A 57,671-nucleotide genomic window follows, 5' to 3' on the forward strand; every position below is an offset into this window, starting at 1 on the left:
TTTTCGGGCGTTCGATTGAACATTCTGTCGCATCAATAATGACCCAGTTAAAGTGTTCTTCTGCTGTGGTTATGCTTCGTTTTGGCAGGGTAAAACGTCTTGATTTCATCAATGCATCTTCAACCTTCTTAATGGTTCGATTCACATTACTTTCAGCGATATGGTAATTTGCCGCTAATTCCAGTTGAGTACTATAGTTGCGTAAGTAATTGAGAGTTAATAACAACTGATCCTCTATATCTAAAGTATGAGGTCGACCTGATTTCTTTTTGAGTGATTCTGCTTTTTCTAGAACCTCTAACATCTCAGTAAAAACTTGTCGAGGTACGCCAACTAAGCGTTTGAATTCAGAATCTGAAAAACGGTTTAATTTCTGATATCTCATGAAATTTATATGGAGGTGATTTTTACTTTCGCAAGAGGTCTATTGATTATAAAGGTTTTAGCCGTTATCACGCCCCAATGGTGCAATGGTTATCACAATTTGATCCTCATTATGAACAAGAGATGGGATTAACCGCTGCAGAAGCATAAGCACACTCGGATCTAAACACATTCAAGCTTAGATCCTCAAACCATAATCATATGAGGATGACCCTATGCAGCAACCCTCTGATAATCAACCCCATGACACTTTAGATGCCGATGCCGAACAACTGCGCGCACTCGGCTATACATCAGACTTTAAACGTAGCATGAGTTTATGGGAAAATTTTTCCTTAGGCTTTACTTATTTGTCGCCTGTGGTGGGTGTCTATACCCTGTTTGCACTATGTATTGTGGCCGGTGGCCCACCCATGTTTTGGTCTTATCTGTTGATTGGGCTTGGGCAACTGTTGGTGTGCTTAATCTTTGGCGAAATTGTTTCGCAATTCCCCATTTCAGGCGGTGCATATCCGTGGGCACGCCGTTTAGTGGGCAAACGTTGGGCATGGATGACCGGCTGGGTCTATGCATGGGCACTGTGCGCTACAATTGCGGGTGTATCCGTAGGTGCAGGCCCTTATTTGGCACTCATGCTGGGTTATGAAGTCAGTTCCAATGCCTTTATCTATATCGCATTAGGTTTAATTTTATTTTCAACTTTACTCAACTTAGTCGGTACCAAGTTATTGGCACGTGTGGCCATGTTTGGCTTTTTATGTGAACTGATTGGTGCCATTGCCATTGCTGCGTACTTACTGATTTTTGAGCGTCATCAACCGTTTAGTGTTCTGTTTAATAGCTTTGACATCAGTATCAATGGTTCATACCTACCTGCATTTTTAGCCGCCTCTCTTGCAGGTTTATTTCAATACTATGGCTTCGAAGCCTGTGGTGACGTGGCTGAAGAAACCCCAAATCCAGGTAAACGTATTCCCAAAGCCATGCGTATGACCATTTATATTGGTGGTTCTGCAGCCATGTTTGCCTGTCTGGCGCTCATCCTTGCCATTCCAGATATGCAAAAAGTACTTTCAGGTCAAATTACTGATCCTGTATCGCTGATTTTAACCAATGCCTTTGGTCCTGTGGGTGCCAAACTGGTAATGGCGATTGTACTGGTGTCCTTTATTTCATGTGTTTTAAGCTTACAAGCCGCAGCAAGTCGCTTGTTATTTGCCTATGCCCGTGACGATATGATTGTGGGGAGCCGCCTACTGCAGCGTTTATCTGAAAATCATGTGCCGTCCTTTGCATTAATTGTGACTGGTGTGATTCCTGCTGCCATTGTCTGCTTAGGTCTACTGATGACCGATGCAGTGGCCACAATTGTTGCCTTTGCTGCGATTGGGATTTATATCACTTTCCAACTGATTGTGGTGGCGGCACTCATTGCACGCGCGAAAGGCTGGCGTCCAAATGGTCAATTTAACTTAGGTAAATGGGGCTTAGTGGTCAATATTGCAGCCTTAATTTACGGTGTGAGTGCCATCATTAATATGGTATGGCCCCGTAGTCCTGAGGCAGCTTGGTATATCAATTATTCAATGTTTTTAACCACCGCAGTGGTACTGGGTTTGGGTTTTCTTTACATGCTGCTTGCCAAACCATATGACAAAGGCAACAGCCCATTTGGCGATGCATGGACCTTCTCTAAACCAAAACAACCCGAAAACAAAACGCCAGACGCAGAAGCTGTGATCTTGGCCAAAGAATCTAACTCTTCAATCTAAATAATCATAAAACTTAAAGGAAATAATAATATGCAAACTGAACTCAATACTGTATTTGAACTTGAACAACATCATGAACACACTGTGACCTATCAACCAGAAAACCTATCACATAAACTCTTGATCAATGGTCAATTGCTTGAAGGTCAAGGTCGTCATTTAGCCGTGGTTAATCCAGCACTTGGCACGACATTATTCACGATTGCAGAAGCCAGCCTTGAGCAAATCAACAGCGCCATTGATGCTGCGAGTAACGCATTTGAAACTTGGTCACATACCTCACCCAAAGACCGTGCCGCATGTTTACTCAAAGTGGCTGATGTGTTGGAAGCCAATGCTGAAGAATTTGCTCGTTTAGAGTCAAAAAACTGTGGTAAACCGTATAGCGCAGTCTTGAATGACGAAATTCCTGCAGTGGCTGATGTATTTCGCTTCTTTGCAGGTGCCAGTCGTTGCTTACAAGGTTCAGCTGCAGGTGAATATTTAGAAGGTCATACCTCCATGATTCGTCGTGATCCACTCGGGGTGATTGCCTCGATTGCCCCTTGGAACTATCCATTGATGATGGTGGCATGGAAACTTGCCCCTGCACTTGCCGCAGGTAACACTGTGGTGCTTAAACCGTCTGAAGAAACGCCATTAACAGCACTACGTTTAGCTGAATTTTTAAATGAAATTTTCCCAGCTGGTGTTGTGAACGTATTGTTTGGTAGCGGTGCGAATGTAGGTGAGCCATTGGTGACGCATCCAAAAATTGCGATGGTGTCTTTAACCGGTTCTGTGGCAACAGGTAGCCGTATTATTGTCAACACTGCAGATTCTGTGAAAAAAATGCATATGGAATTAGGCGGTAAAGCACCGGTACTCATTTTTAGTGATGCCGATATTGACGAAGTAGTCGATGGTATTCGTACATTTGGTTTCTATAATGCCGGTCAAGACTGTACTGCAGCTTGCCGTATCTACGCTCAAAAAGAGATTTATGCCAAATTTGTCGAAAAACTCGGTCAAGCGGTGAGCACCATTCAATATGGCGAACAAGATGATCCAAATACAGAACTCGGTCCTGTGATCACCGCTCGTCATTTAGAACGCGTGATAGGTTTTGTTGAGCGTGCCAAGCAACAACCGCATATTCAAGTGATTACAGGTGGTCAACGTGCTAAGCGTGCCGGCTTCTTCTTTGAACCAACTGTACTTGCTGGTGCACGTCAAGATGACGAAATCGTACAAAATGAAGTCTTTGGCCCAGTGGTCAGCGTGACTGAATTTGAAGATGAAACGCAGGCCCTCGCCTTTGCCAATGACTCTAAATACGGCTTAGCCTCATCAGTGTGGACGTCTGATATTGGCCGTGCTCATCGTTTAGCCGCGCGTTTACAGTATGGCTGTACTTGGGTGAACACCCACTTTATGTTGACCAGTGAAATGCCACATGGCGGCATGAAACACTCAGGCTATGGCAACGATATGTCGATCTATGCTTTAGAAGATTACACCGTGATCCGTCATGTCATGGTTAAACACTAAGGAGCAGCTATGCAAGATTATCTGTTGAGTCTGTGGCAAGTATTATTAGGTACTTGGGCAGCACAAGCTAGCGCTCACTCAGGCTACGCAGCATAAAAAAAGCCGGTGCAATGCACCGGCTTTTTATTCAACTTAAACTTACGCTTGAATTGTTTCTAAAGCAGCATTTAATGTTGCGCTTGGACGCATCACTGCATTAACTTTAGCTGTATCAATCGCGTAGTAACCACCGATATCTACAGATTGACCTTGCACTTGTGCAAGCTCAGCAACAATCTTTTCTTCATTTGCAGCAAGCGTTTGTGCAAGTGGAGCAAATTGTGCTTTAAGCTCAGCATCTTGGTCTTGAGATGCTAACTCTTCAGCCCAGAATTTCGCTAGGTAGAAGTGGCTGCCACGGTTGTCAAGTTCGCCAGTACGACGTGATGGAGACTTGTCGTTGTCTAACAATTTACCAGTTGCAGCATCTAAAGTTTGAGCTAGAAGTTTTGCTTTCGCGTTGTCTTCTTTGATGCCCATCTCTTCTAGAGAAACCGCAAGCGCCAAGAACTCACCTAAAGAATCCCAACGTAAGTGGTTTTCTTCGACTAACTGTTGTACGTGTTTCGGCGCAGAACCACCCGCACCTGTTTCGTACATACCGCCACCTGCCATTAAAGGCACGATCGACAACATTTTTGCAGACGTACCTAGTTCCATAATTGGGAACAAGTCTGTCAGGTAGTCACGTAAGATGTTACCTGTTACAGAAATCGTGTCTAGACCGCGAGCAACACGCTCAAGTGTGAAGCGCATTGCACGTACTTGAGACATGATTTGAATGTCTAAACCATCTATATCGTGATCTTTTAAGTATTTCTCAACTTTTTTGATCACTTCGTTTTCGTGTGGACGGTACGGGTCTAACCAGAAAATCGCTGGCATGCCAGAGTTACGTGCACGTGTTACAGCAAGTTTTACCCAATCGCGGATCGGTGCGTCTTTCACCTGACACATACGCCAGATATCGCCTTCTTCCACGTTTTGAGACATTAATACTTCACCAGTTTCAAGATCAGTGATGTTTGCAACACCTGATGCTGGAACTTCAAACGTCTTGTCGTGTGAACCGTATTCTTCCGCTTTTTGTGCCATCAAACCAACGTTAGGTACAGTACCCATGGTTTTTGGATCAAAGTTGCCGTTCCACTTACAGAAATTGATCATTTCTTGGTAGATACGTGCGAAAGTTGATTCAGGCATCACTGCTTTACAGTCGTAAGGCTTGCCGTCAGCACCCCACATTTTACCGCCAGAACGGATCATTGCAGGCATAGAAGCATCTACAATCACGTCGTTTGGAGAATGGAAGTTAGTGATGCCTTTAGCAGAATCTACCATTGCAAGCGCAGGACGGTGTTCTTGACATGCATGTAAGTCAGCAATGATTTCTTCACGTAGTGACGTTGGTAGTGTTTCGATCTTTTCATAAAGACCGGCCATACCGTTGTTTACGTTTACACCAAGCTCTTCGAATAACTTACCGTGTTTTTCAAATGCTTCTTTGTAGTAAATTTTCACACAGTGACCAAATACGATCGGGTGTGAAACTTTCATCATGGTTGCTTTTACGTGTAAAGAGAACAAGATACCCGCTTCTTTACAATCCGCTAATTCTTTTTCATAGAAATCGCAAAGCGCTTTCTTGCTCATGAACATAGAATCGATGATTTCGCCGTCTTGTAATGCAACTTTTGGCTTAAGAACGATCGTCTCACCTGCGTTCGTGATAAGCTCCATTTTCACATTACGCGCACGGTCTAAAGTCATTGACTTTTCGCCATGGTAGAAGTCGCCTTCTTGCATGTGAGAAACGTGAGTTTGTGACCACTGTTTCCACTCACCCATAGAATGCGGGTTTTTCTTCGCGTAGTTTTTCACCGCTGTAGGCGCACGACGGTCAGAGTTACCTTCACGTAATACAGGGTTTACTGCTGAACCTAAGCATTTGCCAAAGCGTGCTTTAAGTGCTTTTTCTTCTTCAGTCGTTGGGTTTTCTGGATAGTTAGGAATCGCAAAACCTTTAGATTGAAGCTCTTTGATACATGCTGTTAACTGTGCAACAGAAGCACTGATGTTCGGTAGCTTGATGATGTTTGTGCTTGGATCTTGAGTCAAACGACCAAGTTCAGCAAGGTTGTCGTTAACCTTTTGCTCTTCAGTTAAAAATTCTGAAAATTCTGCAAGTACACGAGCTGCAACAGAGATGTCTTTTTTAACAATCTCAACGCCAGCAGGCTTAGTAAAAGTCTCGATGATAGGCAATAGCGAGTAAGTTGCTAATAATGGTGCTTCATCAGTTAATGTGTAAATGATTTTTGACTTTCCACCAGCCATATATATCCCCTTTTGGATTGTGTTTTTAAGGGCCAAGCTTGTGGCACAGCCCCTACGAACCGGTTTGCTTAAATAAAACCCTGAGAGTATCGGTCTTCACGGCTTTTCAGTCAACGAAATATCCTTTTAGATTGCGATTTCGCTGAAAATTTATACATATTTTTGGCAATTTTATACCGCCCCTATTCTAGGCGAGATTTGCCTAAATATGTACAAAAAATATGCAACAATTAATCAACTTGGCTAAATTTCGTTGCGCTGATTTTTTCAAGCCATAAAAAAACCACGCGATTGCGTGGTTTCTTAAAATCTTGGTAGGTATAAGCAGACTCGAACTGCTGACCTCTACGATGTCAACGTAGCGCTCTAACCAACTGAGCTATACACCTAAGGTATGAGCATATTAATCGAAACAATTGAGCTAAGACAAGGGTTTATGCTTTTTTTTAAGTTCAAGCGAGCATTTTTTAAGCATTAATTTCAATTGGGGCGGTGGAGGCATGCTTTTCCTGTTTGCATAACGGTATTGCCGGTCATAGATCGCCAATGTGGTTAAAAATCCCGCTAAATCCTCTGCAACATTCAGACTTAAACGTTCTAACCATGCAGCATGGCTTTCAACGCTGCCCTTTTTAAATTGAGCCTGTAAGCGATGTTCAAAGGCCAACAGTTGCCGTTCATAGCCAGATTGGCTGTAATAGACATATAGGTGACGTGCCAACCATGCACTGGCTAGCATTGCCATAATACTCAGCCCAGCAAATATCATTAGACGTAAAGGTGTAGATAAACCTAGACTGCCCCACCACTTGATTTGTTTGCTTTGATCATAGCCCACCACCTTGTTTTGCCATTGATAACTAACAAAATCGCTCCAAATATGTAAGCGGCTCGTCCATGCCAGTTGTTGCTGCTTTAACGCAGATTGTTGCTGCCATAGGCTATTTTGAATCCCTTGTTGAATACGTTCAGGGGCAATTGCTGCGGTTGGGTCAATACGTTGCCAGCGTCCATCCAGCCAAACTTCACTCCATGCATGCGCATCCAATTGCCTTACTTCCCAACTTTGCCCATCTGGTGCAGCTTGCCCACCTTGATAACCAATCACCACCCGTGCTGGAATCCCCACATAGCGCATTAGCATGACAAAGCTAGATGCATAATGTTCACAAAAACCAATTTTTTGATCAAATAAAAAATCATCAATGTGATGGCCCTGTAAGCGGCCGGGGCTTAGGCTATATTGAAAGCCTTGGGCTTTATACCATGCCAAGATCTGCTGTACATAGCGATTCGGATCAGCCTGACTTTGCTGATAAAGTTGCTGAGCTAAACGTTGGGCTTGGGGGTCATAGTGGCTTAAATACTGTTGATTACGTTGCAGTACAGCCGGATTGATAGGCTGTAACTGCTGTTTACCCAACCAGACTAGCTCTAGCATTTGCCGATGATGCTGTCTAGCGACACGAATTGCGCCATCTTGCTGTACATAATAGCCGCGTTGTAAAGGCTGCGAATATTCCAAAGCCGTAACCCATTTTGACTGGGGATCAGCTGCTAGATATTGATAACGTAGCCCTGAATAAGCTTGATTGCGTGGCTTAAACAGTGCGTGGTGATTACTCGGATCCGCTGACCAAGTTTGCCCATCATATTGGTCGAGTACCATAGCACGCCAATATAAATCCTGTTGTGGCGGAAGCTTTGTCATATTGCCCACAATACGAAAAGCCAAGGCACTCGATTGTGATAAATTAGCAATATCGCCTGGTGCCATTTCATCACTCAGCCCTGTTGTGGCTTGTGAACTGGCAATGGGCATCTGCCAAAGTGGTGGTAAGCGTGGAAAAAATAGAAACAAAATCAAAAAAAATGGCGCTGCATATAACAGCAGCTTACCCATCTGTTGGCTGTCTTGCAGCCATGTGGTCGCTTGAGTCTGAAAATTAAGCTGGTGTAACCGATATAAACCTACAAGGCAACTTAATAAACTCAGTAACACCATGGCTGTCATCCAGACACTGGCACTATATAAAAAGCTGCTGGCACTGACAAATAAAGCAAAATTAAATACCACAATCCAATCGCGTTTGCTTTGGCTTTCTAAAACTTTGGCAAATAGAAAACTGGTTAAAATGGCAACGCCCGCCTCCACTCCTAAAAATGTACCTTGCGCTGCATAAATCACGCCAAGCGCAAGTATAATCACCAGTAAATTAAGTAGCTTGGGTAAAATATAGGCTTTTTTACTACTGATGAGAAATAAAATTAATACCGCAATGAGCAGCAGCACTAAAAGTTGAGGTAAAAATAAGGCTTGCGCGCACAGCAATAAAATCAGCGTAACCACAATACTTTGACGAATTGAATTGGGCATCATAGTTTAAGCCTCCGCCAGTAAGCGTTTGGCCTGTTGTAGTTGGCTTTCGCCTTGCCCCAAACAGAGCTGCTGATGGGGTAATTTCAGCACATAGGCATGCTGCAGCCGCTCACATTGCTCCACCAAGCCCATCATCACTTGCAACTTATGTTCATGTTCTGTGACTGTAAGCTCAGCATAATCAATGACGACCTGTTGCTGCTTGGCATGCGGGCTAAATTGTTTGATATACATGCCCTGTCCACGCGCCAACTGTTTCCATGCCACCTGACTTAGAAGATCGCCCAGTTGGTAGTTTTTCAGCTGATAAAACTCATCCATACCTTGCTCTAAAACACGCTGCTGTTGCTCTAAAGTCTGCATCCGAGCTTGCGGCGCCACCCAAGTAATCAGTTGTTGTTTTAAATGGACATGCGTCCATGCACGGACTAAACCCAGTGGGTAGACTGACATTAAACTTAAATCAGGATAGTAAAAGGCACCGCGCTGAATGGGTTGAAAATAAAAGCGTACTTGCTGAGAGCGCTGCTGCATATGCACATACTGCTGCTCCAGACCAACACTGACTTTTAAATAACGCGCCCTAATGTGTGTTTGACTTAAAGTGACAATCAATTCTACAGGCTGACCAACTTGTCCCACTTCGTCATAATCTAAAGTAATTTCCAAACCTTTAAGCTGACGATACGCCAAATAAAAACTGATACACAATAAACTGCTGATTAAAAAACAAAAGGCCAAAATCAAATTATTGGCGTAATTAACGCCTGCGATAAAGCTAATGACAATTAAAGCCAAGTAAATATAGCCCGGTCGATATACAAATACCAACACGTCTTGTTGTCTAAGTAATTTATGCCCTTGCCATAAAAAACGTTTTTCTACCCAGCGTTGCCAACGCGCGCGCATTAACTGACCTTCACTTGCTGTAACAATGCTTCAGCTTGCACTTCTGTCATATTTAAGCGATGTGCCACCACAGCGCTAAACACCGCTTGTACATCATCTGCACTGACAAAATCACGTTGAGAAATTAAAGCATAAGCTTGGGCTGCTTTTTTGAGTGCTAACAGGCCACGCGTGGATAAACCATGGCGATTTTTACGCGTGATGCTCGCTAAATCGAGTAGATAATCAAGAATAGCGGGGCTTAAATAAACCTGATCAACTTGGGCTTTGAGCGCTAGAATCTCTTCAGGATTAAATACAGCTTGTAACTGGGATATTAGGGCTTGACGGCTACTTTGCTGTAACAGCAAGCTTTCGGCCTGACGCGATGGATACCCTAAAGATAAACGCATTAAAAACCGATCAAGCTGCGATTCGGGCAAGGCATAAGTGCCACTTTGAAACAATGGATTTTGAGTTGCTACTACCCAAAATGGTTGCGGTAAGGCATAACGCACGCCATCCACACTGACATAGCCTTCCTCCATGGCTTCAAGCAAAGCACTTTGGGTTTTGGGGCTGCAACGGTTAATTTCATCGGCCAATAAAATTTGGCTAAAAACTGGACCTTGCTTAAACTCAAACTGCTGGGTCTTTTGGTTAAACATATTAATGCCAATAACATCACTGGCCAGCATGTCATTGGTAAATTGAATCCTTTGAAAATCTAAGCCTGTTAGATGAGCCAAGCTACTGGCAAGTGTGGTTTTACCCAGCCCCGGTAGGTCTTCAAATAGCAAATGCCCACCTGCCAATAGGCAGGTGAGAGCCAATTGGGTTTGTTTTGATTTATCTAAAATCATGTGATTGAGCTGCTGCAAAAAATCAGCGATTTTTTGTTGCTGTAGTTTTGTTGTAAGCTGCTTATTCGTTGTTTCTTTTGTGCCCCAAATCACTGATTTTTATCCCCAATTAAAAATTGTGTTTAATTAACATAGCGTGTTTTGCAGCTTTTCTAAAGAAATTAATCGTGAATAAGATTTAAGCCAATAAAAAAGCGCCCCGAAAGACGCTTTCTTATTAGATTAACAAGGACATTTTTTCATACCGCCCCCTGCCGATGGATAACGAGAATCCACACAGTGGCGGTAAAAAGTTTTCGCATCCATAGGTGTTAAATCTGGATGGTGCTGCTGCATATGTTTTACATAATTTTCATAATCTGGTACGCCCACCATTAAACGAAAACTCTGCTGTAAACGCTGCCAAAGCGTCGCTATACGCGACCAGTTTTTTGGATTTAAAATTAAATCCTTTTGCGACATCACGGTCATTTTAATGATTTTGTAAATTACCGTTTTGCCGCTTTTGGCAAATTTTAGATTCATTTTCTATTCCCTCATCAACCTTAGTGATGCGCCTGCGGCTTAATCTCTTCAGGATCACGATAAATCGCTTCGGCTTCATTCACGCTTGGATGTGGATTGGCCAGCGCACGGCGGACCACACCAACAGCAGCAAATAACATCACAAATGCCACAATCATAAAGAAGGCACAAAGACCCGCGTTAATTTGATTAGATAAAGCGACTGTATGCATTTCTGCTACATTTTTTGCTGGCGCTAAAATTTCATTATTGGCAATGGCTGTATTAAAACGCTCTGCTTGCGCCAAGAAGCCAATTTTAGGATTTTCATGGAAAATCTTTTGCCATCCTGCGGTCATTGAAGTAATAAACAAGAAGATTGTTGGCACAATCGTGACCCACACATACTTTTGTTTTTTCATTTTAAATAAGATGACCGTACCTAAAATTAAGGCCATGGCTGCCAAAATTTGGTTACCAATACCAAACAGTGGCCATAAGCTGTTAATGCCCCCTAAAGGATCAACCACACCTTGATAAACAAAGAAGCCCCAACCAGATACCGCCACCGCAGTCCCAATTAAGTTACCCAAAAAACTTGATGAATTTTTTACCGCAGGAACCACAATTCCTACCGTATCTTGCACCATAAAACGACACGCACGCGTACCCGCATCAACCGCGGTTAAAATAAATAAAGCTTCAAATAAAATCGCGAAGTGATACCAAAATGCCATCATTTCACGGCTGTTAAAGATTTCAGTGATGATATGTGCCATACCAATCGCGAAGGTTGGTGCACCACCCGTACGTGATAAGATTGTGCTTTCACCCACTTCTTGCGCAAGCAGTGTCAGTGCTTCGGGTGTCACCACAAAACCTAAATTACGTACCGCTTCTGAGGCCGACTCAACCGTTGTACCCAATAAAGCTGCCGGTGAGTTAATCGCAAAATAAATTCCTGGATCTAAAATCGTGGCACAGATTAAGGCCATGATGGCAACAAATGACTCCATCAACATACCACCATAACCAATCATACGAATATCGCGTTCGTTATTGACCAGTTTTGGGGTTGTACCTGAAGAAACCAAAGCATGGAAACCTGAAATCGCACCACAGGCAATGGTAATAAATAAGAATGGGAACATTGAACCAGCAAAGACTGGCCCAGTACCATCGACAAACTGGGTAAATGCAGGCATTTTCATTTCAGGCATTGCAAACACAATACCAATGGCTAAACCTGCAATCACCCCAATTTTTAAGAAGGTAGACAGATAATCACGCGGCGCCAGCAATAACCACACAGGTAATACGGAGGCAATAAAACCATAAATAATCAGTGCCCAAGTCAGTTCAGTACCGGTTAAAGTAAATAATGGTCCCCAGTATGGATGTTGGGCAATATTTTCACCATAAATGATGCCCAGCATCATCAATACAAAACCAATAATCGAGACTTCTGCGATTTTACCCGGACGGATAAAACGCATATAAATCCCCATAAAAATGGCAATTGGAATGGTAGCTGCAATACTAAACACGCCCCACGGGCTATTGGTCAGTGCTTTCACGACAACCAATGCCAATACCGCCAAGATAATAATCATGACCCCAAGTGCACCCAGCATCACCACAATACCAGCAAAGGTACCCAGTTCTTGTTTGGCCATTTCACCTAAAGATCGACCGTCACGGCGTGTCGAGATAAATAAAACCAAAAAGTCTTGGACTGCACCGGCCAACACCACACCCACAAGCAGCCAAATGGTGCCCGGTAGATAACCCATCTGTGCCGCAAGAATAGGCCCAACTAAAGGACCCGCCCCAGCAATAGCCGCAAAATGATGTCCAAATAACACCCCTTTATTGGTCGGGACATAATCTAGACCATCATTTAAACGATGCGCAGGGGTTAAACGCCGTGCGTTGAGTTCAAAGACTTTATTGGCAATAAATAAACTATAAAAGCGATAAGCGATGCTGTAGACACAGGCTGCAGCCAATACCAGCCAAACGGCATTGACGTGTTCACCGCGGCTTAAAGCCAAGATCCCAAAGGAGACTGCGCCGACAATTGCCACCAGCAGCCAAATCATTTTCGAAGTCATGCTCGACTTCGTCTGTAAAGTTTCCATTTAATCCCTCATATTACATTGCTTGTCAATCAGCTTATATTTCTTCGAGGTCTGCTGTTTAAAGCGACTCTACGCTCGTTGTTGTTGTTTTCCTCTTATACTTTGGCATTAAAAAAGGGGTGATTTGCATCACCCCTTTCGATAATAGTCTATTTTTAAACCATTATGCACGTTCTAGGTAGTCACCAGTACGTGTGTCTACACGAACGCTTTCTTCTTGCTGAACGAATAATGGTACACGTACCACAGCGCCAGTTTCTAATTTAGCAGGTTTACCGCCACCGCCAGAAGTATCACCACGTACGCCTGGATCAGTTTCAACGATTTTTAATACCACGAAGTTTGGCGCGCTCACTGACAATGGAACACCGTTCCAAAGCATAATTGTGCAAAGTTCGTTCGAGTCGTCTTTTAACCATTTTGCCGCATCGCCCATTGCAACTTTGTCTGCAGCGATTTGTTCAAATGATACTGGGTCCATGAAGTTCCACATTTCGCCATCGTTATACAAGTAGTTCATTTCTACTTCTTGGATGTCAGCAGCTTCTAAAGAATCACCCGATTTAAAGGTTTTTTCTAACACTTTGCCTGATTTTAAGTTACGTAACTTAACACGGTTAAACGCTTGGCCTTTACCTGGTTTTACGTATTCGTTTTCCATGATTGAACATGGGTTACCATCAAGCATAACCTTAAGGCCTGACTTGAAATCATTGGTAGAATAATAGGCCATGACTGGCTCACTCCAAACTAAATAATTAAATCTATAAATGCTAACAGCAATTTACATCGCACTTGGCACGAGGGACTCATTCTACTGTGGATTAATTTCAATCAACAGAAAATTTGCGCCTTTTTATGCCATGACTGCTTATCTTACGCACGGACAGAACAAAACTTTAGTTTATCCCTTCCCCGCTTATCGGTAGAATTATCGCATACTTTAGCGACAGACTAAAAAAGTGCAGCGTTTTTTAGCCGCTCTGGTTTCTTTAGAACGTAATATTCGCTTAGAATTTAAGCAGCATTACGCTCCTCACTCCCATCTTCCCGAGCATTATTTTAAACATTTGGCATGATAAACTATTTATATCAAGAGCAAAACTGGCAATCTCAACTCAGTGATTTAATTACTGACCCTGCTGAATTACTGGATCTGCTTCAACTTCCTCAGGATTTATGGGCAGGCGCACATTTGGCCGCAGAGACCTTTAAACTACGTGTACCGCGTGCCTTTGTCGCTAAAATGCAAGTCGGCAACCCATTCGATCCGCTGTTATTGCAAGTTCTGCCGCATCATTTAGAACTTGAAGAGCATCCTGATTTTGTCACCGACCCTTTAGGTGAAGAACAAGCCAATCAACAACCAGGCGTACTACACAAATATAAAAGCCGTTTTTTGCTCACCTTAACTGGGGCTTGCGCGGTGCATTGTCGTTATTGTTTCCGTCGTCATTTCCCTTATCAAGAAAACCTACCTAAAAACCAAGATTGGGACAATATTAAGCAATATATTGAAAGCCAACCTGAGATCAATGAGGTGATTTTTAGTGGCGGCGACCCACTGACCTTATCTAATCGTAAATTAGGCGAATGGATTGAACGGCTCTGTAGCATTCCACAACTGAAGTTTTTACGTATTCATTCACGCGTTCCAATTGTGATTCCAAATCGTATTGATGATGAACTCATTTCTATCTTAAAAAACAGTAGGCTACGCATAATTGTAGTGGTACACTCAAATCATGCTGCTGAATTAGACGATTTTACTTGTCACAAACTTGCCCAACTTGTCGAGCATAAAATGACTGTTTTAAATCAAGCAGTACTGCTCAAAGGTGTGAATGATTCAGCACAAACTTTAAGCGATTTAAGTTATCGTTTATTTGATGCTGGCGTGATGCCGTACTATTTACATGTCTTAGACAAAGTCAAAGGCGCACAGCATTTCGATTTAAATCCAGACCAAACTGAGCTGATTTACAAGGATGTTTTAGCGAACCTACCGGGTTATTTGGTTCCTAAACTTGTTCGAGAAATTGCGGGTGAAAATAATAAGACTCCGCTTTTTGGCACCACGAATTTTTGAGTTATGATCATGATGACCATGCAAACTTCAGATTTGTTTCACACCCCAACCCAACCTAAATTAGAAAAGCTGAGTTTTTGCCATCATAGTATTCAAGGTGTCCAAGATTGGGTGTCGACCTTATCCATTTTGCAATTGGGTGATTCATCTAAAACCTTATTTAATGCCTTACTCGAAATCTCAGAGCTTGAATGCTCTGAAGCCTTACGCTTTGATTTAATTCAAGCGCTGCATCCAACCTTAGAAAATGTGTTAATTAGCTTAGAGAAACACTTTTTAAATCAAGGTTTAATTTCAAGTGACCGAAATAATCATATTATTGAATTGGCAACCTTGATGCGTTGCTATTTCAGTAAGATTTATATTGATATTGCCAAACGTAGTCATCAACAATTACAACATCAACAGTTTTCGTTATTCGCTTTTCGCAAAAAGCGTAATTTAGCCACGGTTCGCATTATGGCAACCTATTATGCCTTACAACAAATTAGCGCGCTGTTTTATCAGCAACATATGTTGTATAGCGAAGCTTTACCTGGACAATGGCTGATTGCCCATCAATTACTGACGTGGGCGATTGAGCATAACTTTGATCAAACCAACATTAACCACATTCAAGGTACAGAGCATAAGCTCACCACTGTGGCGCAGGCCTATGCGCGTTTAATACTGCTTGAGGTTTTCAACACGCATCAAATTCGGCCAACCGAAATTCAGGCCCTGTATTTATGTAGTGTCGATTGGGCGCGTTTAGTGCAAGTACTGCCTAAAGAAACCACGTTATCACGTTATGCAGTGGATACCAGTCAAGATCATCCACCCATGTATAACAATAACCACGCCAAAAGCTTAAATCCCAATATTTTTATTGCCACACAAAAGCTCTTAGAACATTTTAGTGATTTACAGCGTAAGCAAAGCGAATATTTGTCTAGCAATGAAAAGTCGCTCCTGACCCCAGCACTACATTTTCATATTCATAATTTATTAAGCAACCAAACTGGGCGTCGTTCTGAGCGGTATGATTACTCGGCCCCGCTTAAAATTTGTTTTAGTTTGGCTGTAGCGCATTTTTATCTCTCCAAGGGCAAAGCTTTTTTTGATACTTTAGAGCTCAACAATGCTTATAAGCTGCAAAATAGCACCAGTTTACTTGGGGGTTCGAGCACTCCACCTCAACAAGAACCTAAATTTGTTGATCGTGAAGCACGCCAAATTTATTCAGCAGAAGTGGTCAATATTAGTTTAAATGGCTACCGCATTCGTTGGACAGGTGAAACGCCTAAAAACTTAAAAACCGGTGAGTTGATTTTAGTCCAAGAAAACACGCATAGCCAATGGCGCTGTGCCACCATCCGCTGGATTAAACAGGCTACGGAAAAAACCTTGGAACTGGGGATTGAAATCTTGGCGCAGCATATGTATCCCTGCGCTGTCCATATCCGTAACGAAAACACCGTTAACAATTATCACTTTGCATTATTGATGCAAAATATCGAACTGGATTTAGTCAAAAACAGTTTGATTTTACCAGGCTTACCCATTTTTAGAGAAAAACAAACCATCTTTTTACGCTTGGGGAATACCGAGATTAAGGTGTATCTCGTAAAAGCTTTGTTGATCACGCAGAGCTTTATGCAATTTGAATATGAACTGCTTGATGAAGCCCAACACGCCATCATTGAGAATTTTATTCATAAACAGCAATACGAGGTCAGCAATCATGATTTATGGGAAGCATTAAAATGAGAAATCTACTCTTGTCAAAAAAGTTAAAGCAGACGCAGACTCGGCTTCTAATTATTGATGATAACCAAATCGGCTTTAACCAAATTTTTGATTTACTAAACAACCACGACCATCACATGCATGGTTTACTGCTAGACGATTTAAAAAGCTTTGAAAAACAGCTGCAACAACCCTGGGATTTGGTAATTTTTGGTCGTGCTTATGATCTCAAATTGGAGCAAGCTTTAAGTTTAATTCATGCCTCTAGCCAACAACATTTGCCTGTTTTATTTTTACGTCCAGATCACTATCAAACACATCAATACAGCAGCTATCTGCACAAAGGCGTCTATGATGTGGTTAGCCTTGCTGAACCAGAGCACTTTTATTTAAGCTTGGTGCGTGCACTGGCCTTTAGCCGCCTGCAACAACAGCAAACACAATTATTAAATGAGCTAGAAACTGCACATACTCAAGCTCAAGCTTTAGTTGAAGAAAGCAACCGCCCTGTGGCACTGATTCAAGAAGGGATTCATATTCATGCCAATGCTGAGTATTTAACCTTGTTTGGCTTTCAAGATCTGGATGATTTGATTGGCTTACCCTTACTCGATGTGCTCCAGCCACAAGATGTCAATGAGTTTAAATCGCGGTTTAAAAAAATCAGCCAAGGACAATTAGATTTAGGTCGCTTTAACTTACAAAGTAATAATCCTGCTATTGCCAGTGCTGCTGCCTTAAACTTAGAATTTTTATTGGCTACTGATCATGAAGATACGTTGCAATTAAGTATTGATCAAGGCGAACATATTTTTGCCCTCAGCAGTTTAACACCAAAAACTGAAGCCGCTCCTGCGGCTAAAGTCACGCTCACCTATCAACAGATCAATCGCTGTTTACAGCAACAGCCAGCTAGCTTTAATGCTTTGGTTTTATTTTCTTTAGCCTCTTTCCCAAGTGATGCCTTACATTATGCTTGGCATACGCCCAAAGACTACTTTGCCAGTATGAAGGTTTTTTTGAAAGAGCAAACCCATGCACCGGTTTTTGAAATTGAGCCGATGGTGTATGTGGGTGTATTTCAGGCCGACAGCAAAGCAAAGCTCGAATCTAAACTGATTGGTTTAACCAGTTTACTCAAACCCCAGTTATTGGCCGTGGGTCAACAAAGCTATCCTCTTCATTTCAACATTGGTTATAGAACCATTGAACGTGAGTTTGAAGATCAAGCACATTTACAGCAAATTATGAGTGATGCCTTTACCCAAGCCTTACCCCATAATTCACGTCCAGATGCGCTAGAACTTAATTTAGAGCAGCCTGCTGAACATGAGCAACTGAGCTTAATTGAAACCCTACAGCAAGATCTACAGCAAGGACAAATCCATCTTAAATATCAACAGCTTTATGATAAGCACGATAGCGAGTTATACATTTATGAAGTCACCAGCGGTTTTATTTACCAAAACCGTTGGGTGAGTTTGGATAACTTAAACGATCTAGATGAAGTACCTGAACTTTCGATTCAAGTGGATCGTTGGATTTTGGTTGAAGCGTGTAAACAATTACATAACTTTATTACCCAATATCCAAAAGCCAAATTGATTGTTAACTTAAACAAACACATCTTACTTGAAGATGCCACTTTAGCGGATTTGGTCACTAAGCTTTTAAGTATTGTCGGCAGCCAAGAACAGTATCCCTTATGGTTACAATTCTCTGAGCAAGATTTAAGTAACCACTTTGCTGAAGCACAAAGACAAATTGCTCAGTTGCATGAACATGGTGCAGCCATCAGTGCGCGGGATTTTGGCTACTCAATGTATAGCGAATCGATTTTGAAACAAATTGACTTTCATGCGGTGACCCTGCATGACGACTTAACTTTAGCCCTGCATAATGACAAACAAACTCTAGAATTACAGCAACGTTTGCAAGAACTTTCCCAAATCAAAGCCGTTGATATTATCCTGCGTGGTTTAGATGATATGACGCTATTTGCCAACTCTTGGAATTTAGATGCGCGCTTTATTCAAGGCGATTATTTCCAAAAGAAATTGGATCATTTAATTGCCCTTGATGACTAATTAAGTGGGTAATACCCAATTTTTTGCATAAAAAAAACGAGCCAATGGCTCGTTTTTTTTCGCTTTGGATTAACCACGTTTGATAGAACGTGACATACCAGCAAAACGTTGTTTGAACTTGTCGATACGACCGCCAGTGTCCACGTTCTTTTGTTTACCAGTGTAGAACGGGTGGCAAGCTGAACATACGTCAAGGTAAATCGTTTCTTTACCAAGAGCAGAACGAGTTTCGATTACGTTACCACATGAACAAGTTGCAACGATGTTTTCATATTTTGGGTGAATATCGGCGCGCATGGTCGATTACTCCATAAAGTTAAGAAGGTTTTGCTGTCATCGCAATTGATCACTCTCAAACATGAGGAATCGCTAATGTCTTAGCAGATCAACACCATAACAGACCATTCTTTTGGCCCACCGAGACGGATACCGTCAGAGCTAAGCACAACAAGCTGCGCGTATTATACGTGATCAAACAGCGAAAAGCGAATTTATTCTTGAAGCTCTGCTGAGTGCTTGGCCCAATAATTGGCAATCATTCCACAGACCATCAATTGAATTTGATGGAACAGCATAATCGGTAACACAATCATACCCAGTGGTTGGCCAATGAATAAAATCTGTGCCATGGGTACGCCACTGGCTAAGGTTTTTTTAGAGCCACAAAAGAAAATGGTGCGTTGATCGGCAGTACTAAAGCCCAGCCATTTGGGAATCAATAAAGCCAATAGCATAACAATCGTGAGCAACACCGAACAGACTAAAATTAACAGCAATAAGGTGGTTAGGCTCACCTGTTGCCATAACCCTGCCACCACGGCGCTACTAAATGCCCCATAGACCACCATTAAAATTGAGCCTTGATCAAAGACTTTAACGATTTTGGGCATTTTTTGCATATAAGGAAACACCCAAGGACGTAGGATTTGCCCCAAAATAAACGGCACCAATAGCAATAAGGTAATTTGTAGAATCGACTGGGTTGGGTCAAAATTATGCTGACTTTGTCCTAAAATAAATACGCTGACTAAAATTGGGCTAATAAACATACCAATTAAATTAGAAAATGAGGCACTACAAACCGCACCTGCCACATTGCCATTGGCCACCGAAGTAAAAGCAATGGAGGATTGTACAGTAGATGGTAAAAAGCACAGGAATAAAAAACCCCAATATAACTCTTGTCCAAGTAGCGGCAATAACAGCGGTTTGGCCGCTAAGCCTAAAATCGGAAATAAAGCAAAGGTGAATAAAAATACTAAGCCATGTAATTTCCAATGCAAAATACCATCGCGTACTGCTTCACGGGATAACTTGGCACCATGCAAAAAAAATAAGATGGCAATCGCAACTGTTGTTAAATAGCCAAAAACTTCTGCTGCCTGCCCTGAAACAGGCAAAAAACTCGCAAGTAACACCATCACAAACAGTAACAGCGTAAAACGATCTAACGCCAACAATTTAAGCATGTATCCCTACCCCTCAAGTATTATTCTTTGATATAAAAATGCCCGACCATCTTAACAGAGGTCGAGCACCTGCTTTTTCTTTAAACAGATGACATATTTTCAGCTGTGAGCTGAATCTATTTCATCTAGGTTTAAACTCAGCTTAGTTATTGCGTGCGTTAGAATCTTGTTGAATCAATTCAATTTTGTAACCATCTGGATCTTCAACAAAAGCAATCACCGTCACGCCGCCTTTCATTGGGCCAGCTTCACGCACCACATTACCGCCACGCGCTTTAATCTCTGCACAGGCTTGATACGCATCCTCTACCGCAATGGCGATATGACCATAGGCATTGCCCAGCTGATAGCTATCGGTATCCCAGTTATGAGTAAGTTCTAGTACAGTATGATTTTCTTCATCGCCATAACCCACAAAAGCTAAGGTAAAACGACCTTCTTCATAATCACGTTTACGAAGTAAAGTCATACCAAGCACCTCAGTGTAAAACGCCAATGAGCGTTCTAAGTTGCCTACACGTAACATGGTATGTAGCATGCGCATGATGTTATATCCTTTTGGTTTATTTGCTGAGTACTATAGGCAGTTCAAGGCAAAATTTCAATTTGAACTACCACCAGCAGCGCTTAGTTTTGTTGATGCTGACGCAATAAGCGTGCCACCCAAACCACCAACAATAAAATGGGAATGCCAATTAAGGTGGTCATTAAAAAGAAGTTTGGATACCCAATATTGGTCACAATGGTGCCAGAATAGCCGCCTAAAATTTTAGGGGTTAAGGTCATCAGTGAGCTAAAAATTGCATATTGCACCGCAGTAAATGACACACTGGTTAAACTCGATAAAAAAGCAATAAACGCCGCGCCTGCGAGCCCTGATGCCAAGTTATCAACAATAATGGCAAAATACAGCCATGCGTCGCTATAAGGTTTAATCACTTTACCTGTCAGGTTCACCTGCTCAGCACTACCGACCAAAGGCAACGGCTCAAGATCAATATCTAGAGCTTGTGCTGGGCGAATTTGATAGTTGGCCTGGGTTACAATACCTTGACCTTGTACGAGATTGGCACGTGCAGTGACTGTTTTAACAGGACTTTGCAAGAGTGCTAGCGCCGGAATTGCACTGCTAAACACACCATTTTCATCTATTTTTGCTGGGTAATCTATGCCGTTTAAGCTCAAAATCACCGGTTGCTCAGTATTAAGCAGTTGCGGATCAACCCCAAACAATTGTCCTTGTACCACAATGCTTTGGCTGGCATCTGGCGTGACTTGAATAGGCAACAATTGAATTTGTGCATGATTGGCTGCATTTAAATAGGGCCATGCCACACTGACCTGCTGTTGCTGTTGATTAAGCCCAGCTTGTACTGTGACCTGATTGCTTTGTACCAGCACCTCATTCGGCACGGCAACCTGAAAATAACCCACTTCATCGACTGCTGCGACGTATTGCTGTGTACCAACATTAACCACTACATCATCAAACTTGTCGCCTGATTTGACCAAGCCAATAAAAATCAGGTTTGTGGATGAGGCTAAAATCGCCCCCACAAACATCAGCTTCATGATGTTAAAGCGCTGTGCCAACAAGCCACCTAAGAAACCACCCACAAGGCTAAAAATCACCCCGTAAATTTTTACTGCTTCGGCAATTTGTTCTTTGCTAAAGTTCAGGTCTTGATAGAATACATTGGAAATTACCCCGGCAATAATGTCGGAAATACGGTAAAAACCAATCAGCAACAACAAGACTAACGCGAGTTTTACACCATAACGTTTAAAGAAATCGGCAATTGGATTGACCCAAGTGGCATAGGCCATGTCACGATTGACCGCGCCAAATTTCACTAGGCTTGAACCCACTAACAAAGCCACAGCAGTCGCCGTTAAAAAGCGTAGACTTTCTAAGCCAAATAAAACCAAAGCGTCTGTCAGCTCAAATTGATGTTTGAGCGTTGCCACCAGATCACCTGAATAGATATACGTTAAGACAAAGCTCGTTACAGCCACAAAAAAGACCAGCACTAAACGATAATAATCGCTGCGTTGATAATTTTTTGCTACACGCACAACTGCGGGTTCACGAATACATAAGGTGGTGATAATGCCCACAAACATCACCCCTGCCATAGCAAGGTAAGTGATTTTCCAAGCATCATAAATATAATTACCTTTTGCCGTACCCAGTGATGCGGCCAAAAACAAGGCACCTGCCCCTGCCACAATCATGCCAATGCGATAACCTGCGTTATAGGTCGAAGCCAACACGGTTTGCATTTGGGTTTCAGCCAGTTCAATACGATAGGCATCAATCACGATATCTTGAGTGGCGGCAGAAAAGCCAAGTAACACAGCGCCAATCGCCATTTGATAGACTTGACTTTGCCCTAAGGCTGGATCTGACCATGCCATAATGGCGATGGCACAAATAATTAAGATTTGCGCAACCAACAACCAAGCACGGCGCCGACCTAAAGCTTTGGTTAAATACGGCAGTGGCAATTCATCAATGAGCGGTGCCCAGACGAATTTAAAGGAGTAGCCCAACGCTGCCCAACTAAAAAAGGTCACCGCACTTTTACTAATACCAGCTTCACCTAGCCAAAGCGATAGACTTGAAAAGATCAGCAGGATAGGAATACCTGCAGAAAAGCCCAAGAACAGCATGATCAGCGCGCGTCGATCTAAAAACGCCGTAAACGCCGATTTCCATCCAGTCGATTGTGTGGTCATTGCTTATTATTTTCTGTAAAACGAATAGCGCTATTCAAACGCTTAATGCAGCCTGTTTCAACTAGATTTACGGAGACAGTGTGAATATTTTCACTGAACAGAGCGAGTTTCGCTTGAATTTATAGGGCTAACCCATATACCTTAAGGCTTCACTCCATTTTTATTTATGTTTTGGATTCTATACAGTGACCGAAAAACTTGAGCAAAATAACGCCCCAAGCGAGCAACAATTACAACCCTCTCATGCAGAATTTGTGTCTGCTTTCGATCAAAACGATATTCAAAACACTCTAGAAAAAACTCGTTTACGTTCTAGTCAACTCACGCATATCCCTAACTATGCCAAAATCCCGGCTTCAACCAAACGCATTAAGCCACTCAATAACTTTTTGGGCCAAGATCGTGCCCGTGCGTCGGTAGAGGCTGGCATCGCGCTACCGTATTCAGGCTATAACATTTTTGCTGTCGGCACGGCAGGATTAGGTAAACGCACCATGGTCAAGCGTTTACTGGAGCAACATGCCAAAGACATGCCAACCCCAAGCGATTGGGTCTACGTGAATAACTTTAAACAACCTCGTCAACCCATCGCCCTTGAATTACCCGCAGGTCAAGCAGCTAAATTTCAGGCGCAATTACATCAATGTTGGCAAACCATTTTAAAACAGCTCGAGCGTCGTTTTAGTACCGAAACTTATCACAACCATATTGAAGTGATTCGTCAGCAAACAGGCTTGGAGCAACAACAGGCTTTGCTAGAGTTGACCAAAGAAGGCGCAGAGTTAGATTTAAAACTGGTCTCACGCGATGATGAACATTGCTTCGTGCCAGTACAATACAAAGATCAAAAGCTGATTGAACTGACTCAAGAAGATTTAGACACCTTAAGTCACGACAAGCAAAATGAAATTGCGGCCAATATGCGCTATATGGACAAAAAGCTTGATCGTCTAGGTTTACATTTGGGTGATTTAGAAGATCATGCGCGCGACAAAGTGCAAGTCTTAAACCGCGATATTGCTAAACAAGTGGTTATGCCACGTATGACCGCCTTAGCCAATAAATATAAGGACGTCGCAGGTCTTAAAGAATATCTCAAAGACTATGCTGACGATATTATTGCTCATGTAGAAATTATCTTAGAACAAGAAGAAGATGATTTCCGCCCGAGTAATTTTAGCCGCGTACCGGCACGCTACCAAGCCAATGTGGTGATTTCACATAAAGCCAATAGTGGTGCGCCTGTGGTGTTTGAGGATTTCCCAACTCATTACAACTTATTGGGTCATGTTGAACAACTGACTCAACACGGTACCATCACCACCGACTTTACCTTAATTCGTTCAGGCGCACTGCACCGTGCCAATGGCGGTTTCTTAATGCTCGAAGCCGAACAACTGCTCGAGCAACCTTATGCATGGCAAGGTCTGAAACGTGCGTTAAAGTCAGGACAGCTTAAACTGTCGTCGCTCGAACATATGCTGACCCTAACCGGCAGTATCTCGATTGAACCTGCGGCCATTCCCTTAAACATTAAAGTGGTGCTGTTGGCTGAACCAGAAATTTACTATCAAATTTTAGAAGTTGAACCTGAGCTTGGTAGCGTATTTAAAATTCGTGCGGATTTTACCGATACCTTACAACGTAACGAAAGCAATGAACAAGCCTATATGCAGTTGATTGCCGATTATGTACAAAGCGATAAGTTGCTGCCATTTGACCGCTCTGCTCTTGCCGCCCTCCTGACCGATTCTAGCCGTCAAGCCGAAGATCAAAGCTCGCTGTCATTGCATGCCTTAACTTTGGGTGATTTGATTCGTGAAGCGCATCATCATGCAGAGAAGTCGCAGGACAAAATCGTTACCGAACAACATATTAATATGGCCTTACAACATCGTCAGTATCGCTTAGGCTATCTACGTGAATTGTATTGGGAAGATTTAACTCGTGGTACGCAGCTGATTGAAACCAAAGGTCATCGTTTAGGTCAGATCAACGCTTTGTCAGTGATTCACTATGCGGATGTAGAATTTGGTTTACCGTCGCGTTTAACGGCATCGGTGTATCAAGGTGGCGGTGATATCTTAGATATTGAGCGTAGTGTGGAATTGGGCGGCTCTTTACATGCCAAAGGCGTGCTCTTAATGTCATCGTTCTTAAAAGCGCATTTTGGCCGCGAGCAAATCCTGCATTTCTCTGCTGCCCTTGCCTTTGAACAAAGTTATGGTCAGGTCGATGGCGATAGCGCGACTGTGGCGGAGCTTTCGGCGCTCATTTCAGCGATTAGCCAAATTCCAATTGATCAATCATGGGCGATTACAGGTTCGATGAACCAATTGGGTCAAGTGCAACCCATTGGTGGCGTGAATGCTAAAATCGAAGGTTTCTTTGATGCGTGTAAATTACAAGGCTTAACTGGCAAACAAGGCGTGATTATTCCTCGTCAAAATATGCAACATTTAATGCTACGTAAAGATGTGATTGAAGCGGTCAATTTAGGTCAATTCAATATTCATGCCATTGATAATATTGCCCAAGCTTTGGAAATTTTAATGGCGCGCCCTGTAGGTCACTTAAATAAAAAAGGCCGTTATAGCAAAGGTTCGATTTTTGCTGCAGTAATGAATCAACTTGAATACTGGCAAGCCTTAGAAGATGGCGCCGAATTTGAAGAAGAGCCGAAGAAAAAGAAGAAGAAAAAAAAGAAAAAGGATAAGGATAAAAAAAGCAAAAATGCAGTTGAGGAAGTGATTGAACAAGTCACTGAAACAGAAGCATAAAAAAAAGCGCCTACGGGCGCTTTTTTTTACCACACAGCAGTAAAAGCTTAAGCTTCAGGTGCTGGGCTATATTGTTCAACTAAAGATTGTAACTCACCTTTTTGGAACATATCTAACATAATGTCGCTACCACCAATTAGCTCACCATTGATCCACAATTGTGGGAAAGTTGGCCAGTTGGCAATTTGCGGTAAAGTTGCACGAATGTCTTGGTTTTCCAAAATGTTTACATAAGCAAACGGACGACCAATTTGACTGAGTGCTTCAACCGCGCGTGCAGAGAAACCACATTGTGGAAATTGTGGTGTGCCTTTCATGTACAGTAATACTGCATGTTTGGCAATTTGATCACGAATTAACGCTTCAGTATCGCGTACTTGTTCAGTCATTGATAAATCCTCAACTAATCTGTGCTGCATTATACCCAAAACCAGCTAAAACAATATGACAAAAGCAATATTTCTATTTTTATTTCGAATTGGACTTTCAATCCGAAACAGTTTTTGCTTATATATCCTGTGTATTTTACGCTTCTTTTGCGAAATACAGACTAATTTTTTTTATTCCTCAGATAAGAGTTCGTCATGAATAATATCACCCTTGCACCGGTACAAACTGATCAACCCTCGCATTTAATGCCGGTATTTGGCCGCCAAAAGATCAGCTTTGTCCGAGGACAAGGTGCTTATCTTTATACCGAAGATGGTACAGAATATTTAGATGCCTTAACAGGGATTGCGGTGTGTGGTTTAGGTCACTCACATCCTGCTGTGACTGCTGCCATTGCAGAACAAGCTGCAACTTTAATTCACACCAGTAACTTATTTGAAGTGCCTTGGCAAACTGCTGCGGCACAAAAATTAGCAGAAGTGGCTGGCATGGAAGAAGTGTTCTTCTCCAACAGTGGTGCAGAATCTAATGAAGGTGCGATTAAAATTGCGCGTAAATTTGGCCATCTGCAAGGCATTAGCCACCCGAAAATCATTGTTGCCGATCACTCTTTCCATGGTCGTACCATGGCAACGCTATCAGCGACAGGCAATAAAAAAGTACAAGATGGCTTTGGCCCATTGGTTGAAGGTTTTATTCGTGTGCCGTTTGGTGATGTGGAAGCCATTGAAGAAGCAGCCATCAATCATCCTGACATCGTGGCCATTTTAGTGGAACCGATTCAAGGTGAAGGCGGTGTCAATACTGCACCACAAGGCTTTAGCTACTTAGAAGATATCCGTCGCATTTGCAACCAACACAATTGGTTAATGATGCTAGACGAAGTCCAAACGGGTAACGGCCGTACCGGTCAATACTTTGCTTACCAACATACCAATATTGTGCCTGATGTGTTAACTACAGCCAAAGGCTTAGGTAACGGTTTCCCGATTGGTGCGGTAATGACTCAAGGTCGTGGTGTCGGGGTGCTGACTGCTGGTAATCATGGTTCAACCTATAGCGGTAGTGCGCTCGGTTCACGTGTGGTATACACAGTCATTGATACGATTGAAAAAGACGATTTAGTGGCCAATGCAGCTGAAAAAGGTGCTTATATTGTTAGTCAACTACGTGAAAAGCTAGCAGATCAAAATGTAACAGTGCGTGGCTTTGGCTTAATGATTGGGATTGAACTACCAAAAGCTTGTGGTGAGCTGGTTGATATTGCGCGTGATGAACATCACACCATTATTAACGTCACTTCTGGCAACGTGGTGCGTTTATTACCTACTTTAAATATTGACCAAGACCAAGCGGATCAATTAATCGAACGCTTAGTACTGATGATTAAAAACTTTTTAGCTTAAGCTAAAATGCACAAAAAGCCGCAATTTGCGGCTTTTTTTTGTGAAGCTCAATTAGAAATTAACAGGCTTCTTGGTAAATTCTGCCCCCAGGCATTTGGCAAAAATATTGTTTTAAAGCATCTAGACAACGATGAATTTTCATTGGTTGTTGTTCGCGTTTTAATGTGACTGCATATAAATTAAAAACCGGTAGTTTCCATTCAGGTAGAACTTCAACTAAAGCACCGCTCATTAAATCTTTTTGTACATCTAAATAACAAACACGGGCAATGCCATGGCCTTGTAAACACAACGCTTTGGCCACTGAACTGCTATTACTGGTTAAACGTGCACGCATATTCAGCTCAAGCTGTTCACCTGTAACTGCATGGCTAAACTTCAGCTCTGGTTGAGCTTTAAGTAGACTCACAGGCAATAAATCATGTTGCAGTAAATCTTCTGGACGTGACACAGGACTATTCTGATTTAAATAGCTCGGTGCAGCCACTAAAATTTGCTCGACCCGAAGTAAAGGTTCTGCCACCACATGGCTTTCATCTATTTGTGTTGCCACACGTATGGCAATATCAATGCGGCTTTCAATTAAATCAGCTACTTGATGTTCTGCTTCTACATGTACTGCTAAACCACGATGGGCTGACATCCAGTGTGACAGTGCAGGAATAATATGCTGCGCTGCTAATTCTGGTGTGGCTGAAAGACGTAATTCCCCAACTAAATCGTCACGTAATTCATTAATACGGATTTTACCCCGCTCTGCAGCAGCAAGCATTTCTTGGCAGCTATGGAAAAAGGCCTGTCCCGCCTCAGTCAAACTCAATTTACGCGTCGAACGATGTAGTAATGTCACTTCCATCTCGTGTTCTAACGAACGAATTTGCTGGCTCACAGCACTGGTTGTGATTCCAAGTTCACGCGCAGCACCACTAAATGAGCTTTTCTCAACTACACAAGCAAATACTCCCATTGCTCGAAGTTGATCTAACATAAATTTCCCTCTGAACTTATGAGTGCTTTTAACAAAATAAATTTAATAAAAGCAACTCATTGTATTATACGGTGAAATTATTTATTTGTATTCGATAAATTTAATTAATTGGTAAAACATTACTCGGATTAATTGGTTTTCCATCTAAACGAACTTGAAATTCCAACATGGTTTGCGTTGTCCCGCTACTGCCCATTTCTGCAATTTTTTGACCAGCTGTTACATTTTGTCCACTTTGTACCAATAACTTGCTGTTATGTGCATACGCACTGATATAACCATTAATATGTTTAATTAAAATCAGTTGCCCATACTCAGGTAAACCATCAGCAGCATACATCACCTGACCATCGGCAGCGGCCAATACAGCATCACCCATTTGCCCAGCAAAACGAACCCCTTTAACATTTTTATCTAAATCAAAAGTATGTAGTACTGCACCTGCGCTTGGACGGACCCATTTTAGACCTGTGTTACTATTAGTAGAGACCGCCGGTGTCACGGGCGCGGTTGGCTGTGGCTTGGGTTGGGTCTGTACTGTTGTGGTCGTTTGACTTGGCAGTGCAATACTTTGACGCTGAATTGGCGCTGCTTGTGCCACCGCTTGGGTGGTGGTGGTGCGTTTAGCACCTGTATTTTTTAAACGAATCGATTGCCCCACATAAATCTTATAAGGTGCTGCAATATCGTTCATAGCGGCAATACTTTCATAACTTAAGCCATAACGCCCAGCAATACCACTTAAAGTATCGCCTGAACGTACCGTATAAAAATCTGGTGCCACTGCATAACGTGCTGTGTTATTAATTTGTGGTTTAGATGCACATCCTGTCAATACTGCCACCGAAACCAGCGCTGTGGATAACAACACCTGTTTAACTAAGGCGTTTGGCTTTGTAAGCATGCGAGATTGAAGGACTGACATAAATAAAACTCTCCACAACATCTATTTTTGATTGTGGCTAAGACTAGCAAAAAAATTACGCTATCGCTGTTGCCACGGCTTTTTATCACAAAGTTATAACATTCAAGTTCAATGTGAACCAAATTGTTGATATAAATCCGGCAAAACTGTGTAATTGGTCGCATCCATTTGAATTGGGGTAATGCTGACATAGCCATTTTGAATAGCCGCAAAATCTGAACCAATTTCACCCAGTTCAGCTTTGGCTTCCGTAACTGCTTCGCCTGATAATCCAATCCAAAACACTTGCCGACCGCGCGGGTCCACTTGACTGGTGATCGGTTTCGATAAATGTTTACGGCCTTGATAGGTGATCTTTTGCCCTTTAAGTACAGCCACATCTGGAATATTAATATTAAAAATATGCCGTGGCGGTAATTCAGGCACGCCTTGAGCAATAAAATCATGCACCCACTGTGCAGCCTGCTGATAATCTTCAGGCTTTAAATAACTGCGTACATTAGCACCCGCGAGCGACACGGCGATGGCTGGCTGCTTCATTAAACGCCCTTCAAACGCTGCACCAACTGTGCCTGAGTACAAAACGTCATCGCCTAAGTTAGCACCACTATTAATACCACTGACCACCAAATCAAATTCAAAATCAAATAACCCGTTCATTGATAAGTAGACACAGTCCGCAGGTGTACCATTGACCGCCCATACATCTGGAGAAATTTCTACAGGACGTAAAGGACGATCTAAAGTCAGCGCTGAAGAAAAACCACTACGCTCCGCTTCAGGTGCGACCACCACCACGCGCCCCAATGGTTTAAGTGCTTGTGCCAAGGCTATAATACCCGGTGCAAAAACCCCATCATCATTGGCAATCAAAATGTTCATGTTGTTATCCTTAAAATCAATACACTCTTACAGGCTTATTCTAAATATCGCGCAGTTTTAAGTACTTTGCCATTAGCTTAAAGCAAGGTGTTTATATTTTTTAGTATTTTACTGACCTTTATCTGGTTTTTGCTGTCTTTTGCACATTTTATTGGCAAGTTATATTTACTTTTTCGCAAAATTTAAGCTAAAAAGCACAAAAAACAAGCATGTTTTTTGTCTGCTATTTCAGCTCACTGTATTTAAATGTATTAAGGAGAATGATGGTGCGTTATTTGGCGCTGTGTTTAACCGCTGTTTTTGCTGTATCTAGTCCTGTGGCCATTGCTCAAGACACTAATCACGAAGTTACTCCAACCCAGTATGTCACTGAAGAAGAATTAGCTGCCCTCTTTGTATTATCTGAAATCTGCCCAAACTTGGTCGATAATCCCTCGGCCTTTGAGCAAGGCTATCAAAACTTTGTGCAGTCCTATTTACCTGAGCTTAAGCAACCCCTAGTCGCCTTAAAACATTTTGCTCAACAAACGCAATCTGCACCGATTTTGCTCGAAGCCCAACAAGATGCCAAACAAGCGGGCACTGTGAAAAACCGCGAAATCTGTCAAGAACTGACGACTTATCACAAATAACACAAAATGCTTACAATATCTTGAGAATCAGGGCTCTTCCCCCATAGCAGTTGTTAGAACTTTGTCCTAGAATGCTAGGCTCATTGTGCTTACCTCAAGATATTGGAACCATCTAGAATGACCCGTAAAAGTGCCCTTGCTGCATTCTTGCTCTTGCCTAGTTTTTCTTATGCAGCAACTGTGTTATCAGCACCACCAGAACTCAATAACAAATCTTATGTTTTGATGGACTATGAAACAGGTCAAATCCTTGCTTCAAAAAATGAAAATGAAAAATTAGCACCAGCATCAATGACCAAAATGATGACCAGCTTCATCATTGAACAAAAGTTATTAAAAGGCGAACTCACGGAAGACGAAAAAGTTCGTATGAATGAATCGGCTTGGTGCCGTGGTAGCAGTACAGAATCGTGTATGTATGTGCCTTTAAACGGTACAGCAACAGTTTTGGAAATGCTGCGCGGCATTATTGTGCAATCGGGTAATGACGCATCAAAAGCCATGGCAGAACATATTGCTGGTAATGAAGGCACCTTCGTTCATATGATGAATGAAGAAGCCAAACGTATCGGTATGAGCAATACCCAGTTTGTAAACTCAACTGGTATGCCAGCAGATGGACATTATTCGACTGCCAAAGATATGGCGACGCTTGCGCAACATATTATCCATGACAGCTCGAAATACTATCCAATTTATTCAGAAAAAGAGTTTAGCTTTAATGGGATCAAACAAGGTAACCGTAACGCCCTACTTTATACTGACCCAAGTGTGGATGGTTTAAAAACTGGTCATACCGAAGAAGCAGGTTACTGCTTAACCACCTCAGCTAAACGTGGCCCAATGCGTTTAATTTCAGTGATTTTTGGTGCACCGACCATGCAGGAACGTGCCTCACAAACCCGTAACTTATTGGCATGGGGCTATGCCAACTTTGAAACCGTCAAAGTACAACCTGCCAACCAAGTCTTAGCCAAAGCTAAAGTTTGGTATGGTAAGAGTGCTGAAGCTGAAATTGGTTTAGCTGAAAACTTTAACGTTACCATGCCTAAAGGTCAGGCCAATGCGATTAAAACTCAGCTTGTGGTCCAACCTAAACTCACAGCACCTTTAACCAAAGGTCAAGTAGTCGGTAAATACGTTGCCTCTTTAGATGGCAAAGTCATTGCAGAAAAGCCACTTGTGGCATTAAAAGACGTTGAAGAAGCAGGCTTCTTTGCACGTATGTTAGATCACATTAAACAGTTCTTTAGCAACTTGTTTTAATTGATTAATATCTTTTAAAAAGCATGCTTTCGAGCGTGCTTTTTTTAGCCTTAAAATAATCGTGAGAAAAATATGTCTAAAAATATACATCCTTATTTAAATACTCAGCCTGTGCTTGCTCCAAGCTGTTACATCGATGCCATGTCTGTTGTGATTGGAGATGTCGAATTGGCTGAGAATGTTTCTGTGTGGCCATTTGCCTGTATCCGTGGTGATGTCAATCATATTCGAATTGGCAAAAATTCCAATGTTCAAGACCATGCGATGCTGCACGTCAGCCATAAAAAAGCAGATAAACCTGAAGGTTCCCCCCTGATTATTGGTGAGGATGTCACGATTGGTCATCATGTGACTTTACATGGCTGCACAATTGGCAATCGGGTTTTAATTGGCATTAATACAGTGGTGTTAGATGACGTGATCATTGAAGATGATGTGATGATTGGCGCAGGCTCCTTAGTACCACCGGGTAAACGACTCGAAAGCGGTTATTTGTATGTAGGTAGTCCAGTCAAACAAGTACGCGCTTTAACTGAAAAAGAACGTAATTTTTTACCATATTCGGCACAAAATTATGTCAAGGTATCACGCCATTATATCGAACAAGCTTAAATCACCTAAAAGCTGGGCCTATAGGGCTCAGTTTTGCCAGCAAATCTGAGTTTATCAACCTTTTAGCAACCTCTAGATGCTCAGCATAGTTGAGAAAAAGCAACATTAGACTGCTGTTTTTATAGATTAAAAATATATTTATTTAATTTAGTTAATATTTAACAGCAACTTATTTTTAACTTTTTACGTTAAAATTTACCCATCTAGACAACAAATCTTGTCTGAGCATAGCCAAGCTATGAGAAATTGCGTAGAATATGGCTTTTATTCCATGGTGCTTTGCGATGACTGCTTGGACTGCGCATGTGACTGTTGCCACCGTTGTTGAACAAGACGGAAAGTTCCTGTTTGTTGAAGAACATACAGAAGGCGTGACACATACCGTATTTAACCAACCCGCAGGCCACGTTGAAGCAGGCGAAACCATTATGGACGCCGCTATTCGTGAAACCTTGGAAGAAACTGGCTATCGCGTGAGTATTGAATCACTGCTTGGCATCTACACCTATACCCCACCGCTGTTCCCTGATCGTACCTATTATCGCTTTTGCTTTTTAGGCAAAGTGCTTGAGCATTTTCCTGATGCCAAACTCGATACAGGCATTGTTGGTGCAGTATGGATGAGCTTAGATGAACTCCAAGAGACTGCACGTGCCCGTAGTCCATTGGTGATTAAAGCTGTACAAGATGCAAAAGCCGGCAAGTCGTATCCTTTATCGCTCCTTTATGAGCACCAAAACTCTCCCTTAATTTCAAATTTGGATGCCTAATCCTATGCAACAACGTGTCATCGTCGGTATGTCTGGTGGTGTAGACTCCTCTGTGTCTGCTGCCCTTCTACTTCAACAAGGTTATCAAGTTGAAGGCTTGTTCATGAAGAACTGGGAAGAAGATGATGGTACGGAATATTGCACGGCCATGGACGATCTTGCCGACGCACAAGCCGTTTGCGACAAAATTGGGATTAAATTACATACAGCCAATTTTGCTATGGAATATTGGGATCGTGTCTTTGAGCATTTCCTAGCAGAATATGCCGCAGGTCGCACCCCAAATCCCGATATTTTATGTAATAAAGAAATTAAATTCCGTGCCTTTTTAGATCATGCTATTCACTTAGGCGCAGACTTTATTGCCACAGGTCACTATTGCCGCCGTGGTGAAACCCGTACCAATTCACGTGGTGAACAATATGCACCGCTATTACGTGGTGTCGATCAAAACAAAGATCAAACCTATTTCTTACATGCGGTACATGGTCGTGAAATTAATAAGACTTTGTTTCCTGTGGGGGAAATTGAAAAGCCACAAGTGCGCAAAATCGCTGAAGAACTCGATTTAGTCACTGCCAAGAAAAAAGATTCAACCGGTATTTGCTTTATTGGTGAACGTCGTTTTAATGACTTCTTACAACAATATCTCCCTGCACAGCCGGGTAAAATTGTCTTAGAAGACGGTACTGAAATTGGCGAACATCACGGCTTGATGTACTACACCTTAGGTCAACGTGGTGGTATTGGTATTGGCGGCTTGAAAGGTGCAGCTGAAGGTGCTTGGTTTGTTTTATATAAAGATATTCCGGGTAATCGTTTAGTGGTGGGTCAAGGTCATGAGCATCCACTGATGCAAAGCACCATGTTATGGTCACAAGCGATTGATTGGGTGGCAGGCGAACAAGACATCCCTGCTACGGGTTTACGTTGCACGGCCAAAACCCGTTATCGTCAACCTGACCAAGATTGCACGGTATTTAAGGATGAAAACTTTGCCGAGGGCGTACGGGTTGAATTTGATGAACCTCAACGTGCCGTAACCCCAGGACAAAGCGTGGTATTTTACTTAGGTGAAGAATGCTTAGGGGGTGGTGTGATTCACCACACCAATGCACCAACGCCTGCATTTGTATAAAGGATATTGAGATGGCTGGCTTTCCTTTTCAGCAGTCGACCACGTTAACGCCACGGCAAAATCGTGCCTTGGCTTTGGCGGGGGTATTTCAAGCCACGCAGCTGACACATATGACCGCCTTAGGCGGTCGACAGAGTATGGGCGAAAGTGGTTTGTTTTATTTCGAACAGTTAATTAAAGCCAGCCTCAATATTCGACCAAGCCAAGGCAATAGCCAACAGACCTTAGATTTTTTTCATCAATTGGCCGATGTCTCCTTGGGACTGAAATCTTTTGAAAATTGTTTAACTCAACCTTTTAGCAGCGCACCTAAATCTAGACTCCCTAAATTGGCCAACACTAAATTGCCAATGAGCTATGCAATGGCCTTGTTGCATTTAGAGAAGAAAGTCTACGCCAACCCTGAATTTGTTCACACCATTGCCCAGTCTCAGCAAAAAATATTAAAACAGCTGTCCTTCTTTGATCATAATTATTCCCATCCCAGCATTATTGCCAATCTTGCCCAAACCTATGTCGAAACCGCAGGCTCCATTAATCCACGCATTATGGTGCGCGGTAATGCCGAAGCCTTTAAAGATGCAGCACATACCAACCGTATTCGTGCCTCATTATTTACCGGTTTACAAATGGCACATTTATGGCGCGAATTAGGTGGCAGCTCATGGGATTTTGTGTTCTTTGGCAAGCGCAAGCTTGTACGCGATATTCAAGATCTCGCCCGCCTACAATATCAGGTGGCGACGTGATGTTTATGTCAGAATTTTTTACGTTTCATTCCAAAGTTTAAGGAATTGCTATGAACGCTTTAACTGCACTTTCTCCATTAGATGGACGCTATGCGAGCAAATGTGATGCTCTACGTCCTTTTCTTTCTGAGTTTGGTTTAATCCATGCTCGTGTGACTGTTGAAGTGCGTTGGTTACAAGCGCTTGCGAACCGTCCAGAAATTACGGAAGTTCCAGCGTTTTCTAACGAAACAAATGCTGCACTGGATGCAATCGTGGCAAATTTCTCAGAAGAGAATGCCAACCGCATTAAAGAAATTGAACGTACCACTAACCACGATGTGAAAGCGGTTGAATATTTCTTAAAAGAACAAATCGCTGATATTGAAGAGTTAAAGAATGCGGGTGAATTCATTCACTTTGCATGTACTTCTGAAGACATCAACAACTTGTCTCACGCCTTAATGCTTAAAAATGGTCGTGAAGTATTGCTTGCAGCGATGCAACAAATCATTGATGCGATTGTTGAACTTGCTGAAAAACATGCAGAACAACCGATGTTGTCACGCACCCATGGTCAAACAGCAAGCCCAACCACATTGGGTAAAGAAATGGCGAACGTGGCTTACCGTCTTGCACGTCAAATCAAACAATTTAAAAATGTTGAACTTCTAGGCAAAATTAATGGTGCTGTTGGTAACTACAACGCACACTATTCTGCTTACCCAGACATCAACTGGCCTGCACATTCGCAAGCATTTGTAGAGTCTTTAGGTTTAGAATTTAACCCGTACACCACGCAAATTGAGCCACATGACTACATGGCGGAACTTTTTGACGCGTTACGTCGTTTTAATACTATCTTAATCGACTTTAACCGTGACGTTTGGGGCTACATCTCTTTAGGCTTCTTCAAACAACGTTTAAAAGAAGGCGAAGTCGGTTCGTCTACTATGCCGCATAAAGTCAATCCAATTGACTTTGAAAACTCTGAAGGTAACTTAGGTATTGCCAATGCAGTGCTTGCGCACCTTGGTGAGAAACTTCCTGTATCGCGCTGGCAGCGTGACTTAACCGACTCAACTGTTCTTCGTAACATGGGTGTTGGTTTTGCACAAAGCTTAATCGCGTTTGAAGCTTGCTCTAAAGGTATTGCTAAACTTGAACTCAATGCTGACCGTATTTTAGAAGATCTAGATAATGCTCAAGAAGTATTGGCTGAACCAATTCAAACTGTAATGCGTCGTTATGCAGTTGAAAAACCATACGAGAAACTAAAAGCGCTGACGCGTGGTCAAGCAATGACACGTGACATGATGGTGAGCTTTGTAAACGGCGATGAATTACAAGCAGTTCCTGCTGAAGATCGTGCCCGTTTAGCCGAAATGACACCTGCAACCTATACCGGTAATGCAGCGGATCAAGCCAAACAAATTCAAGCTTTAATTGCTAAAATTTAATCTATGATCTTAAAAAAGCGGCGTTTAAACGCCGCTTTTTTGATGTGTCAAATATAACTTTGCGCTTGTAACAAACTGTCATCTTGTTGCCATGTTGTGCTGATCAGCACAGGCTCAATCGCTACTTCAGCTGTCATCACAGCTGTTTGCTCACCCAATAAGGCTGCTAGAATCGGTTCAACCGTATCATTCTGGTTTTCATCTAAAAGCAAGCCTTGCGCCAGTGTATGGGCTGTATTAAAAGCCAAACTTTCATCTATCGCCAAGCTGACACTGACTGTGTCCTCTTCAGTTTCCTCAACCTCAGGCACGGCTACTTCAATCACGCTAAATTTAAAAGTATCACTCATGGCACTGGTGTTGCCACTGGCATCCATCTGACTAAAAGTAAAGCTATGTGCACCTAAACTTAGATCGAAATCAGGGGTATAGGTCCATGTGCCATCCGTTTTTACTTTGACTGTGGTAATGGCAATACCATGATCATAAATGGTTAAAGTGGCATTGGCTTCACCGCGTCCGCTAAACTGTGGACGTGCATCGTCAGTTTGCGTATTTTGGCTGATATTACCTTTTTGCTCCCCTATATCATCTGCCACAATTAAGGTAGTTAAACTTACCTTGGCCGGTGCAATGGTATCTTTGCGGCCAATCACTTGCGTGGCAAGTGACTGATTATTGGCAGCATCAGTTGCATAGACATTGGCGCTACTATTATTCAGCAATGGAGTATTGAGCGTAATACTAAATTTACCTTCACTGTCGGCTTGCGCTGAACCGATTGTAGTTTCTTGGCCATTACTGACGATGGTAATTTTAATTTTGCTGTTTGGCTCTGCAGTACCTGTCACGATTGTACCTTCTGCGTTAATACTGGCTTTTACTGCTTCAGGCGCTAAGGTATCAAGGCTTGGTTTCAAAGTAATAGCATCACTGCCATTGCCAGCAGCGTCTTTGACCACAAGCGTCGTGCTGCTTTGATCAGTTAGGGCTGGATTAAGATTGAGCTCAAAATAGCCTTGACTATTGGCACTCGTACTCGCCAGCACTTGGCCTTTGTCATTATGAATCTCAATGCGGCTATTGGCTTCTGCATAGCCTTTCACTTGGTTACCTACGCTATTCACTTCAAGCTTTGCTACAGCCGGTGCTAAAGTATCTTGTCCCACAATCACAGTACTTTGTGGTGATTGATTACCCGCTGCATCTTGGGCAATGACTTTCGCCTGCGTATCTTTTGCTAAAGCTGGCGTTATGCTTAAAGAGAATGACCCATCTGAGCCAGCGGTGACTGGACCTGCCAATAAAGTCTTTCCATCCGCAGTGTAAAGATTGACTTTACTGCCAGCCTCAGCACGTCCCGACACGATACTACCTGCCTCATTAAATTGGGCTTCTGGTGCTTTGGGTGCAATGGTGTCTTTGCTGCCAGTCACAGCCACAAGACTGGATTGATTGCCGGCAGCATCTTTAGCATAAATACCAACGCGTTCACCATCGGTGACATCACGTTTTAATTGAATACTGTAGTTGCCATTGGCATCGGCAGTGGCTTCACCAATAATATTATTTTGTAGATCTACCACATAAACTTTGGCTTTGGCTTCGGTTTTACCGCTAATGACTTTTCCTGCAGCATCAATTGTCGCTGTTGGGGTGGCAGGCGCGGTAATATCTTTAGGTCGATCACTGTCATCATCATTTTTAAATGCAGTTAAGTAGATTGCTTCAATACCCAGTACCACCAAGGCAGGTTTGACCCACGATTTTTCATACCATGCTGGATTGGCCACGGGCTCTTCAGCCACAACCGTGGTGGGTTGAGTATTCACCCACGTTTGACTGCTGGCCAATTCGGTTAAATGTTGAATCGGGTTATACTGAATCACTTTTCCTTTGCCATCAAATTCAACCAGATCAAATTGTCCATCTTGATTAGGGAATACTAGGCTGTGTGGCGTTGAGCCATCAGCATGAAAGAACTGCTCAAGGGTAATTTTTTCGCCATTATTTAAAGTCACAATCAGTTTGTTGCCTGCACGTACAATACTGGCAATATCATCGCGGCTATGACTAATTTGGATGATGGATGCTTGATTCAGTGCCACCAATTGAGTATCAGTATTATGTAAGGTGGCTAAGTTTTCTTTATTTAAAACGACGATAATCGCCATAGAGTCCTCAAAATTTTCAATAGCATCATGCTAAAGGCTCTAACTTAACAAAAGCCTAAAAACCCGACAACGCTTAAAACAAAAAAACCAGCAACATGCTGGTTTTTTTATGTATCGAGGCTTTAAAGCTTAGGATCACGCAGCTGAACCAAATGACTATTCGCTTGAGATAAGGTCTCTAGTACCTTGTTGACCACACTTGGCACCAAACCTTGAGCCATCTGTGCTGCTTGCAAGCCCAGCTTTTCCCCTAGGGTTGGTTTTTTACGGGTATGAATACAATACACATCATGTTGATCGAGTAAGCTGAGTAAATATTCATCAGAGGTTTTTAATTCATCCACCAATTTTAAATCTAAAGCATCCTGCCCATACCAATGTTCACCAGTTGCTACCTGTTCTACATTGAGCTGATTACGATACTTCTCAACAAAGTGTTTAAACAGAGCATGCGTTTGTTGTAACTCTTGTTCAAATTTAGCTTTACCCTCTTGCGTGTTTTCGCCAAACATGGTGACAGTACGTTTATACTCGCCTGCGGTATACAGTTCAAAATCAATATTGTGCTCTTTGAGTAACCGGTTAAAGTTCGGCACTTGTGCGACGACCCCAATCGAACCCACCACCGCAAACGGTGCAGAGATAATTTGATTGGCAATACAGGCCATCATATAACCACCACTGGCCGCGACTTTATCTACGCAAATGGTCAAATGAAAACCTGCTTCACGTAAACGCACCAATTGTGCTGCTGCTAAACCATAACCATGCACCATTCCGCCTGGGCTTTCTAAACGCAATACCACGCGATCACGTCCAGCTTCTGCTGTCGCTAAAATTAAGGTAATTTCTTCACGTAAACTTTCTACTGCTGAGGCTGCTGTGTCACCACTAAAATCAAGGACATAGACTTTTTCATTGTTCTTTTTACGCGCACGCGCTTCTTTAGAGAGCTGCTGATTAAACTGTAATAGTTCCAATTTAGATGCCGTCATTTGCGCAATTTTTTTACGTTGTTGATTAACACGCGCATTTAAGTGGCTAATGGAAATTTCGGCAGGAACCTTAGGTACATGAAATAGCATACATCTCTCGTATAATTTTTTGTTCCTTAAGAACATGAGGTCAAATTAAACAAAATTCAATGTTTTTTACAAATAAAAAAGAGCCCGTAGGCTCTTTTTGATCACGCAGCTTTTAACCAAAACGTCCAGTGATATACGCTTCTGTTAACTGATGATCAGGCTGAGTAAAGACTTTTTCAGTTGAGTTCACTTCAATTAAATCACCCAAATGGAAGTAAGCCGTACGATCTGAGACACGCGCTGCTTGTTGCATCGAGTGCGTTACAATAGCAATGGTATATTGGTTAGAGAGTTCAGAAATTAACTCTTCTACTTTCGCTGTCGCAATTGGATCGAGTGCCGAACATGGTTCATCCATTAAGATCACTTCAGGAGAAACCGCAATAGTACGTGCAATACATAAACGCTGTTGCTGACCACCTGATAAGCCTGTTCCCGGCTGATTGAGACGATCTTTGACTTCATCCCAAAGGCCGGCTTTACGTAGACTGCTTTCGACGATTTCTTCTAGATCGTATTTATCACGTGCTAAACCATGTAATTTAGGACCATAGGCGACGTTATCAAAGATCGACTTTGGAAACGGGTTAGGCTTTTGGAACACCATACCCACTTGAGCACGCAACAACACCACATCCAAATTAGGATCATAAATGTCTTGATTGTCGAGCATGACCTTACCTGTCACACGGCAACTATCAATGGTATCATTCATACGGTTTAAGGTACGTAAAAAGGTTGATTTACCACAGCCCGATGGGCCAATAAAGGCAATCACTTCATTTTCATAAATGCTTAAGTCAATGCCTTTAATTGCTTCAGTTTCGCCATAATAAACATGTACATCAGATGCACTGAGTTTGACATTTTTGGCTGCCTGTTCTGCTTGTGTCGCAGGTGTAGCATGCACTTGAAAGGCGTGGTGTGGCGACGTCGTTTGCTGTTCAGTCACAGGATTCACATTATCCAATACAGTATTCATCAATTTTATCCTCAATTACCAACGCACTTCGAATTTTTTACGTAACCAGATCGCAAAAGCATTTAGGCTGAGCATCAGGGCCAATAATACAATGATCGCCGCAGCGGTACGCCCTTCAAAGAAATTACGTAATTCATTGCCTTGCCATAAGAAAATTTGAACTGGCAATGCGGTGGATTGATCAAATGGAGTAGCAGGCACACTTGCAACAAAGGCGCTCATACCAATTAAAAGGAGTGGTGCTGTTTCACCTAATGCTTGTGCAACACCAATAATAGCACCAGTTAAGATACCAGGTAGCGCCAGCGGTAAGACATGGTGAAATACGGTTTGGACTTTCGATGCACCAAGACCTAAAGCCGCTTGACGAATCGATGGTGGCACCGCTTTTAATGAAGCACGTGTGGTAATAATCACCGTAGGCAAGGTCATTAAACTTAACACTAAACCACCCACAAATGGCGCTGACAGCGGCAAATGCATCCAACCAATAAAGATCGCAGCACCCAGTAAACCAAAGACAATAGAAGGTACAGCGGCTAGGTTGTTAATATTGACTTCAATAATATCTGTCAAAACATTTTTAGGTGCGAATTCTTCTAAATAAATGGCAGATGCCACACCAATTGGAATCGAGATAAAAATCACGATTAACATCATAAATAGCGAGCCCATAAAGGCACCTGCTAAACCTGAGGTTGCAGGTGAACTGCGTGAGTCCGCACTATAGAAGATGTTGGTATTAAAGCTGCTCTCAAGCACACCTTTGGCTTTTAAATCATCGGCCAATTGGCGTAGCTCAGGGCTTAATTGTTGCTGCGCATCAGGTAATGAACGATCAATGTTACCAGCCAACCAAACATCTACATTGGCATCAGCCAGTAAATTAATCTCTTTGGTTTGCCCAATTAAGCTTGGATCTTTAAACACCATGTCACGAATGCGATAGGCTTCTGAACTGGTATACAGACTCGACAATTGATCACGATAATTGGTTAAACTTGGATCTTTAGCAATCATCGCATTGACGATTAAAGCATCCCAATCCACCATGCCCATTTGGGTTTGCCATGCAATATAACGCTGCTCATATTGTGCCGGTGTTTCACCTGCAGCTGCGGTTGGTTTAGGTCCAGCATCAATCACTTGACGATCAAAGGTGATTGGTAAAGTCATGCTGGTTTGCCAAAATGCAGGCAAACCTTTGGCTAAAATGCTACTAAATAGCAACGCAACAAAGAACAGACCAGCCATGACCGCCATAAAGCCTGAAGCTTTAAAGATTTTTTCTTTACGATGGCGTTTAGCAAGTGAACTGGCAATTTTAAGCTTACGTTGTTCACGGGCACCTGCCGCGGCCTTAGCATCAAACTCAGGCACAGTGGTGGATGGATTTGATGTACTCATTCGTATTGCTCGCGATATTTACGCACGATATACAGTGCAATGATGTTGAGACCTAAGGTAATCACAAATAAAGTTAAACCTAAGGCAAAAGCGACGAGTGCTTGTGGGCTGGCAAAATCAGTATCGCCAGTCAACTGGTTGACAATGGTAATAGTAACGGTCGAGATCGCTTCTAAAGGATTGGCATGCAATAATGGGCTATTACCTGCGGCTAACACCACAATCATGGTTTCGCCAATGGCACGTGAGGCTGCCAATAAAAATGCCCCAATAATACCCGGTAAAGCTGCCGGCAATACCACTTGACGAATCGTTTCCGATTTGGTGGCACCTAAGCCTAAAGAACCATCACGCAGTGCACGCGGCACTTGGGTAATAATGTCATCTGAGAGGGATGAGACAAATGGGATGATCATAATCCCCATTACAAAACCTGCGGTTAAAGCACTGGTGGCATTAATTTCTAAACCAATACTTGCCCCTATAGCTTTAATAAATGGGCCCATCACCACTAAAGCAAACACACCATAAACGATGGTTGGGATACCCGCTAACACTTCAATGGCAGGTTTGGCCCAAGATCGAAATTGTGGTGAAGCATATTCGGCTAAATAAATTGCAATCATGAGGCCAACAGGTACAGCAACTAATAGTGCAATACCACTGACCATCAGTGTGCCCCATAACAGTGGCAAGAGACCATATTGACCATCAGCTGAACCTGAGGTACTAAAACCTGGGTTCCACTGAGTACCAAAGAAAAAGTCGAAAGGACTAACAAAGCTAAAAAAGCGCATCGCTTCGCTGAACATTGACATGACAATGCCAATGGTGGTTAGGATTGCAACACCAGAACACAGTGCGAGTGCAATATTGACCACTTTTTCAACTTGATTACGGGCACGGTAGTGCTGGCTTAAACGTTTTTTAGCGATTAATAAACCAGCAATTGCCGCAGTTAACACCACTGCACATTTGGCAAAGGTGGCAATGCTGGCCATTTTTGCCAGTTGTGCTGCCGCGGCCAATTCATAACTTGCCGCTTGATTACTTACCCCAAAGCCTGAAGCAATGGCTTGTACGCGATCCATCAACACGCTCATGCCTGCTGGATCTAAACCTGCAGCAATATCAGCAGGTACATTGTTTAACACCACATGGCGTAAAATACTCGGTTCAATGAGGTTCCATAGCAATAAAATGATGATCGCAGGGATACCACACCATAAGGCCACCAATGCCCCGTAATAACCTGGGCGAGAATGTAGCATCGCCGAGTTATTGCCTTGACCTGCTAAATGACGACTTTTGCGTAAACCAATTTGATAAGCAATGGCAATCAAAGCTAGTAATACGCCTATAAGCAGCAGATTCATGTCTTCTCCAGCATTTTTTTCAATGACTTGAAAAAAGATTGCAAAAAAGCCAAGTACGCTTTGAGGCGACTTGGCGGTTTTGTGATATCAATTATTGCACTGCTTGACCAGCTTTAAAGTTAGCCAAGATTTGAGCACGCTCTGCATCCGACAAAGCAATTAAACCTGCTTTTTCAAGCTTTGAACCTTTGCCTGATACTTTGGCATTTAAGAAGTATTCAGTAAATTGACTTAAGCCTTGAATCGACTTTAAGTGTTCACCCTTCACATAAAAGTAAAGTGGACGTGATACTGCATAAGCGCCATTTAAAATGGTCTTTTCAGACGGTACCACATTATTTACTGTTGCTACACGTAGCTTGTCACGGTTTTGATCATAGAAACCTAAACCAAATACACCTACAGCGCTTGGTGATGTCGTTAAACGTGCTAAAGTTTCAGTATAGTCACCTGAAATCTCAACCACACGTCCATCTTTACGGAAGGTCGTACACGCTTTTTTATGTGCATCTTTGTCTAAAGACTTGATTGCAGCATAGGCGTTACAGCCTGCATCAACCATCTTTTCTTGGAACACTTCACGCGTACCATGATTCGATGCCGGAATTACCAAGGTAATCGGTTCATTTGGTAAAGTTTTATCAATTTGGTTCCAATGTGTATACGGGTTCGCCACCATCTTACCTTTAGATGGCAACTCAGCAGCTAGTGCAGCAAACACATGATAAGGCTTTAATTTATATTCACTTTTTTTAGAATTTGAGGCAAAGACAATGCCGTCATAACCAATTTTAATTTCTAAAACTTGATTTACACCAGCTTGTTTACAGCTCGCAAGCTCAGTGTCTTTAATTTTGCGCGATGAGTTCGCAATATCAATAGTATTGTCACCAACACCATTACAAAATTGCTTTAAACCACCTGATGAACCACCAGAACCCACTACAGGGGCTTTAAACTGGGGAAAGGTATGTCCAAACTCTTCTGCCACAATACTTGAATATGGCAAAACTGTTGAAGAACCAGCAATTTGAATTGTGTCTCGTGCTGCATTGGCAGTCGTTGCTGCCAAAGTACCTGCTGCCAGTGCGATAGCAATGTGAGTTAAGCGCATTCTCATCTCTCTTGATTAGCCCGAAAGTACAGCACTAGAATTGTTAAGTTGTGTACTTTTTTCGATAGAAGCATTTTGATTTTAAAATATGACAGATAAGTGACAAGTAGATGACGCTTTGATGATATTTAACTTTCAGCGTTATGCTTTAATATTTAAAATTTTAGATAATTTATCTTTATTTACAATATCTTATATATTTATCTTAGCAAATTTAACCCCTTATCTCTTTAAAAATATGAAATAAATATATGACTTCAACTTAGCTTGTGACATAAAAAAAGCACCCCACGGGGTGCTTTTTTTCATTGCTTCAATCTTAAGATTTAGTCAATTGGTGGTGTATAAGTGCCATCTGCGATTGGGCCTTTGATACGATCAGCTTCGCTAAGCACAAGTGCAAGCAAGTTTTTCACGTTGTCTAAAGTTGCAACAGGGCTTAAAGTCGTCATTTTCAGCGATTGAACTTGACCAACTTTAGTCACACCAATATTGGCTTCACCACGAGCAAATAGCTCATCTGCAACGTTCTGGTTTAAGGTATCAAGTAATTCTGTTGGGTAACCCTCAGGAATTACACGGAATAATACCGATGCAAACTGTGGATCTACCAGCATTTCTAAACCATCAGTTGCAGTAATATAATCTGCAACTTCACGTGTTAAAGTCACACCGTGGTCGATCATTGAACCATAAAGCTCTTCGCCCAATGCTTCAACAGTCATCCACAATTTTAACGCATCAAAACGACGTGTGGTTTGTAATGACTTAGACACTAAGTTAGGTACGCCATGCTCTTCATCATACGCTGAGTTTAAGTACTCTGCTTCATAATGCATGAAACGATAGTTCGCTTCATCTTTGAGCAAGAATGCGCCACAAGAAATGGTTTGGAAGTAATGCTTATGGAAATCAAGTGTTACCGAATCCGATAATTCGATTCCAGCCAACATATCACGGTGATCATTCGACAGAATTAAAGCACCACCCCAGGCTGCGTCGATGTGCATCCACGCGCCATATTTGTTGGTGATTTCACGTACTTTATGCAATGGATCAATCGCACCAGCATCAGTAGTACCCGCAGTTGCAACCACACACGCCACGATCTTGCCTTCTGCTTGAAGGTGAGCCATGGTTTTCTCAAGTGCGTCCATGTCCATACGTGCGTTTTCATCAACAGGAACAGTCACTACCGATTGGAAGCCCATCCCCATCATCGCCATGTTCTTTTGCACAGAGAAATGCGCATTTTCAGAACAGATGACTTTAACATTACGCATTGCTTCCGCTGGCACGCCATCACGCTGAACAGACCACGGATTGCCGTTTTCGTCTTTCCAGTTTTTTGCGATACATGCATCACGTGCAAGAAGCACACCCATCAGGTTAGACTGGGTACCGCCAGAAGTGAACACACCAGCTTGGCCTGCACCATAACCCACTTTTTGACGTAGCCAGTCAATCAGCTGAACTTCCATCAAAGAACCCGCTGGGCTTTGATCCCATGAGTCCATAGATTGGTTGGTTGCGTTAATCAGCACTTCCGCGATTTGGCTTGTTACCATCGTAGGACAATGCAAATGCGCGAGTGAGTGTGGGTGATGTACTTTTAAGCTTTTATTTAAGAAAAGCTCAACCATACGATCAAGAGACTTTTGTACACCTAAGCCTTCTTTAGAAGGATTAAATGCAATCGCGCTACGTAGCTCTTTGATGCTACCGCCCGTGTACATTTTGTCGTCTTGTAACCATGCTGCAACTGCTTGAGTTGCTTGTTCCATTGCCGACGTATAGTCAGCAATAGATGCAGCATCATTACAGAGCAACGCTTTACGATGTTCTGCAAAATCAACCATTATTACGCGCCTCGAACAGCAACTAGAGCTTCAGCAAGAGCTTTCTTGAAGCGAACAATCACTTCAACACATTCTTCTTGAGTGATGATCAATGGGCAAAGTAAACGGATTACTGTACCGTTACGACCGCCTTTTTCAAGCAACAATTGGTTATTGAAACAAGCCGTTTGAATTGCCGCAGCTAATTGAGAATCAGCAGGTAAAGAACCCATATGATCCGCAGCTTTACGCTCGTCTACAATTTCAACACCGATCATTAAGCCACGGCCACGAACGTTACCGATACATGGGAATTCCGCTGCTAATTTTTTCAATTCAGCTTGTAGATAATCACCACGCTCTTGCGCGTTTTGTGCCAAGTTTTGCTCTTTAATGGTTTTGATCGTTGCAAGACCTGTACCCATCGCCAATTGGTTACCACGGAATGTACCCGTGTGACCTGCTGGCTGCCAAGCATCAAACTTACGTTTAATACCAAGTACTGCAAGTGGTAAGCTACCACCTACTGCTTTAGACATCACCACAACATCAGGTTCGATACCCGCATGTTCAAAGGCAAACATTTTACCTGAACGTGCAAAGCCCGCTTGAACTTCATCAAGAATAAGGACAATGTTGTGCTTTTCAGTCACTTCACGGATTTTCTTTAACCATTTTACTGGTGCTGTTACCACACCGCCTTCACCTTGAATCGCTTCAAGAATCACAGCTGCTGGCTTAGTTACACCGCTTTCAACATCTTCAATGAAGTTTTCAAAGAAGTAAGTTAAAGCATCTACACCCGCTTCACCGCCAAGACCCAATGGGCAACGGTATTCGTGTGGGTAAGGCATAAACTGAACGCCCGGCATTAAACCATTCACAGCATTTTTTGCAGACAAGTTACCTGTCATTGCCAATGAACCGTGTGTCATACCGTGGTAACCGCCAGAGAAGCTAATCACTGAACTACGACCTGTAAAGGTTTTTGCAAGTTTAATCGCCGCTTCTGTACCATCTGCACCAGATGGACCACAGAACTGTAAGCAATATTCTTCTTTGCCACCAGGTAATTGCTCAAGTAACGCTTCAGTAAACGCATCTTTTAAAGGTGTGGTTAAATCCAAAGTATGTAATGGTAGACCACTTGCAAGTGTGTCTTGAATACTTTGAATCACTGCAGGGTGATTATGGCCCAAAGCCAAGGTACCCGCCCCAGCTAAACAATCAAGGTACTGTGTACCTTCAACATCGGTAACCCAACAACCTTGTGCTTTCGCTATCGCAAGTGGAAGTTTACGTGGATAACTACGCACATTCGATTCCATCTGACTTTGGCGAGTCAAGTAGTATTCGTTTGTGGAATTGGTGGCAGGATTTACTGAAGTAACGCTCATATCGAATTACCATCTCTGATATGGGTTGAAAGAAATAAGTCTGGTGACTTTTGGTCCTTTGACTCGGTGCTTTATAGGTTCTAGTTAGAGTTTTGTGCATGGTGATGCAATTGCTAACTAGAGGGCGGATGATACAGATTTTAAAAAAAAAATAAATAACTTTTAGTCTTTAATCGTGACTAGATGCATGAAAAAAAACAATCACATGTATCAACGACTTAAATTATCATCTCACATTATGACAGTTGAAAGAAATCCCTAGCGATGGATGAATATTTTTTTTGCGACTCAATTGGGAGTTAAAAGACCGACTCAACCACTTTAAGCTTTTGTTTTATAAAATCTTATTAAAATAATCCAAGATGCATAATGAGTTTAAATCTTTACATTCTTACCACAAATTACGCCATAATTTTCCTCAAAGCAATTTTAATATTCACTGCAGTACGAAAATGGATGATGGTAAAAATGATGATGAAAAAATGGGTGATTTTTAGCCTTGTGGCAAGCTTACCTTTGGCGACCTTGCATGCAGAACCGCTCAATTATAATGTGGTAAATTTACAAGCTGAGGCTGAACGTCAAGTGGCTAATGACGAAATGCATGCCGTGTTATATGTGGAAAAATCCCATAAACAACCCAATCAACTGGCCACTCAAATCAATAGCGCCATGAATTTAGCTTTGGCACAGGCCAAAAAATATCCGCATGTCAATATTGAAACTGGTGCACAAAGCACTTACCCAATTTATGATCCTGATAATCGTAAATTAAAAGAGTGGCGTGGACGCAGTGAACTACGTTTACAAAGTACTGATTTTAAAGCCATGAGCCAACTGATTAGCGAGTTGCAATCCGAGTTACAAACTGGCGCGATTAATTTTGCAGTCTCTGAGCAACTGCGTCAAAAAGTTGAGAATGAGTTAATCTTAGAAGCTTCTAAAAACTTTCAACAACGTGCTGACACCATGCGTAAAGCATGGCAAAAAACAGGCTATCAATTGGTGAGCTTAAACATAAATACCAACAATTATGGCGCACCCATGCCACGTATGGCAATGATGGCCAAAGCCTCGAGTGATGGCGTGCCTGAACAAACAGTTGCCGCAGGTGAATCTAAGATTAGCGTGAGTGCCAATGGCAGTATTCAATTTAAATAAGGCATAAAAAATCCCGCTCGAAGGCGGGATTTTTTTAAATTGATATTAGTAAATCGCCATATGGTTACGATGAATCATCTCTAGCGAGCGTGCTTCACCTAACACTTGGTAGACTTTATCTGAGGCTAAACCTTTAACAATTTCAGCCGAACGCGAACTAAAGTTCACCCGTCCTACTGCAATACGATGGCCTTGGGCATCGACACATTCCACCACATCACCGCGCTCAAAATGCCCTTCCACAGCTTTGACACCAACAGGCAATAAACTACGATGATTGTCTTTAATGGCTTTAATGGCACCATCATCAATCACCAAACGACCTGCGGTTTGTAAATGTGCGGCTAACCATTGCTGATGTGCCGTGACACGATCATCATCGGTAATAAATAATGTGCCAAGCATTTCACCCGCCATTAAACGTGACAATACTGCGTCACTATCACCGCTGGCAATTAAAGTTGGACAACCTGATTTAGCCGCTAAACGTGCAGCACGAACTTTGGTCAGCATACCACCACGACCAAACTTCCCGCCACCGCCTGCCATATCAAACAGACTCTCATCCATCGCACGTACTGTAGTAAACAGTTTGGCATTTGGGTTAGAACGCGGATCTGCGTCAAACATGCCTTCTTGATCGGTTAAAATAATCAACAAATCAGCATGCACTTGACCTGCAACCATGGCAGCAAGTGTGTCATTGTCACCAAAGCGAATTTCATCGGTAGATACGGTGTCATTTTCATTGATGACCGGAATCACACGCCAATCAATCAAATGCTGTAAGGCATCACATGAATTAAGGTAACGACGACGATCAGCTAGGTCATCATGGGTCAATAGCACTTGCGCGCTACGAATTTCATGTTGTTCAAGAACACTCGACCAGGTTTGAATCAAACCCATTTGACCAATGGCGGCACAGGCCTGAAGACTCGGTAAATCTGTGGGTCGGCTGTCAAGCTTCATACGCACCATCCCTTCAGCCACAGCACCTGATGACACCAAAATAATTTCGTGTCCAGCATTGTGTAGATCTGCGATTTGTCCCGCCCAATGCGAGATAGCATCTAGATCTAAACCCTGCCCGTTTGCTGTGAGTAAAGATGATCCGATTTTTACAACGATTCGTTTGCAATCCTTGAGCTGACGTTGCCCATCTACCACTTCTATCATCTTGTCCTCAGACTTGTTTTACCAGTTAGCGTACGTAGTACACTTCCACATCATTATCTTCATCGTCTTCGTCATCTTCATCATCGCCCAAAATACCAGCAAGACGTTGTTGACGACGCATTTCGCGATACGCTTCTTTCGCAGCAATGGTTTGCTCACGTGTTTCAGCTTCAAGCTGATCACGGAAGGCTTTCATTTCGGCTGCATAATCAGGATCTTCAACTTCACGTTCACGTTGTGATTCGATTTGATCCATCAGGTAGTACACAACGTCTTTGGTGCCTTCAAAGGTTAGACCTGACGTTTTAAAGACAGGACCTGTCCACTGCATTTCTGCAAGTAAATGGTCACACCATTCATCACGGGTATCACTTGCCAATTGATCGACTTTGTTAAGTACCAATACAATTGGTAATTTCGACAACGTTGGGGAGAATTTCTCAAGCTCATTTAAAATCGCTTTCGCGTTATAAGCAGGATCAGAACCATCAATTGGTTGAACATCTACAATGTGTAATAAGATACGGGTACGTGCAAGGTGTTTTAGGAAACGAATACCAAGACCTGCACCGTCTGATGCACCTTCGATCAGACCCGGAATATCCGCCATCACAAATGAACGATGACTATCGGCATCTACTACACCTAAGTTAGGGACCATGGTGGTAAATGGATAATCTGCCACTTTTGGTTTTGCTGCAGATACCGCACGGATAAAGGTTGATTTACCCGCATTTGGCATACCCAGTAAGCCAACATCCGCCAATACTTTTAATTCCAGACGAATTTCACGGAATTCGCCTTTAAAACCATGCGTACATTTACGTGGAGAACGGTTAGTCGATGATTTAAAGTGTGTATTACCTAAACCACCATCACCACCTTGTGCCACGATTACGCTTTGACCACTTTGTACTAAGTCGCCAATAATGTCACCAGATTCGGTATCAACAATGGTCGTGCCTACTGGCACATAAAGCACTACAGATTCACCACCGCGACCAGCACAGTTTGCGCCACGACCGTTTTTACCGCGCTCGGCACGGAATCGACGGGTATAACGATAATCTACGAGGGTACTGGTGTTTTCGTCAGCTTGAATAATGACATTACCGCCACGACCACCGTCACCACCATCTGGACCACCAAATGGTACGAATTTTTCACGGCGAAAACTGGCTACGCCATTGCCACCGTCGCCAGCCTCTACGGTAATGACTGCTTCATCAACAAAGCGCATATTGCCAATCCTCTAAAAACTTTAAAACCGCCTATTCTGCCATATTTTAAAGAATTTCTCGAATAGATTTAAGCCAGAATGCAGGTATTTTGCATTTCGTTAATTTTTAAGTGCTGAAAGCCTAGCGAAACGCCCCTATTTTACCCCATCAGTTTGCTTGAATCATGTGGCTAGCAAAGAGCACCAGCCTCGTCATTGATTTCAACATAAAAAAAGCGCCTCAACTGAGACGCTTTTTTATTCTTACTTTACAACTTATGCAGTTTGTTCCGCAGGAATTTTAGGGTAGCTTACGCCGCCCATTTGTTCAGCAATACGTAATACTTGGCAGCTATAACCCACTTCGTTATCGTACCAAACATAAGCGGTTAAACGGTTACCTGAAGTGATTGTTGCTTGCGCATCAAATACACCTGCAGTGCGTGAACCGATAAAGTCAGATGATACAACTTCTGTCGAGTTGGTATAACCAATTTGACCTTGTAGGCTTGAATTGATTGAGATTTGGCGAATGTACTCATTCACTTCTTCACGATCCACTTCTTTGTCTAAAGTTAAGTTCAAAATCGCTAAAGATACGTTTGGTGTAGGAACACGTACAGAGTTACCTGTTAACTTACCTTTAAGTGCAGGAAGTGCTTTCGCAACTGCTTTCGCCGCGCCAGTTTCTGTAATCACCATGTTTAGTGTTGCAGCACGGCCACGACGGTCTGCTTTATGGTAGTTGTCGATTAAGTTCTGGTCGTTAGTGAACGAGTGAACTGTTTCAACGTGACCATTTAACACTTTGTATTTGTCTTCTAATACTTTAAGTGTTGGTGTAATCGCGTTAGTGGTGCAGCTTGCAGCAGAGATGATTTTGTCTTCATCTAAGATGTCTGCTTGGTTCACACCAAATACCACGTTCTTCATGTCACCTTTACCAGGTGCAGTTAAGATCACGCGAGCAGCGCCTGGGCATTCTAAGTGCTGAGCAAGACCTTCAGCATCACGCCATTTACCTGTGTTATCAATGATTAATGCATCGTTGATACCGTAAGCTGTGTAATCTACTTCAGATGGTTTACCCGCATAAATCACTTTGATGAATTGACCGTTGGCAATAATTGCTTCGTTTTCTTCATCTACAGAAATTGTGCCAGCAAATGGACCATGGATTGAGTCACGGCGTAATAAAGACGCACGTTTTTCTAAATCGCCATCTGCAGTTTTACGTACCACAATTGCTTTTAGGTTTAAGCCACGACCAAGACCAGATTGGCTGATCATCAAGCGTGCAAGGATACGACCGATACGACCGAAACCATAAAGTACAACGTCTTTGCCTTCTACAGCAGTTGGACGACCTTCAGCTGCTTTAACTGCGTTTGCAACGAATGCATTCACGTCGCCGCCTTGCGCTGCAAATTCAACAGCAAGTTTACCTAGATCAATTTCAGCTGTACCGATGTTGTCTAACTTCGCCAATGCTTCAATGATTGGGAACGTATTAACAACAGAAAGTTCAACGTCAAGTACGCGAGTACGACGGTGTGCTTTTAAGATCTGGATCACAGAACGGTTAACTAAAGAACGACCGAATACTGAAACCACGATGTTTTTTTCACGGTATAACTGACCGATTAACGCGATCATTTGTTCCGCAAGTTCTTCACGGTTTTTCCAGCGACCTTGGTGCTCTGCATGTAGGGCGATGATAGTCTCTTTGCTCACAGATACGTCCTCTAATTAATTGTATATCTAGGCATAAATTTCAAAACCCGACAATTGTAATGGAATTCTGCCAAAGTTTGAATCAAAAGCTGCCTGTGCTTGCCTGATTTTGCGCTATATTCAGTATAAAATTGCAAAATAGTTGTAATTATTTTTATGATTTTGCTATTAAAAAGCAAAAAAACGTTATTTTTCAGTAAAATTTAAGCAGCGCTCTAAGTGCTGCTTAATCATTCAAAACTTAAAAGATGCTTATTGAGGTGGTTTTTCCTCTAAACGAGTTTCAAAAGCGGCTACATTTTTTGCCAAAGCACGCTGCTTTTGTTGTTGCTTAGTCACGTGTAAGGTTCCCTCAATCACCAATAAAATCACTGCCAGCCAAATCGGTACATAGGTCAACCATTCGTCTGCACCAATACGCTCACCGAGCATCATCGAGGCAAATGCCAACAGCACAGGTTCTAAGTAGCTAAGCAAACCAAAAATCACAAAAGGTAAATAACGACTCGCGAGCATATAACTCCCCAAGCCCAAGCAGCTTAAGAAACCAAGACCAATCACCGCCCAAATTAAATGTGGAAAATCCGCAATTACTGCAAAACTATTGCTATGAAAAGCCGCCAAATAAATTGCAACCGGAATCACACAGGCTAAGTCCCACCAAAAACCGCCTAAGTGGTCAGTTTTAAAGACACGGCGTAGAAAGAAATATAAAGGATAAGCCACTGCGACATAAGCGGTTTCCCATGCAATTTGTCCCATACGCCAAATTTCATGCGACACACCCATGACCGCCAACACCACCGCAGCAATTTGCCAAGCACTGAGTTTTTCTTTATACAAAACACAGCCCACTAGCACCATCACTAAAGGCAACAAGAAATAGCCCAAAGATACTTCTAAGCCCCGACCATTAATAGGTCCCCATAAAAACAACCACAATTGTGTGGTACATAAAAAAGAACTTAAGATCAGCCAAAAAATCAGCTGGGGCTGTTTGAGTAGACGTTTAAAGATCTCTGCCACGCGGTTTAGGTCGCCACTCCACCACATAAATAAGGTTAAAAATGGCAAGGTAGATAACATGCGCCATGCGAAGGTTTGTTCACTATCCAGTGGTTTTAAAAATTCAGTGTAAAAATACAAGACCCCAAAGGTAAACGATGCCAATACTGACAACATCACGCCCTTATACATCGTTTATTCTCCCCAAGACCCAAGCCATAGCGCGCTATTATAGTCAAAGCCTAGGTATAAACCGAAGTTTAAGGCCCGAAAAGTGCTTTTATTTATGTTGACTATAAATTAAGTCATCTAAGTTATAACCTAACTGCTCCGCATAATTTAAATAATGCTGGGTAATTTTAGGACTGAGCACAGGTTCACGGGCCAATAGCCATAGATACTGGCGCTTGGGTTCACCAATTAACACCGTTTGATAGTCTTCATCAATTTTGAGTACCCAATAATCACCACGCCATACAGGAATCCAACGCACTGCTTCAGGTAAATAACTGACTTTAAATTTTGAATTAAACGGTGGATTGGCAATAAATCCTTCCGCCACTTGTTGATAGTGACGTCCTTGCCGCGTAAGACAACGTTGTTCAATGGCCATCTGACCATTTTCATTTAAAGTATAAATACTACGTGCAGCCTGATCACAATGCTTTTGTGCTGCAAAGGGTTTACGTGCAATTTCATACCACACCCCCAAATAACGATCGAGCTGCAAGTCAGAAATCGCATGCAAAGGCTGTGCTTTGGCGCTGCTGACCACAAGACATAATATTAAAGCCCACATTAATTGTGCTTGTTGCATAGTTCAATATCCCTATTGCCCAATGCTTCTACCTTAAACAAAAATAACGCCACAAGACTGTGGCGTTATGTAAAGAGTTATTGCAGCATCTGCGCTTTTAAACGCAAGATTTCATCTCTTAAACGTGCGGCCTGTTCAAATTGCAATTCTTTAGAGGCTTTAAGCATGTCTTTTTCTAGTTTCGCCATATGTTTGGCCAAGACTTTTGGATTGGCCAATAGATGCTGCTCGTCGGCATTTAAGGCTTTGGCTTGTGCAGAGATATTTTCTTCAATTTGATCGTCATCTAACACTTCACCGGTATCAATTTCTTTAATCACTTGACGTTTGGCACTACGTGGTGTGATGCCATGCAATTCATTAAACTCAATTTGTTTACGGCGACGACGATCCGTTTCATCGATGGCTTTTTGCATCGAATCGGTGATACGGTCGGCATATAAAATGGCTTTGCCTTTTAAATTACGTGCAGCACGACCAATGGTTTGAATTAAGGAACGTTCCGAACGTAAAAAGCCTTCTTTATCGGCATCTAAAATGGCCACTAAGGATACCTCAGGCATGTCTAAACCTTCACGCAGTAGGTTAATCCCTACCAGAACATCATATACACCCGTACGTAGTTCGTGAATGATCTTCACTCGCTCTACAGTATCAATATCGGAGTGTAAATAAGCGACTTTTACCCCATATTCCTTTAAATAGGAGGTTAAATCTTCTGCCATACGTTTGGTTAAGGTGGTGACCAAGACACGCTCATCAGAATCTTTACGCAAATTAATTTCTGACAGCACATCATCGACTTGAGTCAGTACGGGACGAATCTCAATTTCAGGATCGACCAGTCCTGTTGGGCGCACCACCTGCTCGGCCACTTGCTCAGATTTTTCAAGCTCATATTTGGCTGGTGTGGCACTCACATAAATGGTTTGTGGGGTAATACGCTGCCACTCTTCAAACTTCATGGGTCGGTTGTCTAAAGCACTTGGCAAACGGAAACCATAATTGACTAAGTTTTCTTTACGCGAACGGTCACCTTTATACATGGCGCCAATTTGTGGCACCGTCACATGTGACTCATCAATTATCAGTAAGGCGTCATCAGGTACATAATCAAAGAGCGTAGGCGGTGCTTCACCTGCAGGACGCCCAGATAAATGCCGTGAGTAGTTTTCAATACCATTGGTATAGCCCAGTTGCTGCATCATCTCAAGATCATAACGCGTGCGCTGTTCAATCCGCTGCGCTTCTAATAATTTGTCATGGGCACGGAAGAATTCGAGTCTTTCTTTGAGTTCTTCTTTAATGGTACCGATAGCACGCTCAAGATGGTTACGTGGTGTTACATAATGACTTTTAGGGTAAATGGTGACACGCGGTACTTTTTTTACCATTTTACCCGTGAGTGGATCAAACCAACGGATCGAATCAACTTCATCATCAAACAGTTCAATACGAATGGCATGTTGATCAGATTCGGCGGGGAAAATATCAATAATTTCGCCACGAATACGATAGGTAGCACGTAAGAACTCAAGTTCATTGCGGGTATATTGCATTTCCACTAAACGACGAATAATCTCATCACGATGCACACGGTCGCCTTGCACAATATGCAACAACATACTCATATAGGCTTCAGGATCACCCAAACCATAAATGGCAGAAACGGATGCCACAATAATCGCATCACGGCGTTCTAATAAAGCCCGTGTGGCCGATAAACGCATCTGATCAATATGATCATTAATGGCCGCATCTTTTTCAATAAAGGTATCCGAAGAGGGGACGTAAGCTTCAGGCTGATAATAATCATAATAAGAGACAAAATACTCCACAGCATTATGTGGAAAAAATGCTTTAAATTCACCATACAACTGTGCGGCTAGAGTTTTGTTATGCGCCATAATAATGGTCGGACGCTGGGTTTGCGCAATGACATTGGCCATCGTGTAGGTCTTACCTGAACCCGTTACACCAAGTAGTAACTGATCATGCATGCCTTGTTGCACGCCCTGCACCAGCTTGGCAATGGCCTGTGGCTGATCCCCCGCAGGTTGATAATCGGTAACGAGTTGAAACGGCTGACGTTCATGCATAAGACAAGAAGACTATGATAAAGATAAGCGTGTATTGTATGGGACTCAACTCGAAATACTCAATGTCAACAATGTATCTAAATGACGGGAATCTCAAACGCTACAATATGATTTAAAAAAATATCAACGCCCTGCTATCACTTGAAAAGCCTGAAAA

The 57,671-nt window shown here is 42.5% G+C and carries 43 protein-coding genes, 1 tRNA gene and 2 pseudogenes; 15 read left to right on the forward strand and 31 right to left on the reverse strand.

Features of this window, described 5'->3' with window-relative positions; translation table 11 throughout:
• The coding region (locus AC5YCD_RS02435; protein WP_496128539.1) for a transposase family protein at positions 1-385 on the reverse strand (385 nt) is incomplete at its 3' end.
• Positions 386-599: 214 nt separating this feature from the next.
• Between AC5YCD_RS02435 and AC5YCD_RS02440 the strand changes: the two genes are divergently transcribed.
• Together AC5YCD_RS02440 and AC5YCD_RS02445 are read left to right on the forward strand one after the other, a co-directional pair.
• The gene (locus AC5YCD_RS02440) at positions 600-2,156 is read left to right on the forward strand and encodes an APC family permease (protein ID WP_496128540.1); all 1,557 of its coding nucleotides are present in this window, start codon (positions 600-602) and stop codon (positions 2,154-2,156) included.
• A gap of 30 nt (positions 2,157-2,186) precedes the next feature.
• Positions 2,187-3,686: a gamma-aminobutyraldehyde dehydrogenase gene (locus AC5YCD_RS02445; RefSeq protein WP_496128541.1), complete on the forward strand. Its 1,500-nt coding sequence runs from the start codon at positions 2,187-2,189 to the stop codon at positions 3,684-3,686.
• Positions 3,687-3,824: 138 nt separating this feature from the next.
• On the opposite strand, the gene AC5YCD_RS02450 is transcribed toward AC5YCD_RS02445, so the two are convergent.
• The 8 genes from AC5YCD_RS02450 to efp all read right to left on the reverse strand — a co-directional run bounded on the left by AC5YCD_RS02450 (position 3,825) and on the right by efp (position 13,571).
• Positions 3,825-6,062 (reverse strand): NADP-dependent isocitrate dehydrogenase, encoded by a 2,238-nt coding sequence (locus tag AC5YCD_RS02450; protein WP_496128542.1) that lies wholly within the window; start codon positions 6,060-6,062, stop codon positions 3,825-3,827.
• A 312-nt stretch (positions 6,063-6,374) separates the two neighbouring features.
• Positions 6,375-6,451, reverse strand: a tRNA-Val gene (locus tag AC5YCD_RS02455).
• A gap of 32 nt (positions 6,452-6,483) precedes the next feature.
• Positions 6,484-8,442, reverse strand: a complete 1,959-nt coding sequence (locus AC5YCD_RS02460) for a transglutaminase TgpA family protein (RefSeq protein WP_496128543.1) — start codon at positions 8,440-8,442, stop codon at positions 6,484-6,486.
• Between the two features lie 3 nt (positions 8,443-8,445).
• On the reverse strand, positions 8,446-9,351 hold the full coding sequence (locus tag AC5YCD_RS02465) for a DUF58 domain-containing protein (RefSeq protein ID WP_496128544.1): 906 nt from the start codon (positions 9,349-9,351) through the stop codon (positions 8,446-8,448).
• Positions 9,351-10,283 (reverse strand): AAA family ATPase, encoded by a 933-nt coding sequence (locus AC5YCD_RS02470; RefSeq protein ID WP_496128773.1) that lies wholly within the window; start codon positions 10,281-10,283, stop codon positions 9,351-9,353. Before AC5YCD_RS02470 ends, AC5YCD_RS02465 begins: the two co-directional genes overlap by 1 nt.
• Before the next feature lie 132 nt (positions 10,284-10,415).
• Entirely contained in the window at positions 10,416-10,718 is a 303-nt protein-coding gene (locus AC5YCD_RS02475; RefSeq protein WP_496128545.1) for a YbdD/YjiX family protein, read from the reverse strand.
• 20 nt (positions 10,719-10,738) lie between these two features.
• A complete protein-coding gene (locus AC5YCD_RS02480) occupies positions 10,739-12,838 on the reverse strand; it encodes a carbon starvation CstA family protein (protein ID WP_496128546.1) in 2,100 nt (699 codons plus the stop codon).
• 163 nt (positions 12,839-13,001) lie between these two features.
• A complete protein-coding gene (gene efp, locus AC5YCD_RS02485) occupies positions 13,002-13,571 on the reverse strand; it encodes an elongation factor P (RefSeq protein WP_122898439.1) in 570 nt (189 codons plus the stop codon).
• 342 nt (positions 13,572-13,913) lie between these two features.
• On the opposite strand from efp, the gene epmB reads away from it, so the two are divergent.
• Genes epmB through AC5YCD_RS02500 form a run of 3 tightly spaced genes read left to right on the forward strand, consistent with a single transcriptional unit; the run spans position 13,914 to position 18,742 of the window.
• Complete coding sequence (gene epmB / locus AC5YCD_RS02490) at positions 13,914-14,927, forward strand: EF-P beta-lysylation protein EpmB (protein WP_496128547.1); 1,014 nt, start codon at positions 13,914-13,916, stop codon at positions 14,925-14,927.
• A 12-nt stretch (positions 14,928-14,939) separates the two neighbouring features.
• Positions 14,940-16,676, forward strand: a complete 1,737-nt coding sequence (locus tag AC5YCD_RS02495) for a cyclic-di-GMP receptor FimW-related protein (RefSeq protein ID WP_496128774.1) — start codon at positions 14,940-14,942, stop codon at positions 16,674-16,676.
• Entirely contained in the window at positions 16,658-18,742 is a 2,085-nt protein-coding gene (locus AC5YCD_RS02500) for an EAL domain-containing protein (protein WP_496128548.1), read from the forward strand. The genes AC5YCD_RS02495 and AC5YCD_RS02500 overlap by 19 nt, the downstream gene beginning before the upstream one ends.
• Before the next feature lie 69 nt (positions 18,743-18,811).
• Here the strand turns inward: AC5YCD_RS02500 and rpmE are convergent, their stop codons facing one another.
• The 4 genes from rpmE to AC5YCD_RS02520 all read right to left on the reverse strand — a co-directional run bounded on the left by rpmE (position 18,812) and on the right by AC5YCD_RS02520 (position 22,950).
• Positions 18,812-19,039 (reverse strand): 50S ribosomal protein L31, encoded by a 228-nt coding sequence (gene rpmE, locus AC5YCD_RS02505; RefSeq protein WP_122898431.1) that lies wholly within the window; start codon positions 19,037-19,039, stop codon positions 18,812-18,814.
• A 194-nt stretch (positions 19,040-19,233) separates the two neighbouring features.
• Positions 19,234-20,211 carry a bile acid:sodium symporter family protein gene (locus AC5YCD_RS02510; protein WP_496128549.1) on the reverse strand — a complete coding sequence of 326 codons (978 nt, stop codon included), beginning with the start codon at positions 20,209-20,211 and terminating at the stop codon, positions 19,234-19,236.
• Positions 20,212-20,353: 142 nt separating this feature from the next.
• Entirely contained in the window at positions 20,354-20,755 is a 402-nt protein-coding gene (gene gloA, locus AC5YCD_RS02515) for a lactoylglutathione lyase (RefSeq protein ID WP_496128550.1), read from the reverse strand.
• 83 nt (positions 20,756-20,838) lie between these two features.
• Positions 20,839-22,950, reverse strand: coding sequence for an AmpG family muropeptide MFS transporter (locus tag AC5YCD_RS02520; protein ID WP_496128551.1), 2,112 nt, complete (start codon positions 22,948-22,950; stop codon positions 20,839-20,841).
• A gap of 185 nt (positions 22,951-23,135) precedes the next feature.
• On the opposite strand from AC5YCD_RS02520, the gene AC5YCD_RS02525 reads away from it, so the two are divergent.
• Entirely contained in the window at positions 23,136-25,730 is a 2,595-nt protein-coding gene (locus AC5YCD_RS02525; protein WP_496128552.1) for a Lon protease family protein, read from the forward strand.
• A gap of 47 nt (positions 25,731-25,777) precedes the next feature.
• Here the strand turns inward: AC5YCD_RS02525 and grxD are convergent, their stop codons facing one another.
• A complete protein-coding gene (gene grxD, locus AC5YCD_RS02530) occupies positions 25,778-26,119 on the reverse strand; it encodes a Grx4 family monothiol glutaredoxin (RefSeq protein WP_496128553.1) in 342 nt (113 codons plus the stop codon).
• 195 nt (positions 26,120-26,314) lie between these two features.
• Between grxD and AC5YCD_RS02535 the strand changes: the two genes are divergently transcribed.
• Positions 26,315-27,526 carry an aspartate aminotransferase family protein gene (locus AC5YCD_RS02535; RefSeq protein WP_496128554.1) on the forward strand — a complete coding sequence of 404 codons (1,212 nt, stop codon included), beginning with the start codon at positions 26,315-26,317 and terminating at the stop codon, positions 27,524-27,526.
• A 58-nt stretch (positions 27,527-27,584) separates the two neighbouring features.
• Here the strand turns inward: AC5YCD_RS02535 and AC5YCD_RS02540 are convergent, their stop codons facing one another.
• From AC5YCD_RS02540 to surE, 3 genes are all read right to left on the reverse strand, one after another.
• Positions 27,585-28,514: a LysR family transcriptional regulator gene (locus tag AC5YCD_RS02540; protein WP_496128555.1), complete on the reverse strand. Its 930-nt coding sequence runs from the start codon at positions 28,512-28,514 to the stop codon at positions 27,585-27,587.
• 100 nt (positions 28,515-28,614) lie between these two features.
• Positions 28,615-29,439 (reverse strand): peptidoglycan DD-metalloendopeptidase family protein, encoded by an 825-nt coding sequence (locus tag AC5YCD_RS02545; protein ID WP_496128556.1) that lies wholly within the window; start codon positions 29,437-29,439, stop codon positions 28,615-28,617.
• A 108-nt stretch (positions 29,440-29,547) separates the two neighbouring features.
• Positions 29,548-30,321: a 5'/3'-nucleotidase SurE gene (gene surE / locus AC5YCD_RS02550; RefSeq protein ID WP_496128557.1), complete on the reverse strand. Its 774-nt coding sequence runs from the start codon at positions 30,319-30,321 to the stop codon at positions 29,548-29,550.
• Between the two features lie 263 nt (positions 30,322-30,584).
• Between surE and AC5YCD_RS02555 the strand changes: the two genes are divergently transcribed.
• The 7 genes from AC5YCD_RS02555 (at position 30,585) to purB (ending at position 36,927) form a co-directional block, all read left to right on the forward strand.
• Positions 30,585-30,953 carry an MCR_0457 family protein gene (locus AC5YCD_RS02555; protein ID WP_496128558.1) on the forward strand — a complete coding sequence of 123 codons (369 nt, stop codon included), beginning with the start codon at positions 30,585-30,587 and terminating at the stop codon, positions 30,951-30,953.
• Positions 30,954-31,070: 117 nt separating this feature from the next.
• Positions 31,071-32,219, forward strand: coding sequence for a D-alanyl-D-alanine carboxypeptidase PBP5/6 (gene dacC, locus AC5YCD_RS02560; protein WP_496128559.1), 1,149 nt, complete (start codon positions 31,071-31,073; stop codon positions 32,217-32,219).
• A gap of 72 nt (positions 32,220-32,291) precedes the next feature.
• On the forward strand, positions 32,292-32,831 hold the full coding sequence (locus AC5YCD_RS02565) for a gamma carbonic anhydrase family protein (RefSeq protein ID WP_496128560.1): 540 nt from the start codon (positions 32,292-32,294) through the stop codon (positions 32,829-32,831).
• 284 nt (positions 32,832-33,115) lie between these two features.
• On the forward strand, positions 33,116-33,601 hold the full coding sequence (locus AC5YCD_RS02570) for an NUDIX hydrolase (protein WP_496128561.1): 486 nt from the start codon (positions 33,116-33,118) through the stop codon (positions 33,599-33,601).
• 4 nt (positions 33,602-33,605) lie between these two features.
• Complete coding sequence (gene mnmA, locus AC5YCD_RS02575; protein WP_496128562.1) at positions 33,606-34,739, forward strand: tRNA 2-thiouridine(34) synthase MnmA; 1,134 nt, start codon at positions 33,606-33,608, stop codon at positions 34,737-34,739.
• A gap of 11 nt (positions 34,740-34,750) precedes the next feature.
• Entirely contained in the window at positions 34,751-35,488 is a 738-nt protein-coding gene (gene hflD / locus AC5YCD_RS02580; RefSeq protein WP_496128563.1) for a high frequency lysogenization protein HflD, read from the forward strand.
• 50 nt (positions 35,489-35,538) lie between these two features.
• Positions 35,539-36,927 (forward strand): adenylosuccinate lyase, encoded by a 1,389-nt coding sequence (purB, locus tag AC5YCD_RS02585; RefSeq protein WP_496128564.1) that lies wholly within the window; start codon positions 35,539-35,541, stop codon positions 36,925-36,927.
• 47 nt (positions 36,928-36,974) lie between these two features.
• Here the strand turns inward: purB and AC5YCD_RS02590 are convergent, their stop codons facing one another.
• From AC5YCD_RS02590 to AC5YCD_RS02625, 8 genes and pseudogenes are all read right to left on the reverse strand, one after another.
• Positions 36,975-39,101: an Ig-like domain-containing protein gene (locus tag AC5YCD_RS02590; protein WP_496128565.1), complete on the reverse strand. Its 2,127-nt coding sequence runs from the start codon at positions 39,099-39,101 to the stop codon at positions 36,975-36,977.
• 122 nt (positions 39,102-39,223) lie between these two features.
• Positions 39,224-40,186 carry a protease SohB gene (sohB, locus tag AC5YCD_RS02595; protein ID WP_496128566.1) on the reverse strand — a complete coding sequence of 321 codons (963 nt, stop codon included), beginning with the start codon at positions 40,184-40,186 and terminating at the stop codon, positions 39,224-39,226.
• Positions 40,187-40,298: 112 nt separating this feature from the next.
• Positions 40,299-41,057 (reverse strand): annotated as a pseudogene (pstB, locus tag AC5YCD_RS02600) (phosphate ABC transporter ATP-binding protein PstB); the annotation flags it as partial.
• Between the two features lie 126 nt (positions 41,058-41,183).
• A complete protein-coding gene (pstA, locus tag AC5YCD_RS02605) occupies positions 41,184-42,575 on the reverse strand; it encodes a phosphate ABC transporter permease PstA (protein ID WP_496128567.1) in 1,392 nt (463 codons plus the stop codon).
• Positions 42,572-43,951: a phosphate ABC transporter permease subunit PstC gene (pstC, locus tag AC5YCD_RS02610; RefSeq protein WP_496128568.1), complete on the reverse strand. Its 1,380-nt coding sequence runs from the start codon at positions 43,949-43,951 to the stop codon at positions 42,572-42,574. Before pstC ends, pstA begins: the two co-directional genes overlap by 4 nt.
• A 91-nt stretch (positions 43,952-44,042) precedes the next feature.
• Entirely contained in the window at positions 44,043-45,065 is a 1,023-nt protein-coding gene (locus AC5YCD_RS02615) for a substrate-binding domain-containing protein (protein WP_496128569.1), read from the reverse strand.
• Between the two features lie 326 nt (positions 45,066-45,391).
• Complete coding sequence (locus AC5YCD_RS02620) at positions 45,392-46,924, reverse strand: pyridoxal phosphate-dependent decarboxylase family protein (RefSeq protein WP_496128571.1); 1,533 nt, start codon at positions 46,922-46,924, stop codon at positions 45,392-45,394.
• A 2-nt stretch (positions 46,925-46,926) separates the two neighbouring features.
• On the reverse strand, positions 46,927-48,300 hold the full coding sequence (locus tag AC5YCD_RS02625) for a diaminobutyrate--2-oxoglutarate transaminase (protein WP_496128572.1): 1,374 nt from the start codon (positions 48,298-48,300) through the stop codon (positions 46,927-46,929).
• A 540-nt stretch (positions 48,301-48,840) separates the two neighbouring features.
• On the opposite strand from AC5YCD_RS02625, the pseudogene AC5YCD_RS02630 reads away from it, so the two are divergent.
• Positions 48,841-49,461 (forward strand): annotated as a pseudogene (locus tag AC5YCD_RS02630) (SIMPL domain-containing protein); the annotation flags it as partial.
• Between the two features lie 45 nt (positions 49,462-49,506).
• Here AC5YCD_RS02630 and proB read toward each other — a convergent pair.
• The 6 genes from proB to uvrB form a co-directional block, all read right to left on the reverse strand.
• Positions 49,507-50,640: a glutamate 5-kinase gene (gene proB, locus AC5YCD_RS02635; RefSeq protein ID WP_496128573.1), complete on the reverse strand. Its 1,134-nt coding sequence runs from the start codon at positions 50,638-50,640 to the stop codon at positions 49,507-49,509.
• Positions 50,641-50,665: 25 nt separating this feature from the next.
• Positions 50,666-51,880, reverse strand: coding sequence for an Obg family GTPase CgtA (gene cgtA / locus AC5YCD_RS02640; RefSeq protein WP_496128574.1), 1,215 nt, complete (start codon positions 51,878-51,880; stop codon positions 50,666-50,668).
• Between the two features lie 255 nt (positions 51,881-52,135).
• Entirely contained in the window at positions 52,136-53,593 is a 1,458-nt protein-coding gene (locus tag AC5YCD_RS02645; protein ID WP_496128575.1) for a glyceraldehyde-3-phosphate dehydrogenase, read from the reverse strand.
• A 252-nt stretch (positions 53,594-53,845) separates the two neighbouring features.
• Entirely contained in the window at positions 53,846-54,790 is a 945-nt protein-coding gene (rarD, locus tag AC5YCD_RS02650) for an EamA family transporter RarD (protein WP_496128576.1), read from the reverse strand.
• A gap of 88 nt (positions 54,791-54,878) precedes the next feature.
• The gene (locus AC5YCD_RS02655) at positions 54,879-55,415 is read right to left on the reverse strand and encodes a lipocalin family protein (protein ID WP_496128577.1); all 537 of its coding nucleotides are present in this window, start codon (positions 55,413-55,415) and stop codon (positions 54,879-54,881) included.
• A gap of 77 nt (positions 55,416-55,492) precedes the next feature.
• Complete coding sequence (gene uvrB, locus AC5YCD_RS02660; protein ID WP_496128578.1) at positions 55,493-57,514, reverse strand: excinuclease ABC subunit UvrB; 2,022 nt, start codon at positions 57,512-57,514, stop codon at positions 55,493-55,495.
• Between the last annotated feature and the right edge of the window lie 157 nt (positions 57,515-57,671).

The organism is Acinetobacter sp. CY05 (assembly GCF_059515805.1).

Bases quoted from the DNA above. Each gene is read 5' to 3' on its own strand.
- cgtA (WP_496128574.1), bottom strand. From the start codon at position 51,880: ATGCGCTTTGTTGATGAAGCAGTCATTACCGTAGAGGCTGGCGACGGT.
- AC5YCD_RS02465 (WP_496128544.1), bottom strand. From the start codon at position 9,351: ATGCGCGCGCGTTGGCAACGCTGGGTAGAAAAACGTTTTTTATGGCAA.
- hflD (WP_496128563.1), top strand. From the start codon at position 34,751: ATGGCTGGCTTTCCTTTTCAGCAGTCGACCACGTTAACGCCACGGCAA.
- AC5YCD_RS02590 (WP_496128565.1), bottom strand. From the start codon at position 39,101: ATGGCGATTATCGTCGTTTTAAATAAAGAAAACTTAGCCACCTTACAT.
- rpmE (WP_122898431.1), bottom strand. From the start codon at position 19,039: ATGCGCGCCGATATTCACCCAAAATATGAAAACATCGTTGCAACTTGT.
- AC5YCD_RS02540 (WP_496128555.1), bottom strand. From the start codon at position 28,514: ATGTTAGATCAACTTCGAGCAATGGGAGTATTTGCTTGTGTAGTTGAG.
- AC5YCD_RS02445 (WP_496128541.1), top strand. From the start codon at position 2,187: ATGCAAACTGAACTCAATACTGTATTTGAACTTGAACAACATCATGAA.
- grxD (WP_496128553.1), bottom strand. From the start codon at position 26,119: ATGACTGAACAAGTACGCGATACTGAAGCGTTAATTCGTGATCAAATT.
- epmB (WP_496128547.1), top strand. From the start codon at position 13,914: ATGATAAACTATTTATATCAAGAGCAAAACTGGCAATCTCAACTCAGT.
- rarD (WP_496128576.1), bottom strand. From the start codon at position 54,790: ATGTATAAGGGCGTGATGTTGTCAGTATTGGCATCGTTTACCTTTGGG.
- AC5YCD_RS02565 (WP_496128560.1), top strand. From the start codon at position 32,292: ATGTCTAAAAATATACATCCTTATTTAAATACTCAGCCTGTGCTTGCT.
- mnmA (WP_496128562.1), top strand. From the start codon at position 33,606: ATGCAACAACGTGTCATCGTCGGTATGTCTGGTGGTGTAGACTCCTCT.
- AC5YCD_RS02500 (WP_496128548.1), top strand. From the start codon at position 16,658: ATGGGAAGCATTAAAATGAGAAATCTACTCTTGTCAAAAAAGTTAAAG.
- dacC (WP_496128559.1), top strand. From the start codon at position 31,071: ATGACCCGTAAAAGTGCCCTTGCTGCATTCTTGCTCTTGCCTAGTTTT.
- AC5YCD_RS02620 (WP_496128571.1), bottom strand. From the start codon at position 46,924: ATGGTTGATTTTGCAGAACATCGTAAAGCGTTGCTCTGTAATGATGCT.
- surE (WP_496128557.1), bottom strand. From the start codon at position 30,321: ATGAACATTTTGATTGCCAATGATGATGGGGTTTTTGCACCGGGTATT.
- uvrB (WP_496128578.1), bottom strand. From the start codon at position 57,514: ATGCATGAACGTCAGCCGTTTCAACTCGTTACCGATTATCAACCTGCG.
- AC5YCD_RS02520 (WP_496128551.1), bottom strand. From the start codon at position 22,950: ATGACCACACAATCGACTGGATGGAAATCGGCGTTTACGGCGTTTTTA.
- AC5YCD_RS02510 (WP_496128549.1), bottom strand. From the start codon at position 20,211: ATGCTTAAATTGTTGGCGTTAGATCGTTTTACGCTGTTACTGTTTGTG.
- AC5YCD_RS02440 (WP_496128540.1), top strand. From the start codon at position 600: ATGCAGCAACCCTCTGATAATCAACCCCATGACACTTTAGATGCCGAT.
- AC5YCD_RS02570 (WP_496128561.1), top strand. From the start codon at position 33,116: ATGACTGCTTGGACTGCGCATGTGACTGTTGCCACCGTTGTTGAACAA.
- purB (WP_496128564.1), top strand. From the start codon at position 35,539: ATGAACGCTTTAACTGCACTTTCTCCATTAGATGGACGCTATGCGAGC.
- AC5YCD_RS02655 (WP_496128577.1), bottom strand. From the start codon at position 55,415: ATGCAACAAGCACAATTAATGTGGGCTTTAATATTATGTCTTGTGGTC.
- gloA (WP_496128550.1), bottom strand. From the start codon at position 20,755: ATGCGCATGCTACATACCATGTTACGTGTAGGCAACTTAGAACGCTCA.
- AC5YCD_RS02480 (WP_496128546.1), bottom strand. From the start codon at position 12,838: ATGGAAACTTTACAGACGAAGTCGAGCATGACTTCGAAAATGATTTGG.
- AC5YCD_RS02615 (WP_496128569.1), bottom strand. From the start codon at position 45,065: ATGCGCTTAACTCACATTGCTATCGCACTGGCAGCAGGTACTTTGGCA.
- AC5YCD_RS02475 (WP_496128545.1), bottom strand. From the start codon at position 10,718: ATGAATCTAAAATTTGCCAAAAGCGGCAAAACGGTAATTTACAAAATC.
- AC5YCD_RS02555 (WP_496128558.1), top strand. From the start codon at position 30,585: ATGGTGCGTTATTTGGCGCTGTGTTTAACCGCTGTTTTTGCTGTATCT.
- proB (WP_496128573.1), bottom strand. From the start codon at position 50,640: ATGATAGAAGTGGTAGATGGGCAACGTCAGCTCAAGGATTGCAAACGA.
- pstC (WP_496128568.1), bottom strand. From the start codon at position 43,951: ATGAATCTGCTGCTTATAGGCGTATTACTAGCTTTGATTGCCATTGCT.
- AC5YCD_RS02450 (WP_496128542.1), bottom strand. From the start codon at position 6,062: ATGGCTGGTGGAAAGTCAAAAATCATTTACACATTAACTGATGAAGCA.
- AC5YCD_RS02535 (WP_496128554.1), top strand. From the start codon at position 26,315: ATGAATAATATCACCCTTGCACCGGTACAAACTGATCAACCCTCGCAT.
- sohB (WP_496128566.1), bottom strand. From the start codon at position 40,186: ATGCTATTTCATGTACCTAAGGTTCCTGCCGAAATTTCCATTAGCCAC.
- AC5YCD_RS02625 (WP_496128572.1), bottom strand. From the start codon at position 48,300: ATGAGCGTTACTTCAGTAAATCCTGCCACCAATTCCACAAACGAATAC.
- AC5YCD_RS02545 (WP_496128556.1), bottom strand. From the start codon at position 29,439: ATGTCAGTCCTTCAATCTCGCATGCTTACAAAGCCAAACGCCTTAGTT.
- AC5YCD_RS02460 (WP_496128543.1), bottom strand. From the start codon at position 8,442: ATGATGCCCAATTCAATTCGTCAAAGTATTGTGGTTACGCTGATTTTA.
- pstA (WP_496128567.1), bottom strand. From the start codon at position 42,575: ATGAGTACATCAAATCCATCCACCACTGTGCCTGAGTTTGATGCTAAG.
- AC5YCD_RS02495 (WP_496128774.1), top strand. From the start codon at position 14,940: ATGACCATGCAAACTTCAGATTTGTTTCACACCCCAACCCAACCTAAA.
- efp (WP_122898439.1), bottom strand. From the start codon at position 13,571: ATGGCCTATTATTCTACCAATGATTTCAAGTCAGGCCTTAAGGTTATG.